At 72.7% G+C, this 57,671-nt stretch carries 43 protein-coding genes and 2 pseudogenes (2 of these 45 only partly in view); 23 read left to right on the top strand and 22 right to left on the bottom strand.

The genetic code is table 11. The annotated features are described in order from the left end of the window. The 3 genes from OG867_RS02085 to OG867_RS02095 form a co-directional block, all read left to right on the top strand. Positions 1-323 carry the 3' portion of an ATP-binding protein gene (locus OG867_RS02085; protein ID WP_328903617.1) on the top strand. The gene continues 136 nt to the left of window position 1, outside the view, so 323 of the gene's 459 nt are visible here — the last part of the coding sequence; its start codon lies off the left edge, out of view; the stop codon is at positions 321-323. Beyond that, positions 317-751 (top strand): hypothetical protein, encoded by a 435-nt coding sequence (locus OG867_RS02090; RefSeq protein ID WP_406282014.1) that lies wholly within the window; start codon positions 317-319, stop codon positions 749-751. Before OG867_RS02085 ends, OG867_RS02090 begins: the two co-directional genes overlap by 7 nt. Before the next feature lie 120 nt (positions 752-871). Further along, the gene (locus OG867_RS02095; RefSeq protein WP_406282017.1) at positions 872-4,252 is read left to right on the top strand and encodes a DUF4132 domain-containing protein; all 3,381 of its coding nucleotides are present in this window, start codon (positions 872-874) and stop codon (positions 4,250-4,252) included. Here OG867_RS02095 and OG867_RS02100 read toward each other — a convergent pair. From OG867_RS02100 to OG867_RS02140, 9 genes are all read right to left on the bottom strand, one after another. Beyond that, positions 4,247-5,599: a 6-phospho-beta-glucosidase gene (locus OG867_RS02100; protein ID WP_328903614.1), complete on the bottom strand. Its 1,353-nt coding sequence runs from the start codon at positions 5,597-5,599 to the stop codon at positions 4,247-4,249. The two genes, OG867_RS02095 and OG867_RS02100, sit on opposite strands and share 6 nt — an antisense overlap. Positions 5,600-5,682: 83 nt before the next feature. Further along, positions 5,683-7,224 (bottom strand): cytochrome P450, encoded by a 1,542-nt coding sequence (locus OG867_RS02105; protein ID WP_328903613.1) that lies wholly within the window; start codon positions 7,222-7,224, stop codon positions 5,683-5,685. Positions 7,225-7,315: 91 nt separating this feature from the next. Further along, complete coding sequence (locus OG867_RS02110) at positions 7,316-7,930, bottom strand: ATP/GTP-binding protein (protein ID WP_328903612.1); 615 nt, start codon at positions 7,928-7,930, stop codon at positions 7,316-7,318. Next, the gene (locus tag OG867_RS02115) at positions 7,911-8,282 is read right to left on the bottom strand and encodes a DUF742 domain-containing protein (RefSeq protein ID WP_018100233.1); all 372 of its coding nucleotides are present in this window, start codon (positions 8,280-8,282) and stop codon (positions 7,911-7,913) included. Before OG867_RS02115 ends, OG867_RS02110 begins: the two co-directional genes overlap by 20 nt. Beyond that, positions 8,279-8,686, bottom strand: coding sequence for a roadblock/LC7 domain-containing protein (locus OG867_RS02120; protein ID WP_328903611.1), 408 nt, complete (start codon positions 8,684-8,686; stop codon positions 8,279-8,281). Before OG867_RS02120 ends, OG867_RS02115 begins: the two co-directional genes overlap by 4 nt. Beyond that, positions 8,683-10,296, bottom strand: a complete 1,614-nt coding sequence (locus OG867_RS02125) for an ATP-binding protein (RefSeq protein WP_328903610.1) — start codon at positions 10,294-10,296, stop codon at positions 8,683-8,685. Before OG867_RS02125 ends, OG867_RS02120 begins: the two co-directional genes overlap by 4 nt. Before the next feature lie 325 nt (positions 10,297-10,621). Continuing rightward, a complete protein-coding gene (locus tag OG867_RS02130; RefSeq protein ID WP_406282024.1) occupies positions 10,622-11,128 on the bottom strand; it encodes a MarR family winged helix-turn-helix transcriptional regulator in 507 nt (168 codons plus the stop codon). Next, a complete protein-coding gene (locus tag OG867_RS02135) occupies positions 11,125-12,792 on the bottom strand; it encodes an FUSC family protein (protein WP_406282027.1) in 1,668 nt (555 codons plus the stop codon). Before OG867_RS02135 ends, OG867_RS02130 begins: the two co-directional genes overlap by 4 nt. Before the next feature lie 120 nt (positions 12,793-12,912). Then, the gene (locus OG867_RS02140; RefSeq protein WP_328903607.1) at positions 12,913-13,749 is read right to left on the bottom strand and encodes a phospholipid scramblase-related protein; all 837 of its coding nucleotides are present in this window, start codon (positions 13,747-13,749) and stop codon (positions 12,913-12,915) included. Between the two features lie 116 nt (positions 13,750-13,865). Here OG867_RS02140 and OG867_RS02145 point away from each other — a divergent pair, with 116 nt between their 5' ends. From OG867_RS02145 to OG867_RS02160, 4 genes are all read left to right on the top strand, one after another. Then, positions 13,866-14,285, top strand: a complete 420-nt coding sequence (locus tag OG867_RS02145) for a hypothetical protein (protein ID WP_328903606.1) — start codon at positions 13,866-13,868, stop codon at positions 14,283-14,285. A gap of 95 nt (positions 14,286-14,380) precedes the next feature. After that, positions 14,381-15,076, top strand: coding sequence for a DUF3105 domain-containing protein (locus tag OG867_RS02150; protein ID WP_406282031.1), 696 nt, complete (start codon positions 14,381-14,383; stop codon positions 15,074-15,076). Continuing rightward, positions 15,073-15,723, top strand: a complete 651-nt coding sequence (locus tag OG867_RS02155; RefSeq protein WP_328903604.1) for a DUF305 domain-containing protein — start codon at positions 15,073-15,075, stop codon at positions 15,721-15,723. Before OG867_RS02150 ends, OG867_RS02155 begins: the two co-directional genes overlap by 4 nt. Before the next feature lie 74 nt (positions 15,724-15,797). Continuing rightward, complete coding sequence (locus tag OG867_RS02160; protein WP_406282034.1) at positions 15,798-17,033, top strand: ROK family protein; 1,236 nt, start codon at positions 15,798-15,800, stop codon at positions 17,031-17,033. Between the two features lie 58 nt (positions 17,034-17,091). On the opposite strand, the gene xylA is transcribed toward OG867_RS02160, so the two are convergent. Continuing rightward, positions 17,092-18,261 (bottom strand): xylose isomerase, encoded by a 1,170-nt coding sequence (gene xylA, locus OG867_RS02165; protein ID WP_406282037.1) that lies wholly within the window; start codon positions 18,259-18,261, stop codon positions 17,092-17,094. A 229-nt stretch (positions 18,262-18,490) separates the two neighbouring features. Here xylA and xylB point away from each other — a divergent pair, with 229 nt between their 5' ends. The 3 genes from xylB (at position 18,491) to OG867_RS02180 (ending at position 22,169) form a co-directional block, all read left to right on the top strand. Beyond that, positions 18,491-19,981 carry a xylulokinase gene (xylB, locus tag OG867_RS02170; protein ID WP_328903601.1) on the top strand — a complete coding sequence of 497 codons (1,491 nt, stop codon included), beginning with the start codon at positions 18,491-18,493 and terminating at the stop codon, positions 19,979-19,981. A gap of 83 nt (positions 19,982-20,064) precedes the next feature. After that, a complete protein-coding gene (locus OG867_RS02175; RefSeq protein ID WP_328903600.1) occupies positions 20,065-21,330 on the top strand; it encodes a VWA domain-containing protein in 1,266 nt (421 codons plus the stop codon). Next, complete coding sequence (locus OG867_RS02180; protein ID WP_328903599.1) at positions 21,330-22,169, top strand: hypothetical protein; 840 nt, start codon at positions 21,330-21,332, stop codon at positions 22,167-22,169. The genes OG867_RS02175 and OG867_RS02180 overlap by 1 nt, the downstream gene beginning before the upstream one ends. A gap of 52 nt (positions 22,170-22,221) precedes the next feature. On the opposite strand, the gene OG867_RS02185 is transcribed toward OG867_RS02180, so the two are convergent. The 5 genes from OG867_RS02185 to OG867_RS02205 all read right to left on the bottom strand — a co-directional run bounded on the left by OG867_RS02185 (position 22,222) and on the right by OG867_RS02205 (position 30,201). Then, positions 22,222-22,956 (bottom strand): GNAT family N-acetyltransferase, encoded by a 735-nt coding sequence (locus OG867_RS02185; protein ID WP_406282041.1) that lies wholly within the window; start codon positions 22,954-22,956, stop codon positions 22,222-22,224. A gap of 55 nt (positions 22,957-23,011) precedes the next feature. Next, positions 23,012-24,199 (bottom strand): GDSL-type esterase/lipase family protein, encoded by a 1,188-nt coding sequence (locus tag OG867_RS02190; RefSeq protein ID WP_406282044.1) that lies wholly within the window; start codon positions 24,197-24,199, stop codon positions 23,012-23,014. Beyond that, a complete protein-coding gene (locus OG867_RS02195; protein WP_406282047.1) occupies positions 24,196-24,810 on the bottom strand; it encodes a TetR/AcrR family transcriptional regulator in 615 nt (204 codons plus the stop codon). The genes OG867_RS02190 and OG867_RS02195 overlap by 4 nt, the downstream gene beginning before the upstream one ends. A gap of 203 nt (positions 24,811-25,013) precedes the next feature. Further along, positions 25,014-27,284, bottom strand: a complete 2,271-nt coding sequence (gene yicI, locus OG867_RS02200) for an alpha-xylosidase (protein WP_406282050.1) — start codon at positions 27,282-27,284, stop codon at positions 25,014-25,016. A 52-nt stretch (positions 27,285-27,336) separates the two neighbouring features. Next, on the bottom strand, positions 27,337-30,201 hold the full coding sequence (locus tag OG867_RS02205; protein ID WP_406282053.1) for a glycoside hydrolase family 3 C-terminal domain-containing protein: 2,865 nt from the start codon (positions 30,199-30,201) through the stop codon (positions 27,337-27,339). Between the two features lie 448 nt (positions 30,202-30,649). On the opposite strand from OG867_RS02205, the gene OG867_RS02210 reads away from it, so the two are divergent. From OG867_RS02210 to OG867_RS02235, 6 genes are all read left to right on the top strand, one after another. Beyond that, entirely contained in the window at positions 30,650-32,257 is a 1,608-nt protein-coding gene (locus tag OG867_RS02210; protein ID WP_406290710.1) for an extracellular solute-binding protein, read from the top strand. Between the two features lie 81 nt (positions 32,258-32,338). Next, a complete protein-coding gene (locus tag OG867_RS02215; RefSeq protein ID WP_406282056.1) occupies positions 32,339-33,415 on the top strand; it encodes an ABC transporter permease in 1,077 nt (358 codons plus the stop codon). Continuing rightward, positions 33,412-34,374 carry a carbohydrate ABC transporter permease gene (locus OG867_RS02220; RefSeq protein WP_328903592.1) on the top strand — a complete coding sequence of 321 codons (963 nt, stop codon included), beginning with the start codon at positions 33,412-33,414 and terminating at the stop codon, positions 34,372-34,374. Before OG867_RS02215 ends, OG867_RS02220 begins: the two co-directional genes overlap by 4 nt. Positions 34,375-34,550: 176 nt before the next feature. Further along, complete coding sequence (locus OG867_RS02225) at positions 34,551-36,527, top strand: beta-galactosidase (RefSeq protein ID WP_406282059.1); 1,977 nt, start codon at positions 34,551-34,553, stop codon at positions 36,525-36,527. Next, positions 36,524-38,761 (top strand): glycosyl hydrolase family 95 catalytic domain-containing protein, encoded by a 2,238-nt coding sequence (locus OG867_RS02230; protein ID WP_406282063.1) that lies wholly within the window; start codon positions 36,524-36,526, stop codon positions 38,759-38,761. Before OG867_RS02225 ends, OG867_RS02230 begins: the two co-directional genes overlap by 4 nt. Positions 38,762-38,792: 31 nt before the next feature. After that, positions 38,793-39,500: a GH12 family glycosyl hydrolase domain-containing protein gene (locus tag OG867_RS02235; protein WP_328903589.1), complete on the top strand. Its 708-nt coding sequence runs from the start codon at positions 38,793-38,795 to the stop codon at positions 39,498-39,500. A 50-nt stretch (positions 39,501-39,550) separates the two neighbouring features. Here OG867_RS02235 and OG867_RS02240 read toward each other — a convergent pair whose 3' ends face one another. The 4 genes and pseudogenes from OG867_RS02240 to OG867_RS02255 form a co-directional block, all read right to left on the bottom strand. Then, the gene (locus tag OG867_RS02240) at positions 39,551-40,558 is read right to left on the bottom strand and encodes a LacI family DNA-binding transcriptional regulator (protein WP_406282066.1); all 1,008 of its coding nucleotides are present in this window, start codon (positions 40,556-40,558) and stop codon (positions 39,551-39,553) included. A 201-nt stretch (positions 40,559-40,759) separates the two neighbouring features. Next, positions 40,760-41,453 (bottom strand): annotated as a pseudogene (locus OG867_RS02245) (hypothetical protein). Next, positions 41,450-41,734, bottom strand: a pseudogene (locus OG867_RS02250) (cytochrome P450); the annotation flags it as partial. The pseudogenes OG867_RS02245 and OG867_RS02250, both read right to left, overlap by 4 nt. 39 nt (positions 41,735-41,773) lie before the next feature. After that, on the bottom strand, positions 41,774-43,840 hold the full coding sequence (locus OG867_RS02255) for a phosphocholine-specific phospholipase C (RefSeq protein ID WP_406282069.1): 2,067 nt from the start codon (positions 43,838-43,840) through the stop codon (positions 41,774-41,776). A 291-nt stretch (positions 43,841-44,131) separates the two neighbouring features. Between OG867_RS02255 and OG867_RS02260 the strand changes: the two genes are divergently transcribed. Continuing rightward, complete coding sequence (locus OG867_RS02260; RefSeq protein ID WP_328903586.1) at positions 44,132-45,361, top strand: helix-hairpin-helix domain-containing protein; 1,230 nt, start codon at positions 44,132-44,134, stop codon at positions 45,359-45,361. Here the strand turns inward: OG867_RS02260 and OG867_RS02265 are convergent. Further along, the gene (locus OG867_RS02265; protein WP_406282073.1) at positions 45,321-48,377 is read right to left on the bottom strand and encodes an Eco57I restriction-modification methylase domain-containing protein; all 3,057 of its coding nucleotides are present in this window, start codon (positions 48,375-48,377) and stop codon (positions 45,321-45,323) included. The two genes, OG867_RS02260 and OG867_RS02265, sit on opposite strands and share 41 nt — an antisense overlap. Before the next feature lie 192 nt (positions 48,378-48,569). On the opposite strand from OG867_RS02265, the gene OG867_RS02270 reads away from it, so the two are divergent. From OG867_RS02270 to OG867_RS02290, 5 genes are all read left to right on the top strand, one after another. After that, positions 48,570-50,309, top strand: coding sequence for an AAA family ATPase (locus tag OG867_RS02270; protein WP_406282076.1), 1,740 nt, complete (start codon positions 48,570-48,572; stop codon positions 50,307-50,309). Between the two features lie 21 nt (positions 50,310-50,330). Next, a complete protein-coding gene (locus OG867_RS02275; RefSeq protein ID WP_406282079.1) occupies positions 50,331-51,059 on the top strand; it encodes a response regulator transcription factor in 729 nt (242 codons plus the stop codon). 1 nt (position 51,060) lies between these two features. Then, positions 51,061-53,148: an ATP-binding protein gene (locus OG867_RS02280; protein WP_406290712.1), complete on the top strand. Its 2,088-nt coding sequence runs from the start codon at positions 51,061-51,063 to the stop codon at positions 53,146-53,148. A gap of 104 nt (positions 53,149-53,252) precedes the next feature. Next, positions 53,253-53,630 carry a sortase-dependent protein gene (locus tag OG867_RS02285; RefSeq protein WP_328903582.1) on the top strand — a complete coding sequence of 126 codons (378 nt, stop codon included), beginning with the start codon at positions 53,253-53,255 and terminating at the stop codon, positions 53,628-53,630. Between the two features lie 90 nt (positions 53,631-53,720). Beyond that, on the top strand, positions 53,721-54,317 hold the full coding sequence (locus OG867_RS02290) for a class F sortase (protein WP_406282082.1): 597 nt from the start codon (positions 53,721-53,723) through the stop codon (positions 54,315-54,317). A 6-nt stretch (positions 54,318-54,323) separates the two neighbouring features. Here OG867_RS02290 and OG867_RS02295 read toward each other — a convergent pair whose 3' ends face one another. Beyond that, positions 54,324-54,905, bottom strand: coding sequence for a hypothetical protein (locus OG867_RS02295; RefSeq protein WP_406282085.1), 582 nt, complete (start codon positions 54,903-54,905; stop codon positions 54,324-54,326). An 83-nt stretch (positions 54,906-54,988) separates the two neighbouring features. Beyond that, entirely contained in the window at positions 54,989-56,215 is a 1,227-nt protein-coding gene (locus OG867_RS02300; RefSeq protein WP_406282088.1) for a DNA sulfur modification protein DndB, read from the bottom strand. 163 nt (positions 56,216-56,378) lie between these two features. Here OG867_RS02300 and OG867_RS02305 point away from each other — a divergent pair, with 163 nt between their 5' ends. Further along, on the top strand, positions 56,379-57,671 hold the 5' portion of the coding sequence (locus OG867_RS02305) for an N-6 DNA methylase (RefSeq protein ID WP_406282091.1). Its footprint extends 864 nt past the window's final position; the window shows 1,293 of its 2,157 coding nt (coding positions 1-1,293); it begins with the start codon at positions 56,379-56,381; its stop codon lies beyond the right edge, outside the window.

A 57,671-nucleotide genomic window follows, 5' to 3' on the forward strand; every position in this document is an offset into this window, starting at 1 on the left:
GCGAGTGGCGCACCGGTGGCGACACCCTCGACGCCGCGGTCCTGATCGTGTCCGAACTGGTCACCAACGCGGTGGTGCACACCACCAGCGCACGCGTCCTGTGCGAACTGCGGTTCCTGGACGGCCGACTGCGCGTCTCCGTGCAGGACCAGGGGCACCAGCCGGACGGTCCGCGCCTCGGCAGAGGCGCGGACGACGAGCACGGACGCGGCCTGCTGCTTGTCGACTCGCTGGCCCGCTCCTGGGGCTCGCGCGACGCCGGGGACGGCTCGGGCCGCATCGTCTGGGCAGAACTGCCGCACGGCTCGGAGCACTCATGTTGAAGAACGCCATGAACCACTTCCTCGGACACCGCCGCTCCCGCGAACCCGCCGGCTCTCCCGGCCGGGTCCAGCTGCCGCTGCCCACGACGCTCTCGGCGAGCCTCGGCTACGACGCGGTCGGGGTGCCCGCACGCCACGGCTTCCGTCTGATGTCCCATCTGCCGCGCACCGGCTGCGTCTTCGCGGACGGCGAGCGCTGGTGGTGGATCGTGCCGGCCGGCTCCGACCTCGACCTGGACTGGCCCGAGCAGGTGGCGTACGCGCGGGGGGCGTGCGTGCCCGCGGTACGCCCCCGGCTCATCCACCAACCCGACAGCCGCACGCCCTACACCCCGCCCATCCCGTTGTTCCTGATGGTCTGCCAGGTGACGGGCGTGACGCCGTCGTGGACCCAGGCGTACGGGCCCCGAGCCGTCTCCGCTCCCTGATCCGGGCCGTGTCCCCGGCCCCGCCCCGGTCACCCTGCGTTGTCAGTGGTCGGTTCTACTGTGGAACCACTGATCGAAACCCGTGGAATACGGGGTCAACGGGCGTGAAGGGGGAGGGCGGTGCGTGCTGTGGAGCCTTTCGAGGGCGGTGCGTCGCAGTTCGAGGAGACCGGGACGGACGAGGACACGTTCGTCTTCCCGGAAAGCTGGCGGCGCCTGGTCCATCCTCGGCGCGGGGGCATCGCGAGGAAGCCGGCGCGGGTGGACGGGAAGCTGGTCGACGCGGTCGCGGAGCGGACGGCCGAGGAGCACGCCTGGATCCAGGAGTATCTGGACGCGCCGCGCAGCGACGCCGCCCTGGTGGCCGAGGTCCGGCGCCATCTGGACGCGGAGCCCTCCCCCGCCGGGGCCGCGGCGGTGGCCGCGATGGTCGGGATGTACGCCCCACCCGGGAACGCCTGGGCGGACAGCTGGGTGCGGCTCCACGGGCTGCCGCTCGCGGCCCGCGCCGCGGTGGAGCTGTTCATGATCGAGCCGCACTGGCTGCAGAGCGGCCCCCGCCGCTCCGACGCATGGCTGGAGAAGCTCTCCCGCGCACGGGGCACCCACTCGACCGAGCACCGCCGGCAGGCCGCCGACCGGGTCCGATCGCTGCTCGCCGCCGCCGACGACGAGACCTACCGGGCCACCGTCGACGCGCTCTCGGGCTCCCGGACCGACACGCACCGGAGGATCATCGCGGCCTACCTGGCACCCAGCGAGGCCGACTGGGTGGCCGCACTGTGCACGGACCCGGAAGCGACCGGCGAGCAGGACGCCGCGCTCGGCTCCCTGATCCTCTGCACGCTCGGCACCCCGGACCAGGCAGCCCTCTTCACCCGGATCACCGGCTTCGACCGCAGCCCGAAATCGATCGCCACGGCCGCCGAGGGCATCGGCAACATGCTGGCCCCGCTGCTCACCGAGCAGCTGAGGACGGGTTACCTCTACGGGGAGGAGCGGCGGAAGCTCGCCCAGGTGCTGGTCGAGTTCCCCACCGACGACGCCTTCGGCGCGCTGCTCGTCCACGCGGACAACAAGCAGGTCCGCCCGGTCCTCCTGAACGCGATGGACCGCTGTCCGGCCCGCGCGCTGCGGCTGCTCGCCGCGGACGCCCGCGACCGGACCGGGCCCCCCGCCGCCTCGGCGTCCGGCCTGCTCCGTGCGCACATCGCCCGGCACCGCCCCCTCGTGGAACGGGTGCTGCCGACGCTGGACGACGGCCTCGCGGCCGTCGTGGAGTCCCTGCTGAATCCGGCCACCCGCATCGCGGACGCGCCCGCCGAGGCCCTTCCGGCGGTGCTCACCGCACCGCCGTGGACCCGGGAGCGGACCACGGCGCGTCCCGTCACCGTCACCGGCCTGACGCCCGACGAGGGGAAGGCAGTCCTGTGGGAGGCCGGTGAGCGGGAGGAATGGGCGGCCAGCAGCAGCTGGTACACCCGGCGCGAGGCGGTGGACGACTGGGAGCAGACGATCGACTCGCTGCGCTACGGGCTCGACTCGTCGGACCTGCGCCCCGCCTGGGTCTACGTCCACGGGCCCGAGGAGCGGGTCGCACCCCTGCTCGACACCTGGGACCCGACCGATGTGTGGGAGGCCGCCGACACGCTGAAACCGGTCGCCGCACGCTTCGGCCTCGGCGCCCTGCCCCTGCTGCTCCGCGTCACGCCGCGCCGCCCCAGCGCGCTCGCCCCGCTGCTGATGCCGTACGTCGACGCACGGGTCGCCCGGCTCATGGCGAACTGGGCGGTGCGCCTCAAGTCCGCTTCCGCCGTGGCCCGTTCGTGGTTCGGGCGGCACGGTGTGCGGGCGGCGCCGCTGCTCGTGCCGGACGCGGTCGGTAAGGCCGGGGCCGCGCGGCGAGCCGCCGAGCAGGCGCTGCTGCTGATCGCCGGCCTGCACGGTGACGCGGTGGTGCGCGAGGCCGCCGAGGGGTACGGCGGGAAGGCCGCCGGCGCGGTGGCCGGGCTGCTGGTCGCGGATCCGCTGGAGCGGGCACTGCCCGCCGACGTGCCGGAGCTGCCGCAGTGGGCGGACCCGGTGCTGCTGCCGCAGATCGAGGTGGCGTCGGGCGGGGCGCTGCCGGCGGAGTCCGTCCGCCATCTGCTGACCATGCTCGCCCTGTCCGGGCCCGGCGAGCCGTACCCGGGGCTCGCCGAGGCACTCCGGGTCGTGGACCCGGCCTCGGCCGCCGATTTCGCCTGGGCGCTCTTCGAGCAGTGGCGCGCCGCCGTCCTGCCCGCCGAGGGGGTGTGGGCGCTGCACGCCCTGGGTGTGCTGGGCGACGACGGGACGGTGCACCGGCTGACCCCGGTGATCCGCGCCTGGCCCGGCGAGAACGCCCACCACCGAGCGGTGGAGGGGCTCGACGTCCTGGCGGTGATCGGCAGCGACGCGGCCCTGCTCCAGCTGCACGCCATCGCGCAGCGCGTGAGGTTCAAGGCCCTCAAGGTGCGGGCCACGGAGAAGATCGCCGAGGTGGCGGCGGGCCTCGGTCTGACGGGCGAACAGCTCTCGGACCGGCTGGTCCCGGACCTCGGTCTGGACGCGGACGGCTCCACGGTCGTGGACTACGGCAGCCGGACGTTCACCGTGGGCTTCGACGAGCAGTTGCGGCCCTACGTCCGGGACGGCGACGGCAAGCTCCGCAAGGACCTGCCGAAGCCGGGGCCGCGGGACCACGCGGAGCCGGCTGCGGCCGGGCGCAAACGGTTCTCGGCCCTGAAGAAGGAGGTGCGGGCGATCGCCTCCGACCAGGTGCGCCGGCTGGAGGCCGCCATGGTGGCGGACCGCTCCTGGACGGCACGGGAGTTCACCGAGTTGTTCGTCGGCCACCCGGTGGTGTGGCACCTGCTCCGCCGGCTGGTGTGGCTGAGCGAGGCGGACGGGGTGACCACGGCGTTCCGGGTGGCGGACGACCGCGGCTTCGCCGGCGTCGGGGGCGAGGCGTTCGTCCTGCCCGAGGAGGCGACCGTGCGGCTGCCGCACCCGCTGCGGCTGGGCGAGGCGGTGGCCGCCTGGTCGGAGGTCTTCGCGGAGTACGCGATCGTGCAGCCGTTCCCCCAGCTCGGGCGCCAGGTGTTCGCGCTGACCGAGCAGGAGGCCGCCGGTCACCGCCTGGGTCGCTTCGAGGGGATCAAGGTGCCCACGGGCCAGGTCCTCGGCCTGGAACGGTACGGCTGGCGGCGCGGCAACCCCGAGGACAACGGCGTGGAGCGCTGGATTTCCAGGCCGCTGGGCGACAAGTGCCACCTGGTGGTCGCCCTCGACGGGGGCATCGCGATCGGCGCGGTCGACACCTACCCGGAGCAGACCCTGGAGACCGTCTGGCTCGACGTCGAACCGTCCGACTACTGGCCCGGCCGCCCCCACGAGCTGCGGTTCGACGGCCTGGACGCGGTGACCGCGTCCGAGCTGCTGGCCGACCTGACCGCGCTCACCAGGGACGCCGCGTCATGACCGTGCGGCCCCCAGATACGCCAGCCCCGGGTGCGCCGTGACATAGCCGTCCACCAGGCGGTGGGCGACGGAGACCGAGTCGACCAGCGGGTGCAGGGCGAAGGCCCGGACCGCGTCCGCGCGCGATCCGCTCGCCGCCGCGTCCAGCACCGCCCGCTCGACGGCCTTCACCGAGGTGACCAGGCCCACCGCGTGGTACGGCAGGGGGTCGACGGAGACGGGGCGGGCACCGTTGGCGTCGACCAGGCAGGGGACCTCGATCACGGCGTCCGCGTCCAGCACCGAAAGGGTGGACCGGTTGCGGACGTTGAGGATCAGGGTGGTCCGCTCGTCCCGGGCGATGGCCCTCATGAGGGCGAGGGCGACCTGTTCGTAGCCGCCGGATTCGAGGTCGCTCTCCTCGCGCTCGCCGGCCCCGGCCACGTCCCGGTTCTCCGACATGTAGGTGGCCTCGCGCTCCGCCCGGGTACGGTCCCAGGTGGCCAGGGCGGGGGTCGCCGGGTCCTTCATCCGGCCGTAGAAGCCCTCCTGCTGCTCGCGGAGGAAGGCGCCCCGGGTCTGCGCGGCCTCCTGGTAGGCGCGGACGGCCTCGCGGTTGAAGTAGTAGTAGTGCAGGTATTCGTTGGGGATCGCGCCCAACGAGCGCAGCCAGTCGGCGCCGAACAGCCGCCCCTCCTCGAAGGAACCCAGCAGCCCGGGGTCGGCCAGCAGGCGCGGGAGTTCGTCGCGTCCGCCGACGTACAGTCCGCGCACCCAGCCGAGGTGGTTGAGCCCGACGTAGTCGACGCGGGCCAGGTCCGGGTCGGCGCCGAGGACCCGGGCGATGCGGCGGCCGAGGCCCACCGGCGAGTCGCAGATGCCGATGACGCGGTCGCCGAGGTGCCGGGACATCGCCTCGGTGACGAGCCCGGCCGGGTTGGTGAAGTTGATGACCCAGGCGTCCGGGGCCAGCCGGGCGATGCGCTGGGCCAGGTCAACGGCGACCGGCACGGTGCGCAGCCCGTACGCGATGCCGCCGGCGCCCACCGTCTCCTGGCCGAGGACGCCCTCGTCCAGCGCGACGCGTTCATCGGCGGCCCGGCCCGCGAGGCCCCCGACGCGGATCGCCGAGAAGACGAAGCCGGCGCCGCTCAGGGCCTCGTCCAGGTCGGTCGTGGCGTGGACGGCGGGTGCGTCCGGGATGCCTTCGGCCTGCTCGGCGAGGACCCGGGCCACCGCGGTGAGCCGGTCGGTGTCCGTGTCGTAGAGGGTGACGGCCGTGACCCGGCCCTCGGCGTGGTCGGCGAGCAGCGCCCCGTACACCAGTGGAACCCGGAATCCGCCGCCGCCCAGAATTGTCAGCTTCACGCTTCCGCATGGTACGTGGGGCGGCCCGGTGGCGAGGGGCGTCGCCGCCCCGCTCCACCGGGCCGCCCGGGACCGCTCGGGTGTCAGTCGCCGTTCCACCAGCGGGTCACGACGCGCCAGAGGCGGGCCGGTCCAGCGGGCTTGCGCTGGCGCGGGACCCGGCCGGACAGCGCGTCCGCCGATCCGTCGACCGTCGCGGTCGCCCCGGCCGGGGCGGCGGACGACGGCGCGTGGGCCCCGTCCAGGGGGGCGCGGACGGGGGTCGGGGCGGTGTGGCGTACGGCGGACTGGACCTCCCAGTCCTGGCGGGCCGCGTTGGGCCTGCCCATGGACGGCGGCTCCCGGTCGTCCTGCGGGGAGCGGGGGGCGAATTCGGCGGGGAGGTCCACCAGGTGACGGCTCATGAAGTTGCCGACCCACTGCAGTTCGTGCTCGTCCACCGCGAGTTCGAGGTCGGGCAGCCGCATCAGGAGGGCGTCCACGCCGACGTCCGCGATGGCGCGGCCGATGTCCTGTCCTGGGCACTCGTGGGGGCCACCGCTGAACGCCAGGTGCGAGCGGTTGCCCTCCATGTTGGCGGTCAGGTCGGGGCGGACCACGGGGTCGGTGTTCGCCGGTGCGATGCCGACGATCAGGGCGTCGCCGGCCTTGATGTGCTTCCCGCCCAGTTCGGTGTCGCCGACGGCCCAGCGGCCGAAGACGGCGGTGAACGGGGGCTCGTCCCACAGGGTCTGCTCGACCGCCTCGGGAACGGTCATGTGGCCGCCGCTGAGCCGGGCCCGGAAGCGCGGGTCGGTGAGGACCATGCGCAGCACGTTGGCGATCAGGTTGGCGGTGGCCTCGTAGGACGCGATCAGGATGAGCCGGAGGTGCTCGGCGACCTCCTGGTCGTTCATGTTCGCGGGGTGCTCGACCAGCCAGGTCGCGAAGTCGTCGGCCGGTTCGCGGCGGCGGCGCTCGACCAGGCGGGTGAGCGCTCCCACCACGTAGGCGTTGCTCTGGACGGCGGTGGCGGTGCCCTTGATCATGTCGCGGGCCGCTTCGACCATCCGGTCGTTGTACTCCTCCGGCATGCCGAGGATGGCGCACATGACCATCATGGGCAGCCGTTCGGCGAACTCGGCGACGAGGTCGGTGCGGCCCTCCCGGCAGAAGCTGTTGACGAGCCGGTTGCTGTACCGGTTGACGTGGCGCCGCACGCCGCGCGTGTCGATGCGGGCCATGGAGTCGGTGACGGCGCCGCGCTGGCGTTCGTGGGTGGCGCCGTCGGCGAAGACGCAGATCGGCTGCCAGGTGAAGATCGGCGCCAGCGGGTGGTCGGGGGCGACGCTGCCGTCCTGCAGGGCCCGCCAGCGGCGCGAGTCGCGGGAGAACTGCGAGGGCGTACGGGTCATGTGCATGTTCTCGCTGTGGCCGAGGACCAGCCAGGCGGGCACGTCGCCGTGCAGCAGGACCGGGGCCACCGTGCCGTGTTCGGCGCGCAGTTTCTCGTACAGGCCGTGCGGGTCCTGCTCGGCCTCGGGGCCGTAGAGCCGGCGCAGGCCGCCGGGGCCGACGCCCAGGCCGTGGGCCGGGCACTCGGGGGGCGGGACCTGGCCGTGCTCGTAGGGGAAGGGGGTTGTCACGATCGCTCCAGGGGTCGGGCCGCGAGGGCCGGACGGTCGGGGGCGCGGTGGGGACGCGCGGAACGGGTTCGGGAAGGGTGCGCGGGAGGCGTCAGCCGATCGGGAGGGCGAGGCCGTGCAGATAGCGCATCAGGGTCATCAGCACATCGCGGCTGGAGCCGCGCAGCCGGGCGTCGCAGTCGATCATCGGGACCTCTTCCGAGAGGTCCAGGGCGCCGCGCAGCGCCTCGACGGGGTACTTCGGCGCCTCGGGGAACGTGTTGACGGCGACGACGAACGGCACCCCCCGCTCCTCCAGGCGCCCGATGACGTCGAAGCTGGTTTCGAGGCGGCGGGTGTCGATGAGGACGACGGCGCCGAGGGCGCCCTCGAACAGGCCGTTCCAGAGAAACCAGAAGCGTTCCTGGCCGGGGGTGCCGAAGAGGTAGAGGATCAGCTCCTCGCTGATGCTGATCCGGCCGAAGTCCATGGCGACGGTGGTGGCGGTCTTGCTCTCCACGCCGAAGTTGTCGTCCACGCCGACGCCGTCCTGCGTCATCGTCTCTTCGGTGGTCAGGGGCCGGATCTCGCTGACCGAGCCGACCATGGTCGTCTTGCCGACCCCGAACCCGCCGACGATCACGACCTTCACCGCGGCGGTGGCCGTGGTGGGCAGGACGTCCTCGCTGCGGGGGCCCGTGATCGTGTCAGAGCTTCTGAAGTCCATGCATCACCGCTTCGAGGAGGGACCGGTCCGGGAGGGTCGCGCGGACGATCGGCGCGCGCGACTCGATCAGACCGGTGGCGAGGAGTTCGGTGAGGAGCGAGGTCACCACGCTGAACGGCAGGCTGAGGTAGGCGGAGAGTTCCGCGACGGATAACGGGGCCTGGCAGAGCCGGAGGATCACGGCCTGCTCGGGCTGGACCGTCGGGGACGGCTCCGACTTCGAGACAATCATCGTGACCAGGTCGAGCGCTGCCCGCTCGCTGCCGTCGGGATCGCCGGTGATGACGTAGAGCCTCTCCGGATCGCTCAGCGCCGGGTCGGCCTTGCGGCGTTCTCGTCGGGGAGAATTCATCCGGCCTGCCCGTCGTGCCGGGGCGGGCTCGTGAGGTGGCCGCCGATGCGTACGACCATGTCGCGCATCCGCGCCCCGACGTGCCCGGCGTCCACCGTCTCCCCGGCGAGCACCGCGAGGTAGGCGCCGGCGCCCGCGGCCATCAGGTAGAAGAAGCCGCCGGTGACCTCGATGACGACGAGCCTCATCCGGCCGTCGCTGTACGGGATCTCGGAGGCGACGGCCGCCGCCAGGCTCTGGAGCCCGGCGCAGGCCGCCGCGAGCCGGTCGGCGACGTCGGGGTCGCCGCCGTGCCGGGCGATGCGCAGTCCGTCGGCGGACAGCACGACGATCTGATGGATGTCCGGGACGTCGTCGGCGAGTTCCTTGAGCATCCAGTCCATGTTGCCCCGCTGCTGGATCACCGCTGATCTCCCTTGTCCCACGCGTCGTCAGAGTCTTCGTCCGCCCTGGGCTCCTGGGGCACGCCGTTGGCGGCCTTGGTGAACGCCTCCAGCCAGATGCCGGGGGGCGGTTCCTTGCTGTTGTCCTGGCCGGGGCCGTAACTGTGGCCGTGGCCGTTGGTGCGGCCGGCGGCCTGTGCGGGGAGGTTGTGCGAACCGAGCGGGGCGCGGCCGCGGCTGCGGCGTTGCGGGAGTCCACCGTCGGTCCACTCGGTCACGATGGGCACGTCGTCCTGCATGGCGACGGCCGGGGTGGGCGGGACGGCCGGGCGGGGCTCGGAGACCACCGGGCCGGTCGCGGGGCGTGCGGCGACGGGGCTGGGCTTGCGGCGCTTGCCGCGGGGCGGCACGACGTGCTTCATGTCGGCGAGGTCGATGTCGCTGGTGGGCCGCGAGGTGGCGCCGATGCCGTGGGCGATGCCGGGGGCCGGGCCGGTGGTGATCATGGCGCGGGGCACAATGAGCACGGCGCGCACGCCGCCGTACGCGGACTGGCGCAGCGAGACCTGGAGGTCGTACATCCGGGCGAGGCGGCCGACGACGGCCATGCCGAGGCGCGGGGACTCGCCGAGGTCGTTCATGCTGGATCCGGCCTGGGCCCTGGCGAGCATGTTCTCGGCGCGGGCGCGGGCCTCCTCGCTGAGGCTGACGCCGCCGTCCTCGATCTCGATGGCGATGCCGGTCTGCACCTCGACCGCGGTGACGTGCACCCGGGTCTGCGGCGGCGAGTAGCGGGTGGCGTTGTCGAGGAGTTCGGCGCAGGCGTGGATGAGCGGTTCGACCGCGGTACCGATGATGGCGACCTTGGCGATCGAGTGCAGATCGATGCGCGGGTACTCCAGGATGCGCGACATGGCGCCGCGCAACACGCTGAACAGCGGTACGGGCTTGGGCCACTGGCGGCTGGGGCGGGCGCCGCCGAGGACCGCGATGGAGTCGGCGAGGCGGCCGATCAGAGCCGTGCCGTGGTCGATGCGGAGCAGGTCGTCGAAGACGTCGGGGTTGCGCCCGTGGTGCTCCTCCATCTCCCGCAGCTCACTGGCCTGACGGTGGACGATCGCCTGGACGCGGCGGGCGACGTTGACGAAGGCGCGCTGCGCGGAGTCACGGGTCGCCTCCTCGTTGTCGATGATGTCGAGCACCGTGTAGACGAGGGAGCGCTGGGAGTCGGGCAGGTGGCGGTAGACCGGGTCGGAGTCCACCACGTCGCGCAGCACCTCGTCGGGCGAATTGCCCACGCGCAGACGGTGGATGGCGGACGGCAGCAGCTCCTTGCTGATGCGGACGGTCTCTTCGTCGTGGTCGGCGATGCGCCGTTCCAGGGCGATGACGCGCTGTTGGTACTCGGTGTTGCGGCGGCGGATCGTCCGGCCGCGCCGGGCGATCTCCACGGCGAGCGTGGCGACCACGACGGTGGCGAACGCTCCGCACCAGACGACTGGTATCCGCGCGGGCTCGGCAACCAGCGCCGCCGCGGCGGCGGTTGCTCCCGCCATCACGACGACGGGAAGCAACAGGGCGCGGGCGACAGGGGCTTCCCTGCCGGCCGGCGGTGATTCAACACGGGCCATCTGAACCTCTGGCGGTTGATTCGGGATGTATTCCGGAGATTCGGCGCTTGCATGAACATAGAGAACAAGCACGCGAATTCATCTCAACTCGGCTTCACTGCGCGTGAGCTTAGTCAGATCGAATCAGCGCTTTCGCACATTCCTCCAACCCCCTGCGCGAGCGCTCCCGCGGTAGTACGCTCACGAGTTTTCGCACGCACCGCCTTCAGGCATGTGCGGGGAGTGACGGGGCGGAGGAATGAGGAAGAATCGCCCCACAGGGCGACGGATGGGCACATATGAACGAACGTGCCCGTACGAGTGATGCCGTGCGGGGCGGGGCCCCTCAGCGGCGGGCGCCGCCGATGCGCCCCTCCAACTGCACCAGGAGCTCGCTGAGCTGTGCGCTCAGCCGGTCGCGGGACTCGGGGTCGAGGCCGGAGAGCACCGCGCGTTCGTACGCCAGCTGCCGGGGCAGCAGTCCGTCGACCAGGTCGCGGCCCTCGTCGGTGAGGCGGACGTAGGCGACCCTGCGGTCGCGCTCGTCGCCGCGCCGGGCGATCAGGCCGCGCTCCTGGAGGACGCGCAGCCGCTTGGTGACGGCGGCGCCGGAGGAGAAGGTCTCCCGGGCCAGTTCGCCGGGGGTCAGTTCGCGGTCGGTACGGCGTACGGCTCCGAGGAGGTCGAACTCCGGGCGGGTCAGCCCGACCGCCCGCAGCGGGGCGTCCTCGGCCTGCTGGAGGAGCGCGGAGCAGCGGTTGATCCGGCCGATGAGCTCCATGGGCCCGGTGTCGAGTTCCGGGTTCACGGCCTGCCACTGCCGGACCACCGAGGCGACGATGTCGTCGGTCACACCGCTCCGTTCTCCTGGGCGGGGACGCTCCGCCCCCGCCGTTCCGCTGTCGCCGCGAGCGTACGGTGTCCGGCCTGCTCGGCGGCGAGCACCGCCTCCCGGGCCAGGGCGGGCTGCCACCACTCGCCGGCCGCGGTGTCGTCCGCCTCGCGCAGCTCGACCAGGGTGCCGGCGAGCCGGCGGCGGGCGGCGTCCAGGGCGGCGGGCGCGGGCTCCGGCGCGGCGAGGGTCCGCACGGCGTGGGCGCGGGCGCGCTCGGCGTCGGCCAGTGCGCGCTCGACGCGGCCGGTGGCGCGGCGGTTGGTGACCAGGACGGCGGCGAGGAAGCCGACAGCGGCGCCGATCACCGTGTCCAGGACCCGGTCGCCGATCAGCTCGCCGGCCGGGTGGCTGCCCGCGTACTCCAGGACGAGGAGGGCCATCGGGGTCACGGCGACGGAGCCGAGCCAGTAGTTGCGGGTGATCAGCGCCTCGGCCGAGAAGGCGAAGAGGAGGCAGAAGCCGATGAGGGCGAGCGGGGTGGTCCGGGCGACCGGGAGGACGGCGGCGAAGACCAGGACGCCGACGAGGTTGCCGAGGGTGCGCTGGAGCGTCCGGTTCCAGGAGAGCGTGACGTTGGCCTGGTAGAGGGAGGCGGCGGTGACGAGCGCCCAGTACGGACGGCCGACGCCCACGGCCGAGCAGACGTACCCGGCCAGGGCGCAGCCGACGAGCGTGCGGGCGGCGACCGGGAGCAGCGGGGAGCCGGGGGCGAGCCCGCGCAGCAGCGTACGGAGGGAACCGCGGCGGGCGGTGCGTTCGGCGTCGAGCCCGAAGAGTTCGGCGCCGGTGCCCGGGGCGGGCGGCGGGGTGGGCACCGGGCCCCGGGCGCGGGTGAGCCGGGCCCACTCGCGGAGCCGGCCGGCGTCGGCGGGGTCGGGGGTGCCCGCGAGGACCGAGGTCTCGGCGTGGACGACGAGGCGTTCGAGGGCGCGGCGGGGGCGGCCGGTCGCGACAAGGGTCTGCCAGGCGGCGTGCACGGCGGCGACGGCGGCGCGGCGGGTGGCGTGGCCGGGGTCGGCGGCGTGCGCGGCGGCGGCGTTGAGGGCGCGGGCGGTGGCGCGGCGTTCGGGGCCGTCGCGGCGGACGAGCGCGGGGGCGACGACGGCGACGAGCCAGGCGACGGCGCCGGCGCCGAGGGTGAGGGCGAGGTGGCCGGGGACCTGGGCGAGCGTCTGGGGGACGAAGAGGGCGGCGGAGCTCACGAAGGTGAAGATCACCGGTCCGGGCGGGCCGATCCGGGTCGCGTCGCAGAGCAGCTTCTGCCCGGCGGCCAGGAGCGCGCCGACGGCGATGAGCACGGCGGTGGACGTGGTGAGCGAGGCGACGGCGAGGGCGGTGCCGAGGCCGGCGGTCATGCCGAGGACGACCCCGGCGACGGTGCCGGCGCGGCGGGTGTACGGGAGGTTGTGGCCGTACAGGGCGCAGAGCGAGCCGGCCATCGTGTACATCACCAGGTCGAGCCGGCCGAGGGCGAGGAGCACCAGGTTGGGTATCGCGGTGGCCACGACGACGCTGGCGGCGGGCTTGAACCACATGTCGGACGGCCGGTTCAGGCGCAGTGGCCCGGTCAGCGGGAGTCTGCGGACGGCGGGCCTGGCGGACCTGATGGTTGTATCGCTCACTCATTTACTTTAACAGGTATTACACAAGTAAAATACCTGGAGCGGAACCGGTCCCGGGACACAGCACCGCCCGCGCTCCTCCCATGAGGGGCGCGGGCGGGTGGGCGAACGGGAGCGGGCTCAGCCGAGGCCGCGGGCGTCCTGCTTGAGGGCGGTGTCCACGGTCAGGGCCGTCGCCACCACGAGACTCAGCAGGGGCTCGGGCAGCTGGTAGTGGATCTGGAGGACGTAGTTGTCCGCCGTCGTGAACAGCGTCTTCGCGAGCCCTTCCCAGGTCTTGGTGATCCGGGCGATCTCCTGGTCGTTGTGGTCGACGATCGCGAAGTTCCAGGCGCGCCAGTTCTCGGCCTTGATCGCGCCGATCTGCTGTCCACCGGCCATGATCGCGAAGTTGATCTTGCCGATGGCGTTCTGCTGGACGATCTCGCCGACCGGCTGACCGTCGGAGCGCTCCACGACGACCCGGGACTTGATGAACTTCGCGGGGCGGGTCAGCCGCAGCTGCGGCTGGCCGTACGCGTCGCGGATCTCCAGCCGGTGGGTCAGGTACTGGTCGATGCTGGTCAGGAACCGCAGCACCTTGCGCATCGCGCCCTGGCCGACCTGGACGACCGAGCCGACGGTGTTGCCGTGCTGGTCGAAGACGCTGTACTCGTTCGTCAGCTCGATCAGCTTGGCCTTCTGGTTCACGACCAGGACCTGCTGATTGAAGAGCGAGCCGCCGGGGGCGCCGCCCTGCGGGTGCTGCGGGGCACCCTGCTGGGGGACGGCCACGGGCTGCTGCTGCGGCGGCTGCTGCGGCGTCGCCTGCGGCCGCACGGGGGCCTGGTCCGGGGCCTGGCCGTCCGCGGAGTGGGTGTGCTCCGTCCACTGGGAACCGTCCCAGTAACGCAGCAGCTGAGGGGCGCCGTGCGGATCCGGATACCAGCCCGCAGATACGTTCGAGTGCGTGGTCACCGGGGCACACTATCTCGCCATGGCCAAAATCGGACCTGCCGTCCGAGGATCCACAGCTTCACCGCTTCCTCCCGCGCACTGCTTGAATCTTCAACGCGCCGCGTACGATGTGCGGGATGAACAGGGTGAGCGAGGGGGCGGAGCGGCTGCGCGGCACCGGTGCGCCGGTCGTGCTCGCCTGGCTGTTCGTCCTGGTCGCGCTCGTCTCCTGCTGCGCGCCGCAGTCCGTACGCCCCCACTCCTCCCCCGAGTACGCCCCCGCCTCGGCCCTCGCGACGTCGACCGATCTCACGGTGGTCCGGGTCGTGGTGGCCGACACCCCCCGCGACCGGGGCATGGGGGATTCCTGCCACGACGCCTCGGAGCATTCGCCGCCCGTCGTGCTGCCCGCCCAGCCGGGCCCGGCGGCGGTCCCCTCGGCGGCCGTGGCACTTCTCCCGCACCGCCCCCTGACCGGCGGCGCGTCCATCCGGGGTCCCTCCAACGACGCGGTCGGCGAGGTCGACCCCCTGCGCCTCCAGGTTCAGCGGACCTAGGACGGCCGGGGATGCCCCGTGCCCGTTCCCGGGTGCGGCGGCTCCCCCTGCCTTACGCACTCCGTCCCACGATCCGCTGAACCGAAGGACCCGTCATGGCTTCCGCCAACAAGCAGAGCACCAACAGGCCGAACTCCGGCAAGCAGAACACCGCCAAGCCGAACAGCCCCGCCGCCGCCCGCCGCGCCAAGCTGGACGAGGCCCGCCGTCAGGAGCGGGCCCGTGAGCGCCGCTCCCGCGTCATCACGCTCTCCGTCGGCGTCCTGGTGGTCGCCGGGCTCGTCGTCGGCGGCGGCTACCTGATGAACGCGGCCGACGAGCAGGACAAGGCCGAGGCCAAGGTCAAGACCTCGCCCGTCACCGGCGAGAAGAGCTGGGACAAGCTCACGCAGAACCATGTGGAGAAGACGGTCGACTACCCGATGAACCCGCCGGTCGGCGGCGACCACAACCCGGTGTGGATGAACTGCGACGGTGACGTCTACACCCAGGCCATACCGAAGGAGAACGCCGTCCACTCGCTGGAGCACGGCGCGGTGTGGGTCACGTACACCGGCAAGGCGAAGCCCGCCGACATCAAGAAGCTGAACGAGCGGGTGTCGGGCACGCCGTACTCGCTGATGAGCCCGGTCGAGGACCAGGCGGCGCCGCTGATGCTCAGCGCCTGGGGGAAGCAGCTCACCGTGAAGAGCGCCACGGACGCGCGGGTCGCGCAGTTCTTCACGAAGTACGTGCAGGGCCCGCAGACCCCGGAGCCGGGCGCCGCCTGCACGGGCGGGATCGCCCAGTGACGGCCGCGCCGCGCACCTCGCGGCCCCTGGTGCTGGCCGGCGGTGCGGTGCTGCTGCTGGCGCTCGCGCTGATCGCGCTGACCTTCGTACGCCCTTCGACATCGGCGCCCGCGGCGGCGGCCTCCGCCTCCGCGCCGGCCGAGTCCTCGGCCGATGTGGGGTTCGCGCGCGATATGGCGGTCCACCACCAGCAGGCGGTCGAGATGGCGTTCATCGTCCGGGACCGCACCTCGGACGAGGCGGTGCGCCGGCTGGCGTTCGACATCATCAACACCCAGGCCAACCAGCGCGGCATGCTCCTCGGCTGGCTGGAGATGTGGGGCCGGGCGAAGAGCTCCCCCGGGCCGCCCATGGCCTGGATGGGGCACACCTTCACCCCGCGCGGTGACGGCGCGCTGATGCCCGGCATGGCCACCGACACCGAACTGGACGCGCTGCGGGCGGCCAAGGGCAGGGACGCCGAGATCCTCTTCCTGAAGCTGATGACCGCACACCACAAGTCCGGCGCCGAGATGGCGCAGGCGGCGGCCTCCGCGGCGAGGACCGAGGAGATCCGGAATCTGGCGTCGGGTATGGCCCTGGCCCAGAAGTCGGAGATCGCGCTCATGGCGGACATGCTCAAGGAGCGCGGGGCGTCCGCGTCCTGAGGCGTGTCGGGCCGGGTGGCCCCGGCCCGACACGACCGTACTGACGTACGGAATCGCATAGGCTCAGGACCGATATGAAGAGCAACCTCACACCGCTGGGGCCCAAGGCCGACAAGGACACCGTCCGGCGCAGCAATCTGAGCCTCGTGCTGCGGGCCGTCCGCGACGAGGGCGAGGCGACCCGGGCCGGTGTCGCCGCGCGCGTGGGGCTGACCCGGGCCGCCGTTTCCTCGCTGGTCGAGCAGCTGCTCGAAACCGGGTTCCTGACCGAGTCCGGCAAGACGTTCAGCGGGCAGGCCGGCCGACCCGGGACCGCGCTCAAGACGGCGCGCACCGGTCCGGCCGGGCTCGGGGTCGAGGTCAACATCGACTATGTGTCGGTGTGCGTGGTCGACCTCGCCGGGACCGGCCGGGTCCGCCTCACCGAGCACCTGGACAACCGGGGCACCCCGCCCGCCGAGGTGCTGGCCCGGGCGGCCCGGATCGCCGCGCGCACCCTGGACTCGGCGCGGGAGCAGGAGCTGTACCCGGTCGGCGTGGCCCTGGCGCTGCCGGGCCTGGTCTCGGGCGGCGCGGTGCGCCAGGCGCCGAACCTGGGCTGGAACCAGGTCCCGGCCGAGGAACTGTTCGCCGCCGCCCTGACCTCGGAGCACCCGGGCCACCAGGAGCTGCCGGTCCGCTCGGAGAACGAGGCGAATCTGGCGGCCCTGGCCGAGCTGTGGTTCGGCGGCCTGGAGCGCATCCGCAGCTTCCTCTATCTGACCGGCGAGATCGGCGTGGGCGGTGCGCTGGTCATCGACGGCGAGCTGCTGCGCGGGGCGCACGGCTTCGCCGGGGAGATCGGCCATGTGGTGGTGGACCCGAGCGGTCCGCAGTGCCGGTGCGGTTCGCGCGGCTGCCTGGAGCAGTACGCGGGACAGGCGGCGCTGCTGCGGGCGGCCGGGGTCGACGGGGGCGGCGGGCTCGGGGTCGCGGAGCTGGAGAAGCGGGTGCGGGCGGGCGACGAGCGGGCGGTCGGCGCGGTCGCGGAGGCCGGGCGGATGCTGGGGCGGGTGCTGTCGGGGGCGGTCAATCTGCTGGACCCGGACGCGGTGGTGCTCGGCGGGATCTACCGGAACCTGATGCCGTGGCTGGCCGCGCCGGCCGACGAGGAGCTGACGGGCCGGGTGGTGTCCGGGCTCTGGGCGCCCGGCGCGGGCCGGCTGCGCGCGTCGTCGGTCGCGGGGGACGCGGCGCGGGGCGCGGCGGCGCTGGTGATGACGGATGTGCTGGCCGACCCGGTGGCGTACGCGCGTCCGGCGATGGCCTGAGACGCACGGCAAGGGGGCGGACGCTTCATGCGTCCGCCCCCTTGCCGTGCCCGTGGTGTCAGCGGACGCCGAGCAGGTGGTCCATCGCCAGCTGGTCCAGGGCCTCGAAGGCCATGCCGCGCTCGGCCGCCGCGTCCACGTCGAACTCCTCGAACGCGGAACGGTCGGCGAGCAGGCCGGCCACGCCGTCCTCGGCGGTGCGCTGGGCCAGCTCGTCCAGGCGGGAGGCGCGCAGGGCGTCCTGGACGGCCGGGTCGGCGCGGAAGGCGGCGGCGCGCTCCTTGAGGATGAGGTAGTTGCGCATGCAGCCGGCGGCGGAGGCCCAGACGCCGTCGTAGTCCTCGGTGCGCGGCGGCTTGAAGTCGAAGTGGCGCGGGCCGGCGTAGTCGGAGTTCTCCAGGAGGTCGACCAGCCAGAACGCCTGGCGCAGGTCACCGGCGCCGAAGCGGAGGTCCTGGTCGTACTTGATGCCGGACTGGCCGTTGAGGTCGATGTGGAAGAGCTTGCCCGCCCACAGGGCCTGGGCGATGCCGTGCGGGAAGTTCAGCCCGGCCATCTGCTCGTGCCCGACCTCCGGGTTGACGCCCACCATCTCGGGGCGCTCCAGGCGCTCGATGAACGCGAGGGCGTGGCCGATGGTGGGGAGGAGGATGTCGCCGCGCGGCTCGTTCGGCTTGGGCTCGATGGCGAACTTCAGGTCGTAGCCCTGCTCGGTGACGTAGTCGCCCAGGAGGTCGAATGCCTCCTTCATGCGGTCGAGCGCGACGCGGATGTCCTTGGCGGCGCCGGACTCGGAGCCCTCCCGGCCGCCCCAGGCGACGTAGGTGGTGGCGCCCAGCTCGACGGCCAGGTCGATGTTGCGCAGGGTCTTGCGCAGGGCGTAGCGGCGGACGTCACGGTCGTTGGCGGTGAACGCGCCGTCCTTGAAGACGGGGTGCGTGAAGAGGTTCGTCGTGGCCATGGGGACGACGAGACCGGCCGCGTCGAGCGCCTGGCGGAAACGCTTGACGATGCCCTCACGCTCGGTGTCCGAGGAGCCGAAGGGGATCAGGTCGTCGTCGTGGAAGGTCACGCCGTACGCGCCCAGCTCGGCGAGGCGCTGGACGGAGTCGACCGGGTCGATCGCGGTGCGCGTCGCGTCACCGAAGGGGTCGCGGCCCTGCCAGCCCACGGTCCAGAGGCCGAAGGTGAACTTGTCCTCGCGGGTCGGTGCGAAGCGTTCCGTCATGGTGGTGCCGCCTTCGGTGCCGTGGGTCCGCAGCCGGTCGGGCGGCCGAACCTCAATTTGTTCACTGTCATGACTAATCATGCACGGGCAGCCCGGGCGACGTAAAGCCCCTGGAGCGGAGACGTCCGCGCGCGGCTGCCGCGAACCCGGAACGGGGCCTGTTCCGGACGGGTTCGATCACGTAATTTGTTTTGCGTACGATCAAATACATCAGCGAATGAGGTCAGCCATGCCGCCGCATACCGTCGTCATCGGTGTGGACAGCTCCACCCAGTCCACCAAGGCGGCGTTCACCGACACCGCCACCGGCCGGCTGCTCGCCGTCGGCCGCGCCCCGCACGTGGTCACCGGCGAGGGCGGTGCGCGCGAGAGCGACCCCGAGGTCTGGTGGCAGGCCCTGCGCGACGCGGTCGCCGCCGGGCTGAAGGAGTCCGGGACCGCCCCGGCGGACGTGATCGGCATCGCGGTCGCCGGCCAGCAGCACGGCCTGGTCGTCCTGGACGCCGAGGGCCGTCCGCTGCGCCCGGCCCTGCTGTGGAACGACACCCGGTCCGCCCCGCAGGCCGCCGCCCTCACCGCCGCACTCGGCGGACCGGACGCCTGGACGGCGCGCACCGGTTCGGTCCCGGTGGCCGCGATGACCGCGTCGAAGTGGCAGTGGCTGCGGGAGAACGAGCCGGAGACCGCCGAGGCGGCTGCCGCCGTGCGCCTCCCGCACGACTTCCTGACCGAGCGGCTGTCCGGGCGGGCCGTCACCGACCCGGGCGACGCCTCGGGCACCTGCTGGTACTCCACCGCGACCGGCGCCTACGACCCGGAGCTGCTGAAGCTCATCGGCCTCGACCCGGCGTTGCTCCCCGAGGTGGCGCCGAGCGGCGGGGCGCGCGTCGGTTCGCTGACGGACGCGGCCGCCGAGGCGCTGGGCCTGCCCGCCGGGATCGCCGTCGCGGCGGGAACCGGGGACAACATGAGCGCCGCCGTCGGGCTGGGCCTGGGCGGCGCCGGGCTCCTGGACCACCCGGTGCTGAGCCTGGGCACCTCGGGCACGGTGTTCGCGGCCTCCCGGACCCGGCCCGCGTCGGCCGCGCTCTCCGGGTTCGCGGCGGCGGACGGTACGTATCTGCCGCTGGCCTGCACCCTCAACTGCACGCTCGCCGTGGACAAGGTCGCCGCCCTGCTGGGCCTGGACCGCGATGACGCCGTGCCCGGCGGCGAGGCGGTGCTGCTGCCGTACCTGGACGGCGAGCGCACCCCGGACCTGCCGACGGCGGCCGGTCTCCTCACCGGACTGCGGCACGACACGACCCCGCGGCAACTGCTCGGCGCCGCCTACGAGGGCGCGGTGGTGACGGTGCTGCGGGCGCTCGACGAGCTGTCGCGGGCCTGCGGTCTCGACCCGGCGGACCCCGAGGTGGCGGCCCGTCCGCTGCGGCTGATCGGCGGCGGGGCGCAGGGGCGCGTGTGGGTGGAGACCGTACGACGGCTGTCCGGGCGGCCGGTGATCGTGCCGGGGGCCGGCGAGCTGGTGGCGCTCGGGGCGGCGGCGCTCGCCGCTTCGGCGGCTACGGGGGCGGACCCGGTCGCGGTCGCGGCGGGCTGGGACACCGGCGAGGACGTGCTCCTGGAGGCGGTGGAGCGGGATCTGACGGCGTGGGAGCGGGTCGGCTCCGTACTGGAGCGGGCGGCCGGGCCGCTGCTCGGCGGGGACCGCGTCGGCTGACCGGCCGTCAAGGGCCGCTGTGCGCCCGCACAGCGGCAACCAGCCGTTTTGGATAGCGAACTGATGTTCACTACTATCCGGCGATGATCATAAGAAGAAGGCTGACGGTCGGGGTGGGCATCCTGCTCGCCACCCTGACCGCCGGGCTCGGCTCGGCGCTGCCCGCGTCGGCCGACGAAACCCCCACCCAAGCCTCCCCCAAGGTCGAGCTGGTCCTCGACGTCAGCGGTTCCATGCGGACCCGCGACATCGACGGCCAGTCCCGGATGAGCGCGGCGAAGCAGGCGTTCAACGAGGTGCTGGACGCGGTGCCGGAGCAGGTGCAGCTCGGCATCCGCACCCTCGGCGCCGACTATCCGGGCGACGACCGCAAGGTGGGCTGCAAGGACACCAAGCAGCTGTACCCGGTCGGCCCGCTGGACCGCACCGAGGCGAAGACCGCCGTGGCCACGCTCGCCCCCACCGGCTGGACCCCGATCGGCCCCGCGCTGCTGGGCGCCGCCGACGATCTGGAGGGCGGCGACTCCACCCGCCGGATCGTGCTGATCAGCGACGGCGAGGACACCTGCGGCCCGCTCGACCCCTGCGAGGTCGCCCGCGACATCGCGGCGCGCGGCATCCACCTGGTCATCGACACGCTGGGCCTGGTGCCCAACGCGAAGATCCGCCAGCAGCTGACCTGCATCGCGGAGGCCACCGGCGGCACGTACACGGCCGTCCAGCACACCGACGAACTCTCGGGCCGCGTCAAACAGTTGGTGGACCGGGCCGCTGAGCCCGTCGTCACCCCGGTCGCGACGAAGGGCGCCGACAGCTGCACGGACGCGCCCGAGCTGAAGCCCGGCCTCTACACCGACCGCGAGAAGTTCGCCGAGCACCGCTGGTACAAGGTCGAGGTGAAGCCCGGTCAGGAGCTGCGCGCCTCGGTCAGCGTGTTCGCCGACCGCGCCGTCAACAACGACTACGGGATGCTGCTGCGCGCGGTGACCACGCACGGCCGCGAGATCGTCCGGGGCTCCGAGTCCGGGACGGGGCGCACCGACGCCATCTCGTCCGGGCTGCGCTACCCGAAGCCCGAGCAGGACGAGGACGAGCAGACCCCGGAGACCGTGTGCCTCCAGGTCAGCAACTCGTTCTCGGCCCCGGCCTCGGTGAAGACCACCCCCGGCATGCCGCTGGAACTGACCGTCGACGTGGTGGACGCGCCCGACGAGGCGGCGGACGTCGCCGCGTTCGGTCTCGGCCACGGCTGGTGGCTGCTGGGCCTGCTCACCCTGACCGGATTGATCGTGGGTCTGCTCTTCGGCTGGATCTCACGCTGGCGCGTCGCTGTCTGGAGGACCAACTGATGTCCCGTACGAGACGCGTGCTCGCGGGCGCGCTGCTGACCGGCCTGGCCCTGCTGACCGGGGCGGGCGCCGCCGCGGCCGACGACGCTTCGGCGAGCCCGAGCCCCAGCGCCTCCGGTGACGGTTCGGGCCCCACGGAGGCCGGCACCACCTTCCGTACCGCCACGGCGCTCCAGCAGGGTGAGACCGCCACCGCGGGGGCCTCGACCGGCGACTACCTGTACTGGGTCTTCCCGGCCGACGCCGGGCAGCGCGCCACGGTGACGGCGAAGGTCACCCTGCCCGAGAGCGCCGCCCGGCACGGGGCGCAGACCTGGCAGGTCGACGTGTACGACGGGCTGCGCCGCCGCCAGCCGTGTATGTACGGCAAGCAGACCGGCACCGCCGCGGCCGACGCCGCGACGGTCGAGCTGACCTGTGTGCTGCGTACCGTCCGGGCCGACGCCGAGCCGTGGGCCAACGACCCGCTGCCGGGCAGCTACTACGTCCGCCTGACGGTCGTGGACCTGGCCCAGGCCGACCTCGGTCAGCCGGTCCACACCGAGGTGGAGGTCAACTCGAAGGACCAGGGCGGGTCCGCCGACGTGGACGGCAGCCTGTCCAAGCCGCTGGTTCCGGGGGTCTCCTCGGCCGAGCAGGCGTCGGACGACGGCACGGACGCCTCCGCCGAGCCGGTCGCGCTCGCCGGTGAGCCCGAGGACGGCTGGTCCTCCGGCTGGTGGACCAGCCGCTGGCTGTGGACGGCCGGCGGCGGCGTGCTCGCCGCGCTGGCGGGCGTCTTCGGCTACACGGTGACCCGGGGCCGGGGCCGCCCGTCCCACCTGCCGCCGGGCGCCTGACGGTGTGCCCTCCGCCGGACCGGTCCCCGCTTCGGGGGCCGGTCCGGCGGTGTTACGCGTGTCCGTGCAGCCGTACGCTCAACTGGCTACCCAGTTCCCGGTATCCGAGCGCCCTGGCCACGCGCCGTGACGCCTCCGGCCGCGCCCGCCACTGAGGGAGCCGGTCCGCCGCGAGGGCGTGGTGCGTCGCGGCGGACGCCACCGCGCGGGCCAGACCCCGGCCCCGGGCCCCCGGTGCGGTCAGCACACAGAGGTGCGCGGTCTCCCCCGGCCAGTCCGTGTACCCGGCCGCCGCGACCAGCCCGGCGGCGTCCTCCCGTACGACGAAAGCCGGGGAGGTGATCTCGTCCAGTCCGCACTCCCCCGCGTCCTCCTCGCTCACCGTCGCGAGCAGCCTCAGCAGCTCCGGGTGATCGGCGGGCAGGGTGGTGACGGTGACGTCCGGGGGCTCGTACGGCCGGAAGTCGTCGGGCGACAGATAGGCGAGCGTCGCCGGGCCCAGCACGTCGGCGACCGGCAACTCCCGGCGGAACGCGTCCGGTTCGGCGAGTTCCCGCGTCGGTACGGCCTTCAGCGCGCGGCGCACCTCGTCCGCCGTCGCGTCGGTGGGCGCCGTGACGAGGGCCGTGCCGCCGAGGAGCACCGTGCCCACCCAGGCGGGCGGGTACAGCGCGGAGGCGGGAGCCGTGACGACGACCGGGCCGCCGTCCGGGGCGGAGGGGACGGGGACACCGGCCAGTGTCTCCCACAGGCGGCGGACCCTGGCCATCAGCGGATCGTCGTTCATCGCCGCATCCTCCCCCGAACGAGCTGTGCGGCGTACTCCGTTTCGCGGCCGGGGATCACGGCCCGGCGAACGCGCCGCCCGCCCCGAAGGCCAGGGCCGCGAAGCGGTCCCCCATGCGGAGGTGGGTGGCGGCGTCGGGGTGGAGGGCGTCGGGGAGGGGGAGTTCCTCCGTATCCGCCTCGCCGTACAGCTCACGGCCGTCCAGGTAGCGCAACTGCGGGTCGTCTGCGGAGCGTTGGTCCACCAGGCCGGCCAGTTCCTCGCGGATGACGCGGAGCGTCAGCTTGCCGGTGGCACGGCCTTCCGGGTCGCCCATCGCCGCGAAGCGGACCTTGCCCTCGCCGAGGCGGCTGAAGTCGGGGACGCTGGGGCCCGGAGTGTCCTCGTGGATGGGGCACAGCACGGATGAGACCACCAGGAGCGGGGTGTCCGGGTGGCCCTCGCGGAGGGTGTCGAGGAAGCCGTGCACCGCCGGGGCGAAGGCGCGCACGCGCATCACGTCGGCGTTGACGAGGTTGATGCCGATCTTGACGCTGATCAGGTCCGCGGGGGTGTCCCGCATCGCGCGGGCCGTGAACGGGTCGAGCAGGGCGCTGCCGCCGAGGCCGAGGTTGACCAGCTCGACGCCGCCGAGCAGCGCCGCACGCGCGGGCCAGGTGGTCGTGGGGCTCGCCGCGTCGGAGCCGTGGCTGATCGAACTTCCGTGGTGCAGCCACACCTTGCGGCCGGAGGCCGGGGCGGGCGTGACGGGCGCGTCGGTGTGCAGGGCGACGACCTCGGTGCGTTCGTTGTAGGGCAGCCAGACCTCGATGTCCTTCTCCCGGTCCGTGAGCCCGTCGAACCGCACGGACCCGACCGGCCCGCTACGGAACCGGGTCGACCCGGTCGTCATGTCGACATCGAGGACGTTGCCGCCGCTCGCCGAGGACCGCGCCGCGAGGTCGCCGTCCACCAGCAGGTCGTACACCCCGCCGGGCCTCGGCGGGACACCCTGGTAGACGGTGCGGGTGCGCCGCGCCTCCAGCTCGACCACCGTGGCGCGGGTCCGGAAGACGAGCCGTACGCCGGAGGGCTGGGCCTCGGCCAGGGCGATCTGGCCGTCCGGGGCCTGGGCGCGGGCGTCGGCGGGCAGGCGGTGCGGGAGCAGCCCGGCGTCGGTGCGCTCCACGTCGAGTGCGCCCCGCAGGAGGGCGGGGGTGACGGGAGTGGTGAACGGGAGGGGTGCGGGCATGTCGGTGCTCATGGCTCCACCTGGGGTCGCGGGGTGCGGTCGGGCGCTGTGAGGTCCTGCGGGGGCCAGTTGCACAGGAGGGCGTCCAGCGCGTCCAGGGTGCGGGACCAGGACTCCTGCGAGTCGGGGGCGCTGTGGCTGAACCCGCCCTGCGCCTCCAGGCTGACGAATCCGTGGAACACGCTGCCCAGGAGCCGTACGGCATGCGTCTGGTCCGGCTCGGTCAGGTCGTAGCCACGCAGGATGGCCCGGGTCATCCGCGAGTGCCGCAGGCCCGCACTGGCGGCCGCCGCTTCGGGATCCAAAGTCATCTGGGCCGCCGCGTAACGGCCGGGGTGCTCGCGCGCGTAGTCCCGGTACATGTCACCGAGGGCGCTCAGCGCGTCCTTGCCGGCCCGTCCCACGAGGGCGGCGGCGCCCCGGTCGGCCATCTCCTCAAGGGCGAGCAGGGCGATCCGGGTCCGCAGATCGTGGGAGTTCTTCAGGTGCGAGTAGAGGCTCGCCACCTTGACGTCGAACTGCCGCGCCAGCGCCGAGACGGTGACCTGGTCGAAGCCGACCTCGTCGGCCAGCTCGGCGCCCGCCCTGGTCAGGCGTTCGGCGGTGAGACCCGCGCGCACCATGGTCGCCTCCTCGTCCGGGGACGGCCATGATGCGCCCGCCTAAGGGTTTTAGGCAAACGCGGAAGGACCCAAGGCACGCCCTCGCTCTCACGACGCGTTGCCGGATCTCCGTGGCGGACCGGGCACGGGCGGAGGGCACGGACTGAGGGGGCGGCGGGGTGGTCGGGCGGTCGGGCCGTCCAGTCGAACCACCCCGCCGTCGCTCACGCCCCCCGCACCGTCAGCGTCCCCCTCCCCTCCCCCGTCGCCCCCGTCACCTCGGCGACCACGCGGTACGGACGGTCGATGCGCTCGGAGGTGACGGTCAGGGTGTCGCCGTCGCGCGCCACCCGGAAGGTGGCGGCCGTGGCACCCGCGTGGTCCGGCACGGTGATGGTCGTACCGTTCCCCTCGCCGAACACCCGCAGCGTGAGCCCGTCGAGCCAGTCCCCGTCCGGGCGTTGGTCGTCGCCGCCCCAGGGCAGGACCGCGCCGGGGCGGACGAGGACCGGGAGGCTGTCGAAGCCGTGGGTCTCGTGGCGCCAGGCGGGACCGGTGACCGTCTCGCCCGTGAGCAAGTGGGTCCAGGTGCCCTCGGGGACGTAGTACTCGACCTGCCCGTCCTCCGTGAAGACCGGGGCGACCAGCAGGTCGGGGCCGAGCATGTACTGCCGGTCCAGGGTGCGGGTGGCCGGATCGTCCGGGAATTCGAGCAGCATGGGGCGCATCACCGGGACGCCGGTGCGGTGGGCGGTGGCGGCGGCGCCGTACAGGTACGGCATGAGCCGGTGCTTGAGGAGGGTGAACTTCCGGGCGACGTCCACCGCCTCCTCGCCGAACTCCCACGGCACCCGGTACGACACGTTGCCGTGCAGCCGGCTGTGCGAGGAGAGCAGGCCGAAGGCGAGCCAGCGCTTGAAGACCGCCGGGTCCGGAGTCCCCTCGAAGCCCCCGATGTCGTGGCTCCAGAAGCCGAACCCGGAGAGCGACAGGGACAGGCCGCCGCGCAGGGACTCGGCCATCGCCGTGAACGAGGCGAAGCAGTCGCCGCCCCAGTGGACGGGGAACTGCTGGCCGCCGGCCGTGGCCGAGCGGGCGAAGAGGACCGCCTCGCCCGCGCCGCGCTCCTTCTCCAGGAGCTCGAAGACCGTCTGGTTGTAGATCTGCGCGTAGTAGTTGTGCATCCGCTCGGGGTCCGAGCCGTCGTGCCAGACGACGTCGGTGGGGACGCGCTCGCCGAAGTCCGTCTTGAAGCAGTCGACGCCCTGGTCGAGCAGCAGCCGCAGCTTGCCGGTGAACCACTCGCGCGCGGCGGGGCTGGTGAAGTCGACCAGGGCCATGCCGGGCTGCCACAGGTCCCACTGCCAGACGTCACCGTTGGGGCGGCGGACCAGATGGCCGAGTTCGGCGCCTTCCGCGAACAGTGCCGACTTCTGGGCGATGTACGGGTTGATCCACATGCTGATCCGCAGTCCGCGCTCCTTGAGCCGGGCGAGCATGCCCTCCGGGTCGGGGAACACGTCCGGGTCCCAGAGAAGGTCCGACCACTGGTACTCGCGCATCCAGAAGCAGTCGAAGTGGAAGACGGAGAGCGGGATGTCGCGCTCCGCCATGCCGTCGACGAACGAGGTCACGGTCTCCTCGTCGTACGAGGTGCAGAAGGACGTCGTCAGCCACAGGCCGAACGACCAGGCCGGCGGCAGCGCCGGGCGGCCGGTCAGTGCGGTGTAGCGGGCCAGCACCTCCTTGGGCGTCGGACCGGCGACGATGTAGTACTCCAGCGAGTGGTCCTCGACGCTGAACTGCACCTGCCCCACCGACTCCGAGCCGACCTCGAAGGAGACCTTGCCGGGGTGGTTGACGAAGACGCCGTACCCGCGCGAGGAGAGGTAGAACGGGATGTTCTTGTAGGCCAGTTCGCTGCTGGTGCCGCCGTCCGCCTGCCAGATGTCGACGCTCTGGCCGTTCTTCACGTACGGGGTGAAGCGCTCGCCGAGCCCGTAGACGTTCTCGCCGATGTCCAGGGCGAGTTGGGCGATCATGTGGTGGGTGTCGTCGGGGGTGGTGGCGAAGGCGGTGCCCTTGGCGTCGACCTGGGTCAGGCGGCGCCCCTCGGCGTCGAGGAAGGTGAGGCCCCAGGGCCCGTCCGCGTCCATGCGCAACGTCAGCGGTCCGCTGGTGAGTTCGGTGACCGAGCCGTCCTGCCGGGTGCGGGCGCCGGAGCCGGCCGGGTCGAGCCCGGGGAGGGCGAAGTCCGGGCCCCGGCGGGCCTTTCCGGCGTGGTGTGTGGTGCGGACGCCGATGATTCCCTCCGCCGGGGAGAAGCAGTCGACGGTGATGAGCGGGGTGTTGAGGGTGTCGCCGCGCGCGGCCACCCGTTTCACCGCCGCGTACGCGGTGAACTGGTCCGCGCTGACGCGCAGATCGCGGATCTCGGTCGCGTAGGAGGCGCGTACGCCCTCACGCATGAGCCAGAAGCCGTCGGTGAACTTCATGCGGACTCCTTGCCGGGGCCATCGGGAGGGGGAACGGGGAGGCTACGGCGTGTCACGCGCCGGCCCCGGTGAAGCCGAGCCGGGCCAGCCGGACCGTGCCGCGCAGGACGATGCGCAGGTCGCCGGTGCCGGAGGCGGTCAGACCGGCGCGGAGGGTGCGATGGTCGTACGGTCCGTCCGTGGCGGGCACCGGGACGGTGACGGTGGAGCCGCCGACGGTGATCAGGACGGCCCCCTCGCCGGAGGCAAGGACCTCGACGCCGCTCGTTCCGGCGCCGAAGTCACAGTGGCGGTAGAGGAGTTCGTTGGTCTCGGCGATGGCGGTGACCGCGTCGCCGTCCGTCTTCGCCCGGTCCACGATCGCGGTGCCCAGCTGCTCGTCGTAGTCGGCCGCCTCCAGACCCCGGACCAGGACCGGGCGCGGCCCGGCCGGTTCGCCGTCGACGGGGACGACCGTGACGCTCCGGATGTCCGTGCTGGAGGCGCCCGCCCGGAACTCGTACGCGCCGGGCTCGACGGTCCAGCGGCCGTGCGCCACGTCCCAGTGGCCGAGCTCCTCGACCGGCACGGTGAACGCGAGGCTCTCGGCCGCCCCGGGTGCCAGGTGCAGCCTGCGGTGTCCGACGAGCCGGCGCAGCGGCCCGGGTACGGACGGGGCCACGGCCCGTACGTACAGCTGGGCGACCTCGTCGGAGGCGACAGCGCCGGTGTTGGTGACGTTCAGCGAGACGTGCAGCAGCTCGCCCTCGCGTACGGCGGTCAGGTCGCTGTACGTGAAGTCGCTGTAGGTGAGCCCGTGGCCGAACGGATAGAGCGGGGCGCCCTCGTAGTAGAGGTAGGTCTGCCGCGAGCCGATGATGTCGTAGTCCAGCAGGCCGGGCAGCTCCGCGTCGGAGGCGTACCAGGTCTGCGGGAGGCGCCCGGCCGGGGAGACGTCGCCGGCGAGGACGCGGGCGAGCGCGGTGCCCGCCGCCTGGCCGCCGTGCGCGGTCCACAGCAGCGCGGGCAGCGTGGCGGCCGCGTCGGCCAGGGCGTACGGGTAGGCGGAGGTGACCGCCAGGACGGTGTGCGGGTTGGCGGCGTGGGCGGCGCGCCAGAGGCGTTCCTGCTGGGCGGGCAGGTCGAGGGTGGCGCGGTCCTCGGTCTCGCGGCCGTTGATGTGCGGGTCGTTGCCGACGACCACGATCACGGTGTCGGCGGCAGCGGCGGCGCGGGCGACGGCGTCCTCGCCGCGCTCGGTGACCTCGGTCTCGAAGACGGTGGCCGCAGCGGCCGGATTTTCCTCGTCCGGGACGGCAACCTTTACGCCGTCGGCGGCGACTGAGACATACCCACCCGTTCCGATGTGCAGAAGGCGGTGACCGCCGGCATGACCTTCCACCGCTTCCCACCGGAAGGTCTCCTGGACGATCCAGCCGCCCGGCTCGTCCGCGGAGGCGCGTACACAACCGTCCTCGGCGACCGAGAGGTAGCGGCCGTCCGGCTCCCGCAGGGTGATCACACCGCCGCCCCAGTCCACGAGCGCCAGCTCGGACGGGGTGTCGGCGCAGGTCAGCGGGGGCAGGTCGGTGCGGCCCGCGAGCAGCGCAGGGTCGAGGGCGCCCTCCGCGCCCTGCGCCGCTTCGCAGGCCGGGTCCGCCTCGGGGATGTGCAGCCAGCCGTCCGCGCACTTGATGCGGACCAGGTCGGCGCCCTCGGCGTGGATCACGTGGTCGGCGCCGAAGCGCTCGCGGAGTCCGTCGAGCGGGGTCGAGCGGTGGATCAGGGTGCCGCTGTACCAGTCGAGCTTGCAGGCGTCCGCGAGGAGCCCGACGACGGCGACGGTCCGGCCGGCGTCCGGGGCGAGCGGCAGCAGCCCGTCGTTCTTCAGGAGTACGACGGCCTGCTCGGCGGCCTCCCGGGCGAGCGCCCGGTGCCCCTCGGTGTCGAGGGCGTCGGTGTCGGCGTACGGGTCCAGCTCGGGGTCGAACTCGCCGAGGGCGAAGCGCATATGGAGCAGGCGGCGGACGGCGGTGTCGATGTCGTGCTCGTCCAGGAGGCCGCGTTTCAGGGCGCCCTGGATGCGGGCGGTCATGACGGAGGAGTCCTGGCCGTGGTCGGTGAAGCTGTCGACACCGGCGCGGAGGGCGGCGGCGGTCGCCTCCTCGTGGGTGTCGAAGTAGTGCTCGGAGTCGACCAGGTTGGTGGGTGCGCCGGCGTCGGAGCAGACGGCCAGGGGCTGTTCGGTCCAGCTCCGCAGGTGCCGGGAGAGCAGCGGCGACACGTGGTTGGGGCGCCCGTTGACCAGGTTGTACGCGGGCATCACCCCGGCCACCGCGCCCGCGCGGACGGCGTCGCGGAAGGCCCTGAGGTCGTATTCGTGCAGCACCCTCGGGCGGACCGAGGAGGACGAGGTGTCGCGGTCGGTCTCGTTGTTGTGGGCGAGCCAGTGCTTGAGGACGGGGGCGGTGCGCCAGTAGTGCGGGTGGTCGCCGCGCAGGCCCCGGGTGTACGCGACGGCGATGGCGGAGGTGAGCCCGGTGTCCTCGCTGTACCCCTCCTCGCCGCGCCCCCAGAGTGGGTGGCGCAGCAGGTTGACGGTGGGCGCCCAGACGTTCAGGCCGACGCGGTCGTCGTGGGCGCGCTTGGTGCGGACCTCGTCGCCGACGGCCTCGCCGATGCGGCGGACCAGGTCGTCGTTCCAGGTGGCGCCGAGCCCGACGGCCTGCGGGAAGACCGTGGCCGGCCCCATCCAGGCGACGCCGTGCAGGGCCTCCTGGCCGGTGCGGAAGGCGGCGAGCCCGAGCCGGTCGACCGCCGGGGCGAACTGGTGCAGCATCGCGACGCGCTCGTCGGAGGTCAGCCGCCGGAGCAGGTCGTCGACGCGCTCCGCGAAGGGCAGTCGCGGGTCGCGGAAGGGCTGCGGTTGTTCCGTCACGTGCGGGTCCTTCGTCAAAGGTGGGAGGTATGGCGGTGCCGGCGCGTCGTGCGGGCCACGGTGCAGCCTCGGACGATCTTTCGAAGCGCTTCGATGCTCAACGGCCGACCCCGCGCATGTCAAGGGCCCGTCCTCGACCTCTCCCGCTTGTACGCCCTCGTTGCAGCAGGGGCGGCGGCGAAACAGGTCGGAGGAATCTGTAAACGGACTCTTGTGCGGCCGAGACCCTTCACTTAACCTCGCTGCAACATCGAAGCGCTTCGACAGAGCTTCGACCGACTTGCGAAGGGGCGCCCTCGCCCCTGATTCCCCGGGACGGCGACACCGTAGGGCGCCTCCCTGTTGAACCGCCGCACCTGGTGCGCCTCGAAGGGTTGACGCAATGACGCCGAATTCCTCCCCCTCCGCCTCCGCCCCGAGCCGGAGAAGCTTCCTCGCCACGGGCGCGGTGGCGGCCGTCGCCGTGGCCGGCGGGGTGCCGCTGCTCGCCGCGTGCGGCGGTTCCGGCTCCGGTGCCGGGAGCAAGGAGGGCACGACGACGGGCAAGGCCCTGAAGAAGGTCGTGCCGAGCTACGCCCCGCTGAACCTGGTCCAGCCCGACGTCCCCGGCGTGAACGGTTCGAGCCCGGGCTTCACCAAGCTCCCCGACCCGCTGGTGGTCTCGGTCAAGTCGGTGCCGGGCAAGGGTTCGGAGTTCCGGGTGATGACCCCGCTGTGGGGCACGGTCCCGAAGAAGAACAACCCGTACTACACGGCCGTGAACAAGGCGGTCGGGGCGACGCTGAACTTCGACCCGCAGGACGGCAACACGTACCAGGACAAGATCGGCGCGGTCCTCGCCGGCTCGGACATCCCCGATGTCATGACGATCCCCGGCTGGAACATGCAGGGCCAGATCCGCAACGCCATCACCGCGAAGTTCGCCGACCTCTCCCCGTATCTCGCGGGTGACGCCGTCAAGAAGTACCCCAACCTGGCCAACATCCCCACCGGGGCCTGGCAGTACTCGGTCTTCGGCGGCAAGCTGCGCGGGCTGCCCATGCCGACGCCGGTCATCGGCAACGCGATCTTCTACCGCAAGGACCTGACCGGCTCCGGCGCCGTCCCGGCGAGCGCCGACGACCTGCTGGCCTTCGGCAAGGAGTACACGGCCCCCAAGAAGAAGGTGTGGGCCTTCGACGACCTGTGGACCTGCGTCCAGAAGATATTCGGGCTGCTCCCGGACGCGCCGCACTACTGGCAGCTGGAGAACGGCAAGCTGGTCCACAAGATCGAGACGCAGGCGTACCGGGAGGCGCTGGCCTTCGCCCGTAAGCTCCACGACGGCGGGTACGTCCACCCGGACGCCGAGGCCAACAAGGACGCCGACGCGAAGATCCGCTTCACCAGCGGACACGTCGTCATGTACAACGACGGCACCGGCGGCTGGAAGGGCATGGTCACCGAACAGGCCGCCGCCAACCCGAAGTTCGACATGCAGGCGCTGGACTTCTTCCACCACGACGGCGGCGAGCCGGTGCTGTGGCAGGACGACCCGGCGGGCATCTTCACCTTCCTCAGCAAGAACCTGTCGAAGGACAGGATCCAGGAGTTCCTCGCGATCGCCGACTACGCGGCCGCGCCGTTCGGCACCGAGGAGTTCATGCTCACCAACTACGGCGTGAAGGGCACCCACTACACGATCAAGGACGGGACCCCGACGTACACCCCGCAGGGTGTCGAGGAGGCGCAGCCCTCCACCTTCCTGTTCGTGGCCTCGCCGCCCACCTCCATCGCCTACCCGGACCAGCCGCAGCTGGCCAAGGACTACGCGGGCTGGATGGCGCGCCAGGCGCCGCACATCAAGAAGCCCCTCTTCTTCGGCATGCAGGTGGTCGAGCCGCAGCGCTACGCCTCCCTGTACACCCCCTTCGACGACCTCCAGAAGGACATCCGCCGGGGGCGGAAGAAGGTCAGCGACGTCGAGGACGCGGTGAACACCTGGAAGAAGAGCGGCGGCGACAAGCTGCGCGACTGGTACCAGGACATTCTCGACAAGAACGGCTCCGGCAACTGACGCGTACGTACGAGAGGTAAGGGGGCCGCCGGGCACACAACCCGGCGGCCGGGGTCAGGAGCACGACATGGGGAGCACACGGTGAAGGCACGGGCCACGGTCGCGGCCGCCCCGGACCGCACCGCCGACGGGACGAGCGTCCCGGCCGACGGGAGCGGCGCCGGGGACGGCGACGGCGGGGAGACGAGCAAAGCGGGCAGAAAGCGGGCCCGGGGCGTTCCCGAGCCCCGGAAGGAGCAGGGCGGTATCACCTGGCGGCAGCGGCTGCGGCGCGACCGCACGCTGATCCTGATGACGATGCCGGCCATCGCGCTGCTGCTGATCTTCAACTACATCCCGCTGCTCGGGAACATCGTGGCCTTCCAGGACTACGACGTGTACGACCTGGGCATCACGGGCAGCCCGTTCGTCGGGTTCGACAACTTCACCCGGATCTTCGAGGACTACCGCTTCTGGGAAGTCCTCGTGAACACGCTGGTCATCTTCGTGACCCAGCTGGTCCTGTTCTTCCCGATCCCGATCGCCATCGCGCTGCTGCTCAACACGATCATGAGCACCCGGGTCAGGGCCTGGGTGCAGGCGGTCGTCTATCTGCCGCACTTCTTCTCCTGGGTGCTCGTCGTCACCGTGTTCCAGCAGATGTTCGGCGGCGCCGGGCTGGTCGCCCAGTGGCTGCGCGAGCACGGCCACGAGGGCTTCGACCTGATGACCGATCCGGGCTTCTTCAAGTTCCTGGTCAGCGCGCAGGCCGTGTGGAAGGACGCCGGCTGGGGCGTGATCGTCTTCCTGGCCGCGCTCGCCGCCGTCAACACCGATCTGTACGAGGCCGCCGCCGTCGACGGGGCCGGCCGCTGGCGCCGCATGTGGCATGTCACGCTGCCCGCGCTGCGCCCGGTCATCGCCCTGCTGCTCGTGCTGCGGGTGGGCAGCGCGCTCAACCTCGACTTCGAGCAGATCCTCCTCCAGCGCGACCAGGTCGGCGCGGGGGCCTCGGAAATCCTGGACACCTACATCTGGTGGACGGGCATCAAGACCGGCGACTTCGGCTACGCGGCCGCCGCCGGCATCTTCAAGGGGCTGTTCAGCGTCGCCATGGTGCTGGGCGCCAACAAGGTCGCCCACATGCTGGGCGAGCAGGGGGTGTACTCCAAGAAATGACAACTCTCCTGGACCAGCGGGCGGAACCGGCGCCCCCCACCGAGACACGCCTCCAGCGCGCCCTGCGCATCGAGCCGCGCCCCGTGTGGGAGGAGGAGCCGACGAAGGCCGGGCTCGCCTTCAAGGGATTCGGGCTCGTCGCGATCTGCGCGGTCGTCATCGTCCCGATCTGGGTGGTCCTGGTGACCAGCCTCTCCGACACGAGGACCATCAACGACGCGGGCGGCCTGGTCGTCTGGCCGAAGCACCTCACGTTCGTCGCGTACAAGGAGCTGCTGAGCGGGGGCGCGGTGACCCGTGCCGCCGCCGTCAGCGTCGGCCTCACCGTCGTCGGTACGGCCGTCAGCATGGTCGTCTCGATCCTCTGCGCGTACGGGCTCAGCCGCCGCGACTCGTACGCGCACCGACCGCTGCTGATGACGCTGATGGCGACCATGTTCTTCGGCGCCGGGCTCATCCCGACGTATCTGCTGGTCACCGGGATCGGGCTGAGCGACAGCTACTGGTCGATGATCCTGCCGAGCGCGATCAGTGTGTTCAACGTGCTGGTGCTGCGCGGCTTCTTCATGGACACCGCGCCCGAACTCATCGACGCGGCACGCATCGACGGGGCCGGCGAGTGGCGCATCCTGCTCCAGATCATCATGCCGCTGTCGCGCGCGGTGATCGCGGTGATCTCGCTGTTCTACGCGGTCGGCTACTGGAGTCAGTGGTTCAACGCGATGCTCTACATCCAGGACAGCGACAAGTACCCCTTGCAGATGATCCTGCGTCAGCTGGTCCTCCAGCACCAGGTGCCGCCGGGCGCGATGGGCGCGGCCGTCAGCAGCGGCCAGATCAACAGCCTCGCCGTGCAGATGGCGGTGATGATCCTCGCGCTGATCCCGGTCGCGGTGCTGTCGCCGTTCGTCCAGAAGCACTTCCAGAAGGGCATGCTCACCGGCGCCGTGAAGGGCTGACCGGCCCCGCACCCCTGGGGGGTGTCTGGTCGATCAGGGTCGGATCGGGCCGCGGCGTCTGGTGCGGTGCATCGCAAGGCGCCGGAGCGTCGCGATGTGCCGTGCCAGGCGTCGTGGACCCGGCCCTGATCGGCAAGACACCCCCTAAACCCCCACCCAGGAGAACCGGAGACGCCATGCCGTCCCTGCGCGACGCGGCCCGTGGCCGCATCCTCTTCGGAGGCGACTACAACCCCGAGCAGTGGCCCGAGGAGGTGTGGGAGGACGACGTCCGGCTGATGAAGGAGGCCGGGGTCAACTCCGTCACCCTCGGCGTCTTCTCCTGGGCGAGGATCGAACCCCGCCCGGGAGCCAGGGAGTTCGATTGGCTGGACCGGCTGATGGACCTGATGCACGCCCAGGGCATCGGCGTCGTGCTCGCCACCCCGACCGCCTCCCCGCCGCCCTGGATGGGGGCGCGGCACCCGGAGACGCTGCCGCGCGCGGAGGACGGGTCCATCGTCTGGTACGGCTCACGCCAGCAGTTCTGCCCCAGTTCGCCGGTCTACCGCCGTTACGCCGCCGCGCTCACCGAGGACCTGGCCGCGCGGTACGCGGAGCACCCGGCGCTCACCGTGTGGCACATCAACAACGAGTACTGCACCCACTGCTGGTGCGACGAGACGGCGGGCCACTTCCGCCGCTGGCTGCGCGGCCGGTACGGGACGCTCGACGCCCTCAACGAGGCGTGGGGAACGGCCTTCTGGAGCCAGCGCTACGACGCGTGGACGGAGATCCTGCCGCCGCGCAAGGCGCAGTACATGCGGAACCCCACCCAGGTGCTGGACTTCAAACGCTTCACGTCCGACGCGCTCATGGAGTGCTTCACCGCCGAGCGCGACATCGTCGCGCGGCACACCCCGCACATCCCGGTGACCACGAACTTCATGCCGCTGTGGTCGGGGCAGGACGCCTGGGCGTGGTCGGCCGAGGAGGACGTCGTCTCGGTCGACGTCTACCCGGACCCGCGCGACCCGTGGGGCGGACAGTACAACGCGATGCTCGCCGACATGACGCGCTCGCAGGCGGACGGCCCGTGGATGCTGATGGAGCAGGCGGCGGGTGCGGTGAACTGGCGGGGCGTCAACCACCCGAAGCCGGAGGGGCTGAACCGGCTCTGGTCGCTCCAGTCGGTGGCGCGCGGCGCCGACGCGATCTGCTACTTCCAGTGGCGGCAGTCCCGGCAGGGCTCGGAGAAGTTCCACTCGGGCATGCTCGGCCACGCCGGTGAGCAGGGCCGCTCCTTCCGCGAGACCCGGCAGCTGGGCGGCGAGCTGGCCGTGATCGGATCCGCCGTGTCCGGTACGGGCGTGGCCGCCGAGGTGGCCGTCCTGCACGACTGGGACGCCTGGTGGGCGGGCGCCCAGGAGGGCGCCCCCTCCGCGCGGCTCGACTACACGGAGGTGATCCGGCGCTGGCACCGGGCACTGTGGGAGAACGGCACGCCCACGGACTTCGCCCGCCCCGACGCCGACCTGAGCCGGTACAAGGCGGTCGTCGTGCCGCACCTCTACCTCCTCGACGACGCGGCGGTCGACAACCTCGTGGCGTACGTACAAGGCGGCGGGCGCCTGGTGTGCGGCTTCTTCAGCGGCATCGCGGACGTGGACGACCGCGTCCGGCCGGGCGGGATGGACGTCCGGCTGCGCGAGCTGTTCGGGATCGCGACCCTGCACGAGTGGTGGCCGCTGGACACGGGCGAGACCGTGGAGTGCGACGGCTTCCGGGGCACTCTCTGGTCCGAGGAGCTGGAGGCGGCCGAGGGCACCGAGGTGCTGGCCGCCTACCGCGACGGCGAGCTCGCCGGGCTGCCCGCCGTGCTGCGCCGGGGCCGCGCGGTGTACGTGTCGACGCTCCCCGAGCCCCCGGCGCTGCGGGCCCTCCTGGCCGGCGTGGTCCGGGAGGCCGGGGTCGAGCCGGTCCTCGCCGGGCTGCCCGAGGGGGTGGAGGCGGTGCGCCGGGGCGAGCTGCTGTTCCTGCTGCACCACCGCCGCGAGATGGTCACGGTCACCGTGCCCGGCGTGTACGAGGATCTGCTCACCGGGCGCGCGGTGACGGACCGGATCGCGCTCGGCCGCTACGGTGTCGCGGTGCTGCGGAGATCCGCGCCATGACCGCGCGCACGGACATCGACTCGACCTGGGAGCCGCGCCCCGCCGCCCGCTGGGAGGACGCCTTCCTCGGCGGCAACGGCCGGCACGGCGCCATGGTGTACGGCGACCCGGCCGACGACCGCGTGATCGTCAACCACCACACCCTGGTCCGGCCCAACGGCAGCCGGCACGTCCGGCCGCCCGAGCTGGCGGACCGGCTGGGCCGGGTCCAGAGCGCGCTGCTCGCCGGGGACACCGGGGCGGCGGAGCACTTCGGCGCGGGCCGCCCGCTGGTGTGGGTGCAGCCCTTCCACCCGGCCTTCCAGACCCGGGTCCGGCCGGTGCCCGGGAACGCCGCCGACCCGGCCGCGGCCTACCGCCGGGCGGTCGACTTCGCCACCGGTGAGATCACCGCCGCCTGCGAGTCCTGGCGCAGCCGGGTGTTCGTCTCGCGCGCCGACGACGTGATCGTGCAGTACGTCACCGGGCCGGGGCTCGCCGTGGACGTGACGCTCGACCACGCCCTGCCGGGCGCCCCGCCGCGCCTGGCCGTCGGCCGGAGCACCGTGCTCACCCCGGACGGAGCCCGGCTGACGCTGCGCGCGGGCTACCCGGACAGCGAGCTCGCGTACACCGGCGCGACGGTGCTCCGCGCGGAGGGCGGCCGGGTCTCGGTGGCGGGCGAGGGGGTCCGCGTCGAGGGCGCGAGGAGCCTGTTGCTGCTGACCCGGGTGCGCCGGCACACCGGCCACCTGGACCTGGCGGCGGAATGCGCGGCACTGCCGGGTGACGGGTATGCCGCGCTGCTGGACCGGCATGGGGCGCTGCACCGGCCCGCCTTCGAACGGGCGGCGCTCACCCTGGACGCGGACCCGGCCGAACGGGCACTGTCCGGATCGGAGTTGATCCGGCGGCCGGACAGCCCGGCGCTGCTGGAGCGGCTGTGCGCGGCGGGCCGCTACCATCTGCTGTCCGCGTCCGGGGCCCTGCCGCCCCGGCTGACCGGGCTCTGGACGGGTGACTGGGACACCGCCTGGTCGGGGGCGTTCACGACGAACGCCAACCTGAATCTCCAGATCGCCTCGGCCGCGGCGGCGGCGCTGCCGGAGGTGTCCGAGGCCCATGCGGCGCTGGTGTACGGGCAGCTCCCGGACTGGCGGGACAACGCGCGGGCCATCTTCGGGGCGCGCGGGATCGTGGCCCCGTCGCACACGGACGGCGAGTCCGGACACACCCGGCACTACCAGCGCGCCTACCCGCTGCACCTGTGGACGGCGGGCGCGGACTGGCTCCTGGAGCCGCTGATCGAGCACGCGGAGACGACGGGGAGCGAGGACCCCCGGCTGACCGCCGCTCTGCACGAAACGGCCCTGTTCTACGAGGACTTCCTCACCCGGACCGGCCCGGACGGGCGGGTGGCCGTGGTGCCCTCGTACTCGCCGGAGAACCGTCCGGCCAACGCGAGCTGGGGCACGGTCGACGCGACGATGGACCTGGCGGCGGCCCGCCACGCGCTCACCGCCTCGGCCGACCGCTCCCCCGACCCCCGGGTCGCCGAGCGCCGCCGTGCGCTCGCGGACCGGCTCGCCGACTACCGGGTCAACGAGGACGGCGCGCTCGCCGAGTGGGCGTGGCCGGGCCTGGCGGAGACGTACGACCACCGCCACCTGAGCCACCTGTACCCGGTGTGGCCGCTGGACGTGATCAACCCGTACGACACGCCCGGGTCGGCCGCCGCCGCGCACCGGGCGCTCGCACTGCGGGGCGCGGAGAACGACTCGGCCCACGGTCATCTGCACCACGCGCTGGTCGCGGCCCGGCTGCGGGACGGGGTGCGTGCCTCGGCGGCGGTCCGGTCGGTGCTCGCGGGCGACTTCTTCCACGAGTCGCTGATGAGCGCCCACTACCCGTCGCGCAACGTGTACAACGCGGACGCGGCGCATGCCCTGCCCGCTGCCGTGATCGAGTCGCTGGTGCAGTCGACCCCGCGCCGCCTGGTCCTGCTGCCCGCACCGCTCGCGGGCTGTCCGGGCGGTGAACTGCGCGGTGCGCGTACGCGGTTCGGCGCGTCCGTGGACCTGCGCTGGTCGCCCGACGGCACCGCGACGGCGGTCCTCCACCCGGCGCGCGATACCCGCGTCGACGTCCGCACGGGCGAGGGCCACACCCTCACCGAAGCCTCCGCCGGCTCCCCCTCGGCTCCCCTGGAGCTGACGGCCGGCGTGGACCGCGTCCTGGAACTCCGGCCGCGGTAGCACTCCCCCCACCCACCATGGAAGGACGACCATGGCACATCGCACCCTCAGCAGGCTCGCCCTGACCCCGGCCGTGGCCCTGGCGGCCCTCGTCGGCTTCGCCTCCGCCCCGGCCCAGGCGGCCGTCTGGTCCTCGTCGGACCAGTGGGGTACGTACACCACCTCCGACAACTACATCCTCTACAACAACATCTGGGGCTCCGGCGCGGGCACCCAGTCCATCTGGGCCAACTCCTCCTCGGACTGGGGCGTCCGGGCCGACCACCCGAACACCGGCGGCATCAAGTCGTACCCGAACGCCAAGAAGGTGGTGAACAAGCCGATCGGCTCGCTGTCGTCGCTCACCAGCACGTACAACGTCACCGTCCCGTCGTCCGGCGCGTACAACACCTCGTACGACATCTGGGACAGCGACTACGACTACGAAGTCATGCTCTGGGTCAACTACAACGGCGCCGTGGGCCCGTTGGGCACCTCGCAGGGCAATGTGACGCTGGGCGGGCACACCTGGACCGTCTACAAGGGCGACAACGGGTCCAACCAGGTCTTCTCGTTCCTGCGGACCTCGGACTCCACCTCGGGCACGGTGGACATCCTGCCGATCCTGAAGTGGATCAAGGACGCCAAGGGCTGGTGGGGCAACGAGACCATCGGCGACGTCCAGTTCGGCTACGAGATCACCTCGTCCGCCGGCGGGCTCGACTTCCGTACGAACGGATTCGGCGTCTCCGCGAGCTGACCCGCACACCTGAGGAGTCGGCCCCCGCGCGCGGGGGCCGACTCACGCGGTCACCCGGGAGCGGGCCCCGTGCTCTCACGTACCGTCAGTTCCGGTGCCAGCAGCTCGACTTCGTCGGTGCCCCGGCCGGACAGCTTGGCGACGACGTGTTCGACGGAGCGGCGGCCCATCTCCTGCGCCGGTATGGCGACGGAGGTCAGCCGTACCGATGCCTGGGTGGCCACCTGCTCGGGGCAGATCGCCACCACCGATACGTCCTCGGGCACGGCCTTGCCCTGCTGGCGCAGCAGGTTGAGCAGTGGTTCCACCGCCGCCTCGTTCTGCACGATGAAGCCGGTGGTGCCGGGGCGCTCGTCGAATATCCGGGACAGGGTCTGGGCCATCGCCGCGTAGCCGCCCTCGCAGGGGCGGTGCAGGACGCGCACACCGGCCTCCTGCGCCTTGGCGCGTACACCGTCGACGGTCCGCTCGGCGAAGCCGGTGTGCCGCTCGTAGACCGCGGCGGCCTCGCCGATCACGGCGATCTCGCGGTGGCCGAGGCCGGCCAGATGCTCCACGCAGAGCGCCCCGGTCGCCTCGAAGTCGAGGTCCACGCAGGTCAGTCCGGTGGGGTCGGCGGGCAGGCCGATGAGGACGGCGGCCCGATCGGTCTCGCGCAGCAACGGAAGGCGCTCGTCGTGCAGTTCGACGTCCATCAGGATCATCGCGTCGGCCAGCGAGCTGCCGGCGATCCGCCGCACCGCCGCGGGCCCCTCCTCGCCGGTGAGGAGGAGGACGTCGTAGCCGTGGGTGCGGGCGGTGGTGGCGACCGCGATGGCGATCTCCATCATCACGGGCACGTACATGTCGGTGCGCAGCGGCACCATGAGCGCGATGATGTTCGACCGGCTGCTGGCGAGCGCCCGGGCCCCGGCGTTGGGGTGGTAGCCGAGCTGCTGGATGCTCTGCTCGACGCGCTCCCGGGTGGCGACGGAGATGGAGCGCTTCCCGCTGAGGACGTAGCTCACCGTGCTCGCGGAGACTCCGGCGTGCTGCGCGACCTCGGCCAGGGTGACCACGGCTCTCCCTCACGGTCGGATTGGCGAAGCGCTTCGACTCCGCTCCCTCCAGCCGTGACGTGGAGAGACAGCGCGAGCCTAGCCCTGCCGTGACGGCATGTCCAGACCACTGTCGAAGCGCTTCGACACGCGGGGAGGCTACGGAGACGCTTCGAGCTACCGCAACGATATGCCCGCCGGCCGTCTCCCCGTCACACCGGCTCAGCCGCCGAGCAGGACCGGGAAGGACTCCATGTCGTTCTGCGTCATCACCGGGAGGTTGCGCAGCTCGATGTCGGGGACGGCGAGCCGCAGGTCCGGGAAGCGCGCGAAGAGAGCCGGCAGGGCGATGCCCGCCTCGACCCGGGAGAGCGCCGCGCCGGGGCAGATGTGCGGGCCGTGCTGCTCGGGGTAGCGGCCGATCACCCGGTACGAGATCACCACGCCCTCGCCCTTGGCGATGACGGAGTCGCCGACCTGGATGTCCTCGGTGGCGAAGCGCATGAGCAGATGGGTGGTCGGGGTGTCCCAGCGCAGGGTCTTATCGCCTCCAGGCGGCGGGGCGTGAGCGCCTGGGAGGTCTTGGTGCGCAGCCTGCGGTGCTCCGCGCCGTCGACGGTGAACATGGACCGTCCGGCGTCGATCATGCCGATGAGCGGCCAGGCGTGCGTCACCTCGCCGCTCTGCCAGAGCCCCCAGGCGTCGATGTCCTTGACCAGGCGCGGGTCGACCAGGAGCCGCCTGGCGTCCGCATGCCGGGTGAGGGTCCACGCGGGCACGCCGAGGAGTTCGATCCGGGTCAGCGGCCCGGCGTCGCGCAGCAGCGCGGTCTCGCCGTCGAGGTCCTGGACCATGGGTCGATGACGACGGTGGCACCCGGGTGGGCCGCGGCCCGGGCGGCATGGGGGCAGGTCACGAGAATTCTCCTGTCATGCGTACGGGGGTGAACCGGACGGGGAGCGTGGTGTTGCCGCGCAGGAAGGGGGAGTCCTCGACGGCGACGTCGAGCCGGAGGTCGGGCAGCCGGTCGAGCAGCACCTCGCTGCCGGTCCTGGCGATGATCTCGGCGATCTCCTGGGCGGGGAACGGGCACCGGTACTCGCCGTGGCTGAAGGCGAGGTGCGCGCCGTCGCCGCCCTGGGCGGGGCCCGGGCCGCCGACGCCCTGGCGGATCAGCGGGTCGGTGTTGGCGGCGCCGGACCTTGGACGGTCACCCCGGCCGGTCCGCGTGGGGCCTCACCCGGTCCGCAGCCCCGGATCGCTCACCCCGGGCGCGCCCGTCTCGACGTGCCCGGCGAAGCGCCGCAGGAAGGCGGCGTCCGCGTCGCTCGTGACGGTGACGTCGTACCAGCGCTTGCTGCGGCGCAGGTCGAGCGTCTGCCGGACGGTCTGCCCCGGACGTACGGTGACCGCCCGCACCTCTCCGCCGTAGGCGGCGGCGCTGCGCAGGGTCAGCCGGACGGAGCCGGTGCCGGAGTGGGTGAGCGTGAGTTCGAGGTTTCCCGTCGTGGTGTCATGACGGGCCGTCACCTCAGGCCCGGCGGCCTTGCCGGGGTTGTGGAAGGAGCGCAGGAAGCCGTTCGGGCCGTGCACGGTGAGGTCGGTGACGCCCTCGGAGTACGCGGTGTTCCAGGTGTCCCCGACCGAGGCGCCCGCGTGCGTGGTGTAGGTCCAGGGGCCGTCCGTGCGGTTGCCGGACGACACGAGGAACTGCGCGCCGGCCGCCGGTCCCCCGCCGAAGGTGAGCCGGAAGGTGCCGGCGGCCGGGTCGGCGGCGCCGTCCACCAGCGGCGCGTAGGGCAGCGGGCGGGTGGGGCGCGAGCCGCGCTCCTGCTTCGGCACCGCTCCGGTGGCGGGCGGGACGGGCCGGTAGTCGGGGTGCCGGTCGCCGTCCGGGGGCTCGTAGGCGGCGGTGGACGGCAGTTCGGGCGCGGCGGGGTCCGTGCGGCCGAAGTCGAAGGCGGAGGTGAGATCACCGCAGACGGCCCGCCGCCACGGCGAGATGTTCGGCTCGTGCACCCCGAAGCGCCGCTCCATGAACCGGATGACGGAGGTGTGGTCGAAGACCTCCGAGCAGGCGTAGCCGCCGGTGCTCCACGGCGACACCACGGTCATCGGCACCCGCTGGCCGAGCCCGTAAGGACCCGCCGCGTACCGCAGGTCGCCCGGGAAGTAGTCGGCGGCGGTGTCCACGGTGGACAGCCCCTGCGCGGGCCCGGACGGGACGTACGGCGGCACGACGTGGTCGAAGAACCCGTCGTTCTCGTCGTACGTGATGAACAGGGCCGTACGCCCCCAGACCTCCGGGTCCGCGGTGAGCGCGTCCAGCACCTGCGCGATGTACCAGGCGCCGTAGTTCGCGGGCCAGTTGGGGTGTTCGCTGTACGCCTCGGGCGCCACGATCCAGGACACCGAGGGCAGCGTCCCGGCCTTGATGTCGGCCTTGAGGTCGTCCAGGAGACCGCCCTCGTTTTTCAGGTCGCTGCCGGTGCGGGCCTTGTCATAGAGGGCGTCACCCGGCTTGGCGTCGCGATAACTGTTGAAGTAGAGCAGCGAGTTGTCGCCGTACGTGCCCCGGTAGGCGTCACCGATCCAGCCCCAGGACCCGGCGGCGTCGAGCCCGTCGCCGATGTCCTGGTACACCTTCCACGACACCCCGGCCTCCTGAAGGCGCTCCGGGTAGGTCGTCCAGCCGTATCCCCGCTCGTCGTTGCCCAGCTCGGGCCCTCCGCCGGCCCCGTCGTTGCCGGTGTAACCGCTCCACAGGTAGTAGCGGTTGGGGTCGGTCGAGCCGATGAACGAGCAGTGGTACGCGTCGCAGACGGTGAACGCGTCGGCGAGCGCGTAGTGAAACGGGATGTCGTCCCGGGTGAGGTGGGCCATCGTGGTCGCCGTCTTGGCGGGCACCCACTGGTCGTAGGCGCCCTTGTTGAACGCCCGGTGGCCGCCCGCCCAGTCGTGGTTCAGGTCCTGGAGGAACTGCATCCCGAGCTTGTCGGCCGGCGGCCGGAACGGCAGCACCTCCTTCCCGGCCGCGTCCGCCTGGTGCCACACCGGTTTGCCGCTGGGCAGTGTGACGGGGCGCGGATCGCCGTAGCCCCGTACGCCCTTCATCGTCCCGAAGTAGTGGTCGAAGGAACGGTTCTCCTGCATCAGGACGACGATGTGCTCGACGTCCTCGATGGTGCCCGTACGCCCCCGTGCGGGAAGGGACGCGGCGCGGGCGATGCTGCTCGACAGGGCGGTGAGGGCGACGGAGCCCCCGGCGAGCTTCAGGAGCCGGCGACGGTCGATTTCTGCCATGGGTGGAAGCCTTCGCGGTGGGGGGATGGGGGTGGAGAGCGACTGGAGTGTTCCAGACCCGCCGGTCTCCGCGTAAGACCCTTGCAGTGTGCACGGAGTGACGCCGGGCGGAACAGTCGGCGAACCTACCCACCTGGGCCGGGTCCATTCCCCGTACCTCCCGGCAAACTGCCCGGACCAGGCAGGAACGCGCCCGCAGCATTGCCGACTCCCCGCCTGGCGGGACCGGGCCGGCCCCCGCGAGGCTGGGGTCGCAGCAGGCAACCGCCGACAGGACGCGAGGGACGCCGGATGGGACACAGACCCTTCTTCCGCTGGATCCTGGCGCTCGGCCTCCTGCTCATCACCGGCTCCGCGTGCGCGTACGCGGCCGCGCCGGAGATGCCGGAACTCCGTCAGCTCGACCTGACCGTGCTGAGCGAGAAGCGGGACGGGGCATGCACGGTGCGGTGGACGGACCCCTACGAGCACCGCACGCGTGAGGGCGCGTACCGGTGCGACCCCGACCGTGATCCGCAGTTGAAGGCTCCCTCGTACGACCCGGAGACCGGGCACGGCTGGACCTCCGGCTTCCTGGTCGCGGAAGGCCCGGACAAGGGAGAGCTGTACGTCCTGGGCCAGGACGACGACGTCTACGACGAACGGATCGCGCTCTCCGACAGGCTGATCATGTTCGGGCTGCCGCTCCTGACGGTGGGTCTCGTCGGCGGGAACATCCGCGCGGCGGCCCGGCTGGGCGGTGTCCGTCCGGGCCTGGTCGACCGCGCCTGGCGGCTGGCGGGCGCGGCGGCAGCGGTGGAGGAGGACCGTGCGCGGGCCGTCGAGGCGGTGCGCGCGGCATGGGCGCCGTTGCGGGAGGAGCGGGTGCGCGAGGAACTGGGCCGGATGCCCGTGACCCGGCTGCGGGACGACGAGCGGCGCCGGTTCCGGACGAAGGAGTGGGAGAAGGCGGGCGTGCGCACGGTGCGCGATGTGCTCGACGCGGGCGTGTGGGAGCTGGGCGGGCTGCCCGGCGTCGGACGGCGTACGGCGGAGCAGGCGGTCGCCGCAGCCCGGCGGACGGCCGACGCGGTCGGCGCGGACGTCGTGGTCCGCCTCTCCGCCGACCGGTCCGACCCCCGGGCGGCCGCCCTGGTCACCGCGCTGCACGTGCTGGTGGCGGCCGGGCCGGAGGGGCGGGACGCGGCGGACGCGGCCGAGGCGCTGTCCGTCCGCCTCGAACCGCTCCTCGCGGACGCCGCCCCCGCTACCGGCTGGGCCACGATGCTCCGGGCGGGCCCGGCGGACCGCCGCCGGGCCCGGTCCGCCGTGGCCGGTCTCCGGTACCAGCTGGCCGGGGCGGAGCGCGACGGCCTGCCCGCCCGCTTCGGGCAGACCTCGGTGGATCTGCTGCGGGCGCCGGGCGGGGAGCTGGACGCGCTGTCCGCCCGGACCGACTTCGAGCGGCGGCCCCGGGCCTACTACGACGTGCTCGCGGAGGTCACCCGGGATGCCGGGGACCGCGACCCGGCGCTGGGCTGAGCGGTGAGGTGTAGGTGCCGCCCGTCGCGACCCCCGAGGCGGCCATCTGGTCGTACGCGGTCAGGATGAGGTCCTTGGTGCGGTAACCGCCGTACCGTGCCTCGTCCTTGCGCCGGACGATGGGGAAGGTGTCCAGGATGTAGGCGGTGTCGGCGCGCCCGATCCCGTACAGGTGGAAGAAGAACGCGTCCAGCTCCGCCCGGATGTGGCGGCGGCGGTCCTCGTCCCAGCGGAACGGGCCGCCCGCGTGGCCCAGGTCGGCGGCGAAGGGGCCCATGTCGTGGGCGGTGCAGGTGAGTTCGAGGACGCGCGGGGTCAGAAAGCCCGTGTGGCGGTGGACGGTCTCCGGTGGCAGGACGGGGAGTTGGCGGATGTAGAAGAAGTTGAGGTTGAGCCCCGCGGCCTTCTGGCGGGTGACGTAGTCGTAGACGAAGGAGTTGAAGTGGGCCACCAGGGCCGCGCTGTCGCGCGAGTTCCGGGTGTGCAACAGGAAGACGGAGTCGCCGATCGCCGCCGGGGGCAGGATCGCGGAGATCATGGTCCGCTGATTGGTGGGGCTGCTGATGCGGAGGAAGGCGAGGCGGCCGGGCGGGGTGCCGGGCGGGGTCTCGGCGCGGTCCACCCAGTTCCCGGGGACGGCCAGACGGGACGCGGAGGCCCAGGCGTCGGCCGTCAGATAGGCGGGCTGGTTCTGGCGCTTGACGGCGGTGGCGCTCTTGACCACGTCGGCCGCGCGGTGGTTGTAGGCGTCGACCATCTTGGCCTCGTAGAGCGGGAGCATGACCCGGTCGCCGTTGACGTAGTGGTTTCCGGCCTCCTGCCAGCCGGTGGCCGTCAGCTCCTCGCGGGTGCGGAACCGGTGCGAGTCGTTGGCCATGTGGAACATCGTGCCGAAGGTGACGCCCCACGGGTTGCCCGCCGGGTCGCCCTCCTTGATGAGGACGGGGAGCCGTGCGTAGATGCCGAGGGTGATCTCGGCGTCGCGGCGGGTCCGGAAGACCGGGCAGGTCCCCGTGTTGGGGTTGAGCAGCGCGATCTCCTCGGGCGTGAGCGCGAACACCCGACCCGCGTCCGTGAGTTCGGCCGGGTCGCGGAGGAAGAAGGCGAATCGGGCGGCGGGTTCGCGCACGGCACGGCCGGTCAGGGACAGGATGCTGAACTTGAACGAGCGGTGGACGTCGGGGAAGGCGGGCCCGGCGTTCTCGAAGTCGTACAGGGCGGCGAGCGCGCCCCTGTCGACGAGGTCCTTGAAGTAGAAGCGGGTCGTCGCGTCGGTGGCGATGCCCGTCGGCACGATCATGCCCATCCGGCCGCGCGGGCCGGTCAGCGCGCGGCCCGCCTCGGCGAAGACGGCGTACGTGTTGATGTCACCGCGCCCGGTGAGCGGATACCGTCCGCCGTTGCGCAGGAAGTGGCTCGTCCCCTCCGCCGTGCCCCTGGCCGTCTCGAACGCGGTGTGCAGGGCGGCCCGGTCCGGGTCCTCCTTCAGCGCGGCGATCAGGCGTTTGCGGGCGGCGGCCGTCTTCGCGGCGGCGATCTCCGCGTCGTGCTGGGCGAAGAACTCCTGCTCCTGGAGCTTGATGCGCTCCCAGGGCGGGTTGCCGAGGACGCAGTCGAAGCCGCCGGTGCCTTCGGGTCCGAAGACCCCGGGGAACTCCAGGTGCCAGTGGAAGAAGCGGTAGCGGTCCCGCAGCCGCGCGATCTCCTCGTGGGTGGACCCGGGCGCGCCCGACAGGTCGCGGAGGGCCGCGTCGGTCACCGCGGGCGGTGCGTCCGCCGTCCTGCGCCACAGGAACGCGGCGCACCAGGCGTCGGCCGCGTCGCGCCCCGGTTCGACGCCCCGGACGTAGCAGGCCGACCGCTCGGTCCTGTTCCGTTTCCGCAGGGCCCTGGCGTGCGCGCGGTCGTCGCCCGCCGTGGGGGTGAACGCCGCGTCCGGGATGCCGCCCCGCAGCAGCTCCGGCACCGCGCCGATCAGGGCGTTGCCGTGCTTGACGCGGGCGTCGAGGAAGGTGAGCGGCCGCCCGGGCTCCGGAGCCTCCAGCCACAGGGCCATCCTGGCGAGTTCGACGGCCATCGGGTCGAGGTCCACGCCGTGCACGCACTGCGCGACGACCTCGCGGAGGGCGTCGCCGTACCGCTCCGTCGTGTGCCCGCGCACTTCCGCGAGGCGCCGGGCGATGCGACGGGCCGCCGCCACCAGGAAGTGGCCGGAGCCGCAGGCCGGGTCGCAGACGGTGAGGGCCAGGAGCTCCCGGTCGGCGGCACCCGCTGCCTCGCCGCGTGCGACGGCGGCGTCGAGGACCGGGTCGAGCGCGGCGTCGAGCAGGCACTCCACGAGGGCGGCCGGGGTGTAGTAGGAGCCCGACGTCTTACGGGCGTTGCCGGGGAGCCCGACCAGCGCGAAGGCACGGTCCGCCGCGTCGATCCGGGGGACGAACTGGAGGAGCGATTCGTGGACGGAGCCCAGCTCCTCCGCTTCGAGGCGGCCGAAGTCGACCGGCCGGGCGCGCCGTGTGCCCGGGTCCGGGACCTCGGACAGCTGGCGCACCGCGGTGAGCAGGTCCTCGTCGGACAGGGCGAGCCCGTACAGCGGGGCGTCGGCCTCCGTGGGAGCGAAGAGGCCGCCGAGACCGGGCAGCCCGAGGCCGGGGTCCCCGTCCAGGTCACCGAGGGCGTCGAGTACGGCGCGCAGCGCCGCGTAGAACTCACCGTGCTCCACGGCGCCGCGCGCACGGGCGCGGAGGCGGGCCGTCGAGAAGTTGGCCGTGTACCGCGCCCTGGCCTCGGCGGTCGCGTCCGGGGACAGCAGGGCGTCGCGGTCCTCGGAGACGAAGAGGAAGAGGAGCCGGAAGACGAGGCGCAGCAGGGCGTTGTGCAGGGCGGCGGCGTCCGCGTGCGCGCGCAGGGCGGTGTTGGCGGGGTGGCGCAGGAAGCCGGTGCCGAGGGTGGTGAGCGCGGCCCGCACCCCCTTGCGGAGCCGGTCCGGGGTCCGGCTGCTGGGGAGGGCGGACATGAGGCGGACTTCCCGGCGGTGACGGTGCGGAGCGGAGACGGGGTGGTGAGTGGAGACGGGGAGCGAAATCGTATCCGAGGCGGTCGGCGTGCGGGAGTCCGCTCGTCCGGTGTTGATTATCCTGACGACCGTTGCGGGTGTGATCACGGGCGGCCGGGGGGCCACGGGCGCGCCCGGCGAGGGGAGAGTCACGTGCAGGGTGCCGCGAGCCGGGGGTCGGCCAGGAAGGCCGAGCAGGCGTGGAACCAGGGGATGGTCCTCATGCGCCAGGGGGACAACGCGGGGGCCGCGGCGCAGTTCACGCTCGCCACGCAGCACGACCCGAGTGCGGCCGACGCCTGGCTGGGGCTGCATGTGACCAGCACGGACCAGAAGGCGGCTCTGGACGGCATGCTGCGCAACTCGGCGCGGTTCGGGGTCCTGCGGTCGAAGTACCAGTCGCCCTTCCGGTCCACCTTCCAGATCGGCCACTACGTCACCTTCCGGCTGGAGACCTCCCGGGATCTGTGGCTGGCGGCCATGTCGGCGTTCCTGGACGACCGGCGGCTCGACGAGGCGTGGAAGGGGCTCTCCACGGCGCTGCTGGACTGCGACGAGACCCGGTTCGTCTGCACCCGGTACGCGTTCCTGAAGGAGGACTGGCCGCTCGTCCTGAAGTTCGCGCCCGGAATCGCCGACGCCTTCCTGCGCGACGAGGCGCAGTTGTACGTGGGTGGGGCGCTGTTCGCCCAGGGCGTCTGCCACGAGTCGCTGAACGTGCTGTCCGCGCTGCCGGGCAAGCTGGACACGGGCAGCAGGTTCGACGCCGAGGTGAAGTACTTCATGGGGCGGTCGCTGGAGGCGCTGGGCCGCGAGGAGGAGGCGCTGAAGCGCTACCAGTACGCGTTCCGGTGCGCGCCCGACCTGCTCGACGTGGAGTCGCGTGCCCAGGCCCGCCCGGTGAGCAAGCCCGCCCCGGCGCCCGCCGCCCCGGTCGCGGCAACGGCGGGCGGGGGCCCGTCGCAGCAGGCTGGTCCGGGTGGCGACGGCGACGGCGGGCTGTCCGCCGACGAGCGGGCCCGGGTGCTCGCCGAGGCGCAGCGGGCGCTCGACGCCATGATCGGGTTGCAGCCGGTGAAGCGCCAGGTCAAGACGCTGCTCGCGCAGTTGCGGATGTCCGCGCTGCGCGAGGAGCAGGGTCTGCCCGGTGGGGCCCGTCCCCGGCACTTCGTCTTCGCGGGGCCGCCCGGCACCGGCAAGACGACCGTGGCCCGCATCATCGGCCAGGTCTTCGCCGGGCTCGGGCTGCTGAGTTCGGGGCATGTGGTGGAGGCCCAGCGCGCCGACCTGGTCGGGCAGCACCTGGGGTCGACGGCCCTCAAGACGAACGAGGTCATCGACTCGGCGCTGAACGGGGTGCTGTTCGTCGACGAGGCGTACTCGCTCAACATCACCGGGCTCAACGGCGGCGACGCCTTCGGCAAGGAGGCGGTTCAGGTGCTGCTGAAGCGCGCCGAGGACGACCGGGACCGGCTCGTCGTGGTGCTCGCGGGCTACCGGGACGAGATGTCGGGGCTGCTCGCCACCAACCCCGGACTGGTCTCCCGGTTCAACACCCGCGTGGACTTCCCCTCGTACTCCGCCGAGGAACTGGTCCGGATCGCCCGGTCGGTGCTGGCGTCGCAGGGCGACGAGCCGGACGCGGGCGCGCTCGACGTCCTGAACTCGCTGTGCACGGCGATCGTGGACGGCGGCAAGGCCGACCTGGTGGGCAATGCCCGGTTCGCCCGCGAGCTGTGCGCGAAGGCGTCGGCGCAGCGCGATCTGCGGCTGTACTCCGCGCACACCGACTCCACGCCGACCCGCGAGGAGATGGTCACCGTCCTCGCCTGGGACGTCGTCGCCGCGCACGACGAGCTGATGGAGTCGCACCGGGACGCGGGCACCGTCTAGGGGCTGTCTACGATCGATCGTGTGTGCGCACATGTGATCGTTGCCGAAGACGACGAGAATCAGGCCGAGCTGCTCCGCCGCTATCTCGAACGCGAGGGCCACCGGGTGACCGTGGCGCCCGACGGCCTGGCTGCGCTCGACGCGGTCCGGCACCGGGAGCCCGATCTGCTGCTCCTCGATGTGATGATGCCCCGGGCCGACGGCCTCGACGTCGTACGCGTGCTGCGTGCGGAGCACCGGGAGCTGCCGGTGCTGATGCTCACCGCCCGCACCACGGAGGACGATCTGCTGCTCGGCCTCGATCTGGGCGCCGACGACTACATGACCAAGCCGTACAGCCCGCGTGAGCTGATGGCCCGGGTGCGTACGCTGCTGCGCCGCAGCCGCCGGGGCGCGGGCGGCGAACCGGAGGATGCCGGGGTGCTGCGGGTGGGGGCGCTGGTGGTCGATCCGGTCCGGCATGTGGTGTCGGTGGAGGGGCGGGCCGTGGAGTGCACCCCGGGCGAGTTCCGCGTCCTGGCCGCGCTCGCCGCCGAGCCGGACCGGGTGTTCTCCCGGCAGCAGCTCCTGGGCGAACTGCACGGCTTCGACCGCTACATCAGCGACCGGACCGTCGACGTGCATGTGATGAACCTGCGCAAGAAGATCGAACCGGCCCCGAGCCGGCCCGTCCGGCTGCTCACCGTCTTCGGTGTCGGCTACAAGCTGACGGACCCGGCGAAGGCGGCGGCCCGTGCGGCGACTTCGTAGCGTGCGCCGCTCCCCCGGTACCGGTGCGCGGCGGACCGCTGGTGCCGGTGCGCGGCGGACCGCTGGTGCCGGTGCGCGGCGGACCGTACCTCTGCGCAAGAGCCTGCTCGCGCGGCTGCTGGCGGTCTCCGCCCTGGTCGCGGCGTGTTCGGTGGCCGCGACGGCCTGGATCGCCGTGCAGACGACGTCCGGCGCGATCCGCCAGGAGCAGGGGCAGAATCTGGCCGCCGACGCCCGGATCTACCACCAGCTGCTCGGGTACGCGGCGGCTCATCCCACCTGGGACGGCGTCCGGAAGACGGTACGGGAGCTGGCCGGGCAGTCCGGGCGGCGGATCGCCCTGACGACCCAGGGGCGCGCCCCGCTCGCCGACTCGGCGGCCCCGGAGGCGGCGGCCCTTCCGGCCCAGGCGTCGGCCGTGGTCGACCCGTTGTCCGTGGACACCGCGCTGGCGTCCGAGGGCGCCGGGGCGACGGGTACGACCACGGACCGGGTCGACCCGCGCGCCGTGGGACCGTTCCGGCTGCCCGCGTCGGAGCGGACCCGGCTGCGGCAGATCGCGGACCGGGGTGTGGCCTGTCTGGGCGACTTCGGGATCGCCGCCGATGTGGTGGCGGGCGCCAGTGGCCGGCCGCTGATCCAGGTGGTGGGCGGCAACGACCCCGAGCGGATCCAGGGCACGCGGTGCGCCGTGGACGCGCTGGACACCCCGACGGCCACGGAGCAGAAGGCGCTGAAGGCGCTCAACCAGCTGGCCGACGCCTGTCTGGAGCGCCAGGGCCGCGACGGCGTCCATCTCAGCCTTGCCCTGTCCTGGGGCCAGGCGGCCGAGCCCGTTCCGGCGGAGGCGGTGCCGGTGCCCGCCGCGCCGATGGCCACGATGCCGCCGAGCGTCGAGCCGAGATCGGTGCCGACCGAGGCGCCCCGCGAGGAGCCGAGCGCCCAGCCCAGCGCGGTGCCGGGCCCCGGCGACCAGCAGGCGGCGGCCACCAGCGAGAACGACCGGGCCATCGCCTCCTGCGTGGGCACGGCCCGCCGGGAGCAGCTGAGTTCGTACGTGGCCTCGCCCGCCCTGCTCTTCATCGGCGACCCGGGCGGCGCGACCGTGCCCGGCTTCGACCTCTCACCGGCGAACACCGCGCGGATCGCGGGCGCGGCGGCCCTGGTGCTGGCCCTGACCGTGGGCGCGTCGGTGCTCGTCGGCGCCCGGCTCGTACGCCCGCTGCGGGCGCTGACGGGGGCCGCCCAGCGGATGCGTGACGGGGAGGACACCGCGCCGGTGGTGGTGGCCGCGGACAACGAGATCGGGCGCCTCGCCGCCACGTTCAACGACATGTCCGCCCACCGCGCCCGTCTGGAGGCGCAGCGCAAGGCCATGGTCAGCGACGTCGCCCATGAACTGCGCACCCCGCTCAGCAACATCCGGGGCTGGCTGGAGGCGGCCCAGGACGGGGTGGCCGACCCGGACCCGGAGTTCATCGCCTTCCTGCACACGGAGGCGGTCCAGCTCCAGCACATCATCGACGACCTCCAGGACCTGGCCCAGGCGGACGCCGGCGCGCTGCGGCTGCATCCCGAACCGGTGGACGTCGCCGAGCTGTTGGGGCAGGTCGCCGCCGCGCACCAGGCCCGGGCCGACGCGGCGGGCGTCGCGCTGGGCGTCCGGCCGCCGGAACGCCCGCTGCCGCCGCTGACGGCCGACCCGGTCCGGCTGCGGCAGGCGGTGGGCAACCTGGTGTCGAACGCGGTGCGTCACACCCCGGCGGGCGGGACGGTGACGCTGCGGGCGTACGGCTCCGAGGACGGGGACGCGGTGCTCGTGGACGTCGCCGACACGGGCAGCGGCATCCCGGCCGACGAACTGGCCCGTGTCTTCGACCGGTTCTGGCGCGGCGAGAAGTCCCGGTCGCGGCGGACGGGCGGCAGCGGGCTCGGTCTGGCGATCGTGCGGAAGCTGACGGAGGCGCACGGCGGTACGGCGACGGCGGTGAGCACTCCCGGCGAGGGCTCGGTGTTCACGCTCCGGCTCCCGGCCGGTGACGGCGCCCCGCCTGCCGAGGACCCTGATGCGATGAACACAACGATCTGACAGCTTCCTCACAACTTGGCGCGAGCCTGTCCGCATGCCTCGCGCCGCGGTGCGCACCCGCACCGCGGCCGCCCCTGAGGCCCATCCGGAATGGAGCTCCGCCCATGCCCCTGCGCACCACCCTGCGTACCGCCCTCCTCGCCGCCGTCGCGGCCGGCGCGGTCTGCGTACCGGCCACCGCGGCCTTCGCCGACTCCTCGGCCCGGCCGTCGGCCAAGCCCTCGGCCGAGCCGACCCGTCCCCCGGCGGAGCAGTCCGCCGAGCCGACCGAGGCGCCGTCCGCCGTGCCCTCGGTGGAGTCGACGGAGCCGCCCTCGGCGGTCCCGTCCGCGGCACCGCGCGGCGGCGTCGCCGCCGGTGAGCAGCCCGCCGGTTCGAACAGCGGCACGACCGCCCTCGCGGGCTCCGCGGCGGCCGCGCTGCTGCTGGGCGGCGCCGGGACGGTCATCGTGCGCCGCCGCACCGCCCGCCGCGACGGCTGACCCGTCCCGCACCCGATGAGCCGCAGTGGCGCCGCCCTAACGACCCGGGCGGCGCCACTGCGGTACGTACGACCTCTGGAGCCCCGACCCATGCCCCGCACCCGCCTTCCGCTCACCGCAGCCCTCACCCTCGCCGCCCTCGCCGCACTGACCGGCTGCTCCGGCGACCCCGCACCGCAGCCCTCCAAGGCCCCCGCGTCGGCGGCGGCCGCCGAGGCACCCGCCCCCAGCGCCACCGCCACCGCCGAGCCGCCCGCCCATGTCTCCATCCCCTCCGTGGGCGTGGACAGCGACATCATGCGGCTCGGCCTCAATCCGGACCGCTCGGTCGAGGTCCCGCCGGCCGACAAGGGCATGACGACCGGCTGGTACACGGGCAGCGCCGTCCCCGGCGAGCCCGGCGCGGCGGTGCTGATCGGCCACAACGACACCCGCTTCGGCCGGGCCGTCTTCCACGACCTGAAGAAGATCGCCAAGGGCGCGGAGATCGTGGTCCGGGACGCCCGGGGCAACGACGTCCGCTTCGAGGTCACCGCCCTGGAGACGGTGAGCAAGCACGCCTTCCCGACGGCCCGCGTCTACGGCCGCACCACGGAACGCGCCCTGCGCCTGATCACCTGCGACGGCGCCTTCGACGCGGCCGGACACCCGGTGGACAACCTGATCGTGTACGCGAAGCGGAAGTGACGGGGCTCAACCGGTCCGCTTCCATTCCGCGCACCGGTTCGTCTTGAAGTACTCACCCTTGTTGAGCGTCACCCGGCCCGGACCGGTGAGGTTGTTGTTGGCGATGATGGACCCGAATTCCCCACTCGCGTCCTTGGCCCGCTCCCAGTAGCAGCCGAGCGAGTCGTCGGCCCCGGCCGTCTTGTACGTACCCGCCGCGATGTCCTCGCCGACCAGGTACTCGCCGTCGCCGCTGAAACTCGTGGCCGGCCCGGGTGCCTTGGTCTTCTTCGGCGGCTTGGGCTTGGCCGTCACCGTCCTGGTGACGGTCGGCGCGGGACGGGCCTTGGCCGCGCCGGTCACGGTCACGGTCGGGCCCGGGTTCGCCTTGGCCTCCGTCTTTTCGGTGTCCGATCCGCCGCTCGCTCCGATGCCCACCCCGAGGAACAGCGCCACGCATGCGGCCGCCCCATGGGTCAGCCACGCCTTGGCGGGCGAGGACTTACGCGGCGGCCGCGGGACGGGCGGAACTGCCGCGCCGTACCAGCCACCCGGCTGCGGGCCGGAAGCCGGGGAAGGGCCCGGGGTCTGGAAGTCGGGTGTGTTCATGGCGTACTCCAGTCACTCATGGATCGTTGAGCACATGCACGGATGTGCGTGCGGTGAGGTGGGCAAGCAACGAGGAAGAAGGTCTACTGCCCTCGGATGCGACGCCCCGCCTCAGTGCCCGGGTAGAGCAGCGCGTCCGCGACGCGGCCTCCGGAGTCCTTCACCCCGCCGCTGAAGTTGAGGCGCCCGGAAGCGCCGGCCTTCGCCGCCACGCCGTCCCAGTAACGCGCCTCGCGCTCCCAGCGGATACCGCCCAGAAGCCGGTCCAGCGCGTCGCCGCTCATCGCGTGCGCGGGGTCGGCCCACGGAGCGGTGTGGTGTACGGCAATGCCGAGGCCGGCCAGTACGGCGGGTGCGGTGAGGGCGCTGCGGGACAGGAAATGTGCGCTGTGCCCGGCGATCAGGCGAGCCAGCACCGGCACCACGTACTGCTCCACCTGCTCGGTGGTCGTCCCCGCGGGCAGTTCGTCCTCGTGCACGGTCTCGGCCGACCGGGAGAGACCGCCCTTGCCGTAGACCGCCGTGATGACCAGCGCCCGCAGCGCGGACAGGGTGACGACCTCGGGGTCGGTCTTGCCGACCTGCCGCTTGGTCGCGTTGACGAACTTGGTGAAGGGGACGAGTCGGCCGTCGATGTCCACCTTCACCGCTTCCGCGACCCGGTGGGCGAGGCGGGTCGCGAAGTCGCGCTGGTCCATGGACATCGCCAGGTTCTTGGCGACGGCCACGCCCTGCACGTTGCGGTCGTAGAAGATCTGCCGGGCGTCGGCGACGCTGAGGTCCACGTACAGCTCGAACGGCACGCGCACCTGGGCGAGTTCGCCGTACGTCAGCCCATAGCGCTCGGGCTCGTCGTAGAGCTCGTGCCACGCCGTCGTCTGCGTCTCGCCGTCGATGGCGACGACCGAGGTACCTGGTGCGATGGTGAGCGTCCGCAGTCCGGTGCCGGGGAGCAGTTCATCGCTGAGCGCGGCGAGCGGACCGGCGTGCCAGAAGGTCACCGGCGGGGTGGACCAGCCGGAACCGAGTTCCCCCTTGACCCCGTCGGCGATGTACTCCGCGTAGGAGCCGACGTTCTTCCCCTTCTGCGTGGACTTCAGCGCCCGCTGCACGAGCGCCCGCAGTTCGGCGTGGCGCCGCACAGCACCCGCGGCGGCCTTCAGCGTCTTGGTGTCCTCTTCGCGACGGGGCGACGGGACGAGCTGGACGAGCGTGGCCACGGACATGGTCCCGATGACGGCGTCCGTCCGGAACGGCATGACGGTGAGCTGGGTCCCCTCGATGACTGCGGTCGGCATGGTGATGGTCATGGCGATGCTTCCCCCACGGGTCGTTGAGCGCCTGCCGGGCACTCTCACCCGGAAGCAAACCCAGAGAAGCAGAGGCATGAAAGCATTGTCAATCACTCCCATTGATTTGACGAGTGGTGTAGCTTGTGAGCTGTTCACTATCGAGAGGCTCAGGACTCCCGCCATGCCACAGCCATCCGCCCAGGTGACCGCAGCCGAGATCTCACGCATCGCAGGAGTCACGCGCGCCACGGTCAGCAACTGGCGTCGCAGGCACGACGACTTCCCGACCCCCTCGGGGGGCACCGACTCCAGCCCCCTGTACGACCTCCTCGACGTGAGGACCTGGCTCGGCGCCCGCGGCTATGCGGCGACGGCCGACCCGGCGGAGGAGCTGCGCACCGCGCTGCGCCTGCACCAGGCGGCCGGCGGCCCGACCGGCGTCCTGCTCCCGCTGGTACTGGCGGCCGCCCGGTGCACGCCCGAAAAACGCGCGGCGCTCGCCGACCTGTCGGACCCGAGCCTGATCGTCCGTGCCGAGGGGGCGTCGGCGGATGTCGCGGATCTCGTCCCCGGGGCGGAGACAGTTCGCTTCGCCGGGGAGGACATCGATGTGCTGCGAGCGCTGCTCCGCTGCGTACAGGCCGACGGCACCGGTGAAGCGGCGCTGGCGGTACTGGCGGAACGCGAGCTGGAGGACAGCGCGACCGGGGGCACGTACCGAACGCCGGCCCCCCTCGCGGACCTCATGGCCCGACTCGTCCCGGGTCCGTGCGAGCGGGTGCTCGACCCGGCGTGCGGAAGCGGATCGCTGCTCGCTGCGGCGGCACGGCTCGGTGCGGAGGCGCTGTACGGCCAGGACGTCGTTACGGTGCAGGCGCAGCGCAGCGCGGTGAGCCTGATGCTCGCCGCGCCCGAGGCGGACATCGAGGTGCGTGTCGGCGACAGTCTCCGCGCCGACGCCTTCGCCGGTCTCACCGTCGACGCCGTCCTGTCCAATCCGCCGTACGGCGACCGCGACTGGGGCCACGACGAGCTGGCGTACGACTCGCGCTGGGCGTACGGCGTCCCGCCGCGCGCCGAGTCCGAGCTCGCATGGGTGCAGCACGCGTTGGCCCATCTCGTCCCGGGCGGCCACGCCGTCATGCTCCTGCCGCCGGCCACCGCGTCCCGCGCTTCGGGCCGCCGTGTGCGCATGGATCTCGTACGCAGTGGAGCGGTCCGCACGGTGATCGCACTACCGCCGGGGGCAGCGGCACCCCTCCACGTGGGGCTCCAGATCTGGGTGCTGCAACGCCCCGAACCGGCCGGCCCGGAGCGGAAGACGGTCCTCTTCATCGATACGGCCGAGGCGGCGGGCCATCGGGCATCCGCGGGGTCGGCGTCCGGTACGCGCGGGGCCCGGCCCGCCCTGGACTGGCCGTCGCTCACAGAGGCCGCCATGGGCCAGTGGTCGGCCTTCACCGAGAACCCGGAC

Source organism: Streptomyces sp. NBC_00209 (genome assembly GCF_045206345.1).
GTDB lineage: Bacteria > Actinomycetota > Actinomycetes > Streptomycetales > Streptomycetaceae > Streptomyces.

Coding starts and splice junctions, on each gene's coding strand:
- OG867_RS02285 (WP_328903582.1), top strand. CDS start 53,253: ATGCCCCTGCGCACCACCCTGCGTACCGCCCTCCTCGCCGCCGTCGCG.
- OG867_RS02300 (WP_406282088.1), bottom strand. CDS start 56,215: ATGACCATCACCATGCCGACCGCAGTCATCGAGGGGACCCAGCTCACC.
- OG867_RS02175 (WP_328903600.1), top strand. CDS start 20,065: ATGATCATAAGAAGAAGGCTGACGGTCGGGGTGGGCATCCTGCTCGCC.
- yicI (WP_406282050.1), bottom strand. CDS start 27,284: ATGAAGTTCACCGACGGCTTCTGGCTCATGCGTGAGGGCGTACGCGCC.
- OG867_RS02220 (WP_328903592.1), top strand. CDS start 33,412: ATGACAACTCTCCTGGACCAGCGGGCGGAACCGGCGCCCCCCACCGAG.
- OG867_RS02225 (WP_406282059.1), top strand. CDS start 34,551: ATGCCGTCCCTGCGCGACGCGGCCCGTGGCCGCATCCTCTTCGGAGGC.
- OG867_RS02145 (WP_328903606.1), top strand. CDS start 13,866: ATGAACAGGGTGAGCGAGGGGGCGGAGCGGCTGCGCGGCACCGGTGCG.
- OG867_RS02190 (WP_406282044.1), bottom strand. CDS start 24,199: ATGAGCACCGACATGCCCGCACCCCTCCCGTTCACCACTCCCGTCACC.
- xylA (WP_406282037.1), bottom strand. CDS start 18,261: ATGACGGAACGCTTCGCACCGACCCGCGAGGACAAGTTCACCTTCGGC.
- OG867_RS02230 (WP_406282063.1), top strand. CDS start 36,524: ATGACCGCGCGCACGGACATCGACTCGACCTGGGAGCCGCGCCCCGCC.
- OG867_RS02295 (WP_406282085.1), bottom strand. CDS start 54,905: ATGAACACACCCGACTTCCAGACCCCGGGCCCTTCCCCGGCTTCCGGC.
- OG867_RS02260 (WP_328903586.1), top strand. CDS start 44,132: ATGGGACACAGACCCTTCTTCCGCTGGATCCTGGCGCTCGGCCTCCTG.
- xylB (WP_328903601.1), top strand. CDS start 18,491: ATGCCGCCGCATACCGTCGTCATCGGTGTGGACAGCTCCACCCAGTCC.
- OG867_RS02290 (WP_406282082.1), top strand. CDS start 53,721: ATGCCCCGCACCCGCCTTCCGCTCACCGCAGCCCTCACCCTCGCCGCC.
- OG867_RS02195 (WP_406282047.1), bottom strand. CDS start 24,810: ATGGTGCGCGCGGGTCTCACCGCCGAACGCCTGACCAGGGCGGGCGCC.
- OG867_RS02255 (WP_406282069.1), bottom strand. CDS start 43,840: ATGGCAGAAATCGACCGTCGCCGGCTCCTGAAGCTCGCCGGGGGCTCC.
- OG867_RS02150 (WP_406282031.1), top strand. CDS start 14,381: ATGGCTTCCGCCAACAAGCAGAGCACCAACAGGCCGAACTCCGGCAAG.
- OG867_RS02110 (WP_328903612.1), bottom strand. CDS start 7,930: ATGGACTTCAGAAGCTCTGACACGATCACGGGCCCCCGCAGCGAGGAC.
- OG867_RS02265 (WP_406282073.1), bottom strand. CDS start 48,377: ATGTCCGCCCTCCCCAGCAGCCGGACCCCGGACCGGCTCCGCAAGGGG.
- OG867_RS02180 (WP_328903599.1), top strand. CDS start 21,330: ATGTCCCGTACGAGACGCGTGCTCGCGGGCGCGCTGCTGACCGGCCTG.
- OG867_RS02160 (WP_406282034.1), top strand. CDS start 15,798: ATGAAGAGCAACCTCACACCGCTGGGGCCCAAGGCCGACAAGGACACC.
- OG867_RS02115 (WP_018100233.1), bottom strand. CDS start 8,282: ATGAATTCTCCCCGACGAGAACGCCGCAAGGCCGACCCGGCGCTGAGC.
- OG867_RS02235 (WP_328903589.1), top strand. CDS start 38,793: ATGGCACATCGCACCCTCAGCAGGCTCGCCCTGACCCCGGCCGTGGCC.
- OG867_RS02090 (WP_406282014.1), top strand. CDS start 317: ATGTTGAAGAACGCCATGAACCACTTCCTCGGACACCGCCGCTCCCGC.
- OG867_RS02125 (WP_328903610.1), bottom strand. CDS start 10,296: ATGGCCCGTGTTGAATCACCGCCGGCCGGCAGGGAAGCCCCTGTCGCC.
- OG867_RS02185 (WP_406282041.1), bottom strand. CDS start 22,956: ATGAACGACGATCCGCTGATGGCCAGGGTCCGCCGCCTGTGGGAGACA.